General features: G+C 66.6%; 35 protein-coding genes, 1 tRNA gene and 1 rRNA gene. 26 read left to right on the forward strand and 11 right to left on the reverse strand.

Translation table 11 applies throughout. The annotated features are described in order from the left end of the window. Positions 1 to 3 precede the first annotated feature (3 nt). The 4 genes from rrf to H0X95_RS32450 all read left to right on the forward strand — a co-directional run bounded on the left by rrf (position 4) and on the right by H0X95_RS32450 (position 4,490). A 5S ribosomal RNA gene (rrf, locus tag H0X95_RS32435) occupies positions 4 to 116 on the forward strand. A 227-nt stretch (positions 117 to 343) separates the two neighbouring features. Then, positions 344 to 2,419, forward strand: a complete 2,076-nt coding sequence (locus H0X95_RS32440; protein ID WP_059721683.1) for a molybdopterin-containing oxidoreductase family protein — start codon at positions 344 to 346, stop codon at positions 2,417 to 2,419. Between the two features lie 137 nt (positions 2,420 to 2,556). Further along, complete coding sequence (locus H0X95_RS32445; protein ID WP_059721682.1) at positions 2,557 to 4,230, forward strand: long-chain fatty acid--CoA ligase; 1,674 nt, start codon at positions 2,557 to 2,559, stop codon at positions 4,228 to 4,230. A gap of 113 nt (positions 4,231 to 4,343) precedes the next feature. After that, positions 4,344 to 4,490, forward strand: a complete 147-nt coding sequence (locus H0X95_RS32450) for a hypothetical protein (protein WP_006487162.1) — start codon at positions 4,344 to 4,346, stop codon at positions 4,488 to 4,490. Here the strand turns inward: H0X95_RS32450 and H0X95_RS32455 are convergent. Further along, the gene (locus H0X95_RS32455; protein ID WP_006487141.1) at positions 4,487 to 5,638 is read right to left on the reverse strand and encodes a porin; all 1,152 of its coding nucleotides are present in this window, start codon (positions 5,636 to 5,638) and stop codon (positions 4,487 to 4,489) included. The two genes, H0X95_RS32450 and H0X95_RS32455, sit on opposite strands and share 4 nt — an antisense overlap. Positions 5,639 to 5,914: 276 nt before the next feature. Between H0X95_RS32455 and coq7 the strand changes: the two genes are divergently transcribed. The 18 genes from coq7 (at position 5,915) to lpxC (ending at position 26,086) form a co-directional block, all read left to right on the forward strand. Next, positions 5,915 to 6,541, forward strand: coding sequence for a 2-polyprenyl-3-methyl-6-methoxy-1,4-benzoquinone monooxygenase (gene coq7, locus H0X95_RS32460; RefSeq protein WP_006496778.1), 627 nt, complete (start codon positions 5,915 to 5,917; stop codon positions 6,539 to 6,541). A 386-nt stretch (positions 6,542 to 6,927) separates the two neighbouring features. Continuing rightward, positions 6,928 to 7,356 carry a division/cell wall cluster transcriptional repressor MraZ gene (gene mraZ, locus H0X95_RS32465; protein WP_006487094.1) on the forward strand — a complete coding sequence of 143 codons (429 nt, stop codon included), beginning with the start codon at positions 6,928 to 6,930 and terminating at the stop codon, positions 7,354 to 7,356. A 23-nt stretch (positions 7,357 to 7,379) separates the two neighbouring features. After that, complete coding sequence (rsmH, locus tag H0X95_RS32470) at positions 7,380 to 8,321, forward strand: 16S rRNA (cytosine(1402)-N(4))-methyltransferase RsmH (protein WP_006496776.1); 942 nt, start codon at positions 7,380 to 7,382, stop codon at positions 8,319 to 8,321. Then, entirely contained in the window at positions 8,318 to 8,659 is a 342-nt protein-coding gene (gene ftsL, locus H0X95_RS32475; protein ID WP_006487110.1) for a cell division protein FtsL, read from the forward strand. Before rsmH ends, ftsL begins: the two co-directional genes overlap by 4 nt. Continuing rightward, entirely contained in the window at positions 8,656 to 10,503 is a 1,848-nt protein-coding gene (locus H0X95_RS32480; protein ID WP_006487157.1) for a peptidoglycan D,D-transpeptidase FtsI family protein, read from the forward strand. The genes ftsL and H0X95_RS32480 overlap by 4 nt, the downstream gene beginning before the upstream one ends. Next, positions 10,500 to 12,038: a UDP-N-acetylmuramoyl-L-alanyl-D-glutamate--2,6-diaminopimelate ligase gene (locus tag H0X95_RS32485; RefSeq protein WP_058901231.1), complete on the forward strand. Its 1,539-nt coding sequence runs from the start codon at positions 10,500 to 10,502 to the stop codon at positions 12,036 to 12,038. Before H0X95_RS32480 ends, H0X95_RS32485 begins: the two co-directional genes overlap by 4 nt. Continuing rightward, positions 12,035 to 13,441 carry a UDP-N-acetylmuramoyl-tripeptide--D-alanyl-D-alanine ligase gene (locus H0X95_RS32490; protein ID WP_059721681.1) on the forward strand — a complete coding sequence of 469 codons (1,407 nt, stop codon included), beginning with the start codon at positions 12,035 to 12,037 and terminating at the stop codon, positions 13,439 to 13,441. The genes H0X95_RS32485 and H0X95_RS32490 overlap by 4 nt, the downstream gene beginning before the upstream one ends. A gap of 16 nt (positions 13,442 to 13,457) precedes the next feature. Next, positions 13,458 to 14,627 carry a phospho-N-acetylmuramoyl-pentapeptide-transferase gene (gene mraY / locus H0X95_RS32495; protein WP_006477019.1) on the forward strand — a complete coding sequence of 390 codons (1,170 nt, stop codon included), beginning with the start codon at positions 13,458 to 13,460 and terminating at the stop codon, positions 14,625 to 14,627. Positions 14,628 to 14,655: 28 nt separating this feature from the next. Beyond that, positions 14,656 to 16,167, forward strand: coding sequence for a UDP-N-acetylmuramoyl-L-alanine--D-glutamate ligase (gene murD / locus H0X95_RS32500; RefSeq protein WP_059721680.1), 1,512 nt, complete (start codon positions 14,656 to 14,658; stop codon positions 16,165 to 16,167). Beyond that, positions 16,164 to 17,447, forward strand: coding sequence for a putative lipid II flippase FtsW (gene ftsW, locus H0X95_RS32505; protein ID WP_006487115.1), 1,284 nt, complete (start codon positions 16,164 to 16,166; stop codon positions 17,445 to 17,447). Before murD ends, ftsW begins: the two co-directional genes overlap by 4 nt. Beyond that, on the forward strand, positions 17,444 to 18,547 hold the full coding sequence (gene murG / locus H0X95_RS32510; RefSeq protein ID WP_059721679.1) for an undecaprenyldiphospho-muramoylpentapeptide beta-N-acetylglucosaminyltransferase: 1,104 nt from the start codon (positions 17,444 to 17,446) through the stop codon (positions 18,545 to 18,547). Before ftsW ends, murG begins: the two co-directional genes overlap by 4 nt. Beyond that, a complete protein-coding gene (gene murC / locus H0X95_RS32515) occupies positions 18,544 to 19,941 on the forward strand; it encodes a UDP-N-acetylmuramate--L-alanine ligase (RefSeq protein WP_048989306.1) in 1,398 nt (465 codons plus the stop codon). Before murG ends, murC begins: the two co-directional genes overlap by 4 nt. Position 19,942: 1 nt before the next feature. After that, a complete protein-coding gene (locus tag H0X95_RS32520; RefSeq protein ID WP_006487105.1) occupies positions 19,943 to 20,884 on the forward strand; it encodes a D-alanine--D-alanine ligase in 942 nt (313 codons plus the stop codon). A 19-nt stretch (positions 20,885 to 20,903) separates the two neighbouring features. Further along, positions 20,904 to 21,656: a cell division protein FtsQ/DivIB gene (locus H0X95_RS32525; protein ID WP_006477014.1), complete on the forward strand. Its 753-nt coding sequence runs from the start codon at positions 20,904 to 20,906 to the stop codon at positions 21,654 to 21,656. Between the two features lie 26 nt (positions 21,657 to 21,682). Next, positions 21,683 to 22,915: a cell division protein FtsA gene (gene ftsA, locus H0X95_RS32530; RefSeq protein ID WP_006487138.1), complete on the forward strand. Its 1,233-nt coding sequence runs from the start codon at positions 21,683 to 21,685 to the stop codon at positions 22,913 to 22,915. Between the two features lie 112 nt (positions 22,916 to 23,027). Further along, positions 23,028 to 24,224 carry a cell division protein FtsZ gene (gene ftsZ / locus H0X95_RS32535; RefSeq protein WP_006487140.1) on the forward strand — a complete coding sequence of 399 codons (1,197 nt, stop codon included), beginning with the start codon at positions 23,028 to 23,030 and terminating at the stop codon, positions 24,222 to 24,224. A 197-nt stretch (positions 24,225 to 24,421) separates the two neighbouring features. Further along, positions 24,422 to 24,928 carry a peroxiredoxin gene (locus tag H0X95_RS32540; RefSeq protein WP_059721678.1) on the forward strand — a complete coding sequence of 169 codons (507 nt, stop codon included), beginning with the start codon at positions 24,422 to 24,424 and terminating at the stop codon, positions 24,926 to 24,928. A 240-nt stretch (positions 24,929 to 25,168) separates the two neighbouring features. Next, entirely contained in the window at positions 25,169 to 26,086 is a 918-nt protein-coding gene (gene lpxC / locus H0X95_RS32545) for a UDP-3-O-acyl-N-acetylglucosamine deacetylase (protein ID WP_059721677.1), read from the forward strand. Positions 26,087 to 26,167: 81 nt separating this feature from the next. On the opposite strand, the gene H0X95_RS32550 is transcribed toward lpxC, so the two are convergent. Beyond that, on the reverse strand, positions 26,168 to 26,644 hold the full coding sequence (locus H0X95_RS32550; protein WP_006487136.1) for a DUF721 domain-containing protein: 477 nt from the start codon (positions 26,642 to 26,644) through the stop codon (positions 26,168 to 26,170). A gap of 256 nt (positions 26,645 to 26,900) precedes the next feature. Between H0X95_RS32550 and secA the strand changes: the two genes are divergently transcribed. The 4 genes from secA to H0X95_RS32570 all read left to right on the forward strand — a co-directional run bounded on the left by secA (position 26,901) and on the right by H0X95_RS32570 (position 32,417). Continuing rightward, positions 26,901 to 29,702, forward strand: a complete 2,802-nt coding sequence (gene secA / locus H0X95_RS32555) for a preprotein translocase subunit SecA (protein ID WP_006493335.1) — start codon at positions 26,901 to 26,903, stop codon at positions 29,700 to 29,702. A gap of 144 nt (positions 29,703 to 29,846) precedes the next feature. Then, on the forward strand, positions 29,847 to 31,088 hold the full coding sequence (gene argJ / locus H0X95_RS32560; protein ID WP_006496770.1) for a bifunctional glutamate N-acetyltransferase/amino-acid acetyltransferase ArgJ: 1,242 nt from the start codon (positions 29,847 to 29,849) through the stop codon (positions 31,086 to 31,088). Positions 31,089 to 31,107: 19 nt separating this feature from the next. Then, complete coding sequence (locus H0X95_RS32565; protein WP_006487097.1) at positions 31,108 to 31,977, forward strand: ATP-binding protein; 870 nt, start codon at positions 31,108 to 31,110, stop codon at positions 31,975 to 31,977. Continuing rightward, positions 31,974 to 32,417: an NUDIX domain-containing protein gene (locus H0X95_RS32570; RefSeq protein WP_006487137.1), complete on the forward strand. Its 444-nt coding sequence runs from the start codon at positions 31,974 to 31,976 to the stop codon at positions 32,415 to 32,417. The genes H0X95_RS32565 and H0X95_RS32570 overlap by 4 nt, the downstream gene beginning before the upstream one ends. 60 nt (positions 32,418 to 32,477) lie before the next feature. Here the strand turns inward: H0X95_RS32570 and H0X95_RS32575 are convergent, their stop codons facing one another. From H0X95_RS32575 to H0X95_RS32615, 9 genes are all read right to left on the reverse strand, one after another. After that, positions 32,478 to 32,678 (reverse strand): DNA gyrase inhibitor YacG, encoded by a 201-nt coding sequence (locus H0X95_RS32575; protein ID WP_011544509.1) that lies wholly within the window; start codon positions 32,676 to 32,678, stop codon positions 32,478 to 32,480. Positions 32,679 to 32,706: 28 nt separating this feature from the next. Further along, a complete protein-coding gene (gene zapD, locus H0X95_RS32580; RefSeq protein ID WP_006487143.1) occupies positions 32,707 to 33,462 on the reverse strand; it encodes a cell division protein ZapD in 756 nt (251 codons plus the stop codon). Between the two features lie 109 nt (positions 33,463 to 33,571). Next, positions 33,572 to 34,180: a dephospho-CoA kinase gene (coaE, locus tag H0X95_RS32585; protein WP_058901238.1), complete on the reverse strand. Its 609-nt coding sequence runs from the start codon at positions 34,178 to 34,180 to the stop codon at positions 33,572 to 33,574. Between the two features lies 1 nt (position 34,181). After that, positions 34,182 to 35,093, reverse strand: coding sequence for a prepilin peptidase (locus H0X95_RS32590; protein WP_006496767.1), 912 nt, complete (start codon positions 35,091 to 35,093; stop codon positions 34,182 to 34,184). A 45-nt stretch (positions 35,094 to 35,138) separates the two neighbouring features. After that, entirely contained in the window at positions 35,139 to 36,344 is a 1,206-nt protein-coding gene (locus H0X95_RS32595) for a type II secretion system F family protein (protein ID WP_059721676.1), read from the reverse strand. Positions 36,345 to 36,352: 8 nt separating this feature from the next. Further along, complete coding sequence (locus H0X95_RS32600; protein WP_059721675.1) at positions 36,353 to 37,627, reverse strand: GspE/PulE family protein; 1,275 nt, start codon at positions 37,625 to 37,627, stop codon at positions 36,353 to 36,355. A gap of 122 nt (positions 37,628 to 37,749) precedes the next feature. Next, entirely contained in the window at positions 37,750 to 39,042 is a 1,293-nt protein-coding gene (locus H0X95_RS32605) for an HlyC/CorC family transporter (protein WP_006489250.1), read from the reverse strand. A 141-nt stretch (positions 39,043 to 39,183) separates the two neighbouring features. Continuing rightward, positions 39,184 to 39,260, reverse strand: a tRNA-Pro gene (locus H0X95_RS32610). A 148-nt stretch (positions 39,261 to 39,408) separates the two neighbouring features. After that, a partial coding sequence (locus tag H0X95_RS32615; protein WP_230878324.1) for a polyprenyl synthetase family protein occupies positions 39,409 to 40,379 on the reverse strand: 971 nt, incomplete at its 5' end.

Raw genomic sequence — 40,379 nt, forward strand, 5'->3', positions numbered from 1 at the left:
TTGCCTGATGACCATAGCGAGTCGGTCCCACCCCTTCCCATCCCGAACAGGACCGTGAAACGACTCTACGCCGATGATAGTGCGGATTCCCGTGTGAAAGTAGGTAATCGTCAGGCTCCCTAAGCCAAGAACCCCCGCCCGAAAGGCGGGGGTTTTTGCATTGGTGCGCCAGAAAAGCGTGCGGCGCAACGGTGCCAAGGCTACGTCCACGGCCTCCCGCCCGCCGAAACCTGCCACTTCCACCCAGTCTTCCATCAGATCGTCCAAAAACGCTGTGAAATGAACGCGTTATTCGGCGTGGTCCACGTAAAATTTGCGTACCCCCATCTCAGCATTCAAAACGATGAACGCCGTCACCCAGGTAGCCCGGGCCGTTTGCCCGCATGATTGTCCGGACACGTGTGCAATGCGCGTGACCGTCGAGAACGGCAAGGCAATCAAGGTCACGGGCGATCCCGACCATCCGCCGACACAGGGCGTCTTGTGTACGAAAGTCAGCCGATACGCGGATCGCGTTCATCATCCCGATCGCCTCACTGTCCCGCTCAGGCGTATCGGCGAAAAAGGGGAAGGGCGCTTCGTGCCGATCAGTTGGGACGAGGCGTTCGACGAGATCGGGCGTCGCCTCGGTGAGATCGCCGCGCGCGCGCCGGAAGCGATCGTGCCGTACAGCTATGCGGGAACGATGGGACTCGTACAAGGCGAGGGCATTGCCCAGCGCTTCTTTCACAAGCTCGGTGCGTCGCGGCTCGAGCGTGCGATCTGCGCGGCGGCCGGTGCCGCGGGGCTGCGATACACGTATGGCGGCAGTGTCGGCATGCACCTCGAGCACTTCGAGGAAAGCGAACTGATTCTGATATGGGGCGCGAATCCGATCGCATCGAGTCTGCACTTCTGGACCCGCGCGCAGGAAGCGAAGCGCCGTGGTGCGCGTCTTGTCGCGATCGACCCGTATCGTTCGCTGACCGCGGAGAAGTGCCATCAGCACATCGCCCTGAAGCCCGGTACCGATGGCGCGTTTGCGCTCGGCATGATGCATGTGCTGATTACCGAAAACCTGCTCGATCACGACTACATCGCCGACCATACGCTCGGCTTCGACGAACTGAAGGCGCGCGCCCTGACCTATCCGCCGGAACGTGTCGCGCAGATCTGCGGCATCGACGCGTCGGAGCTGGTCGATCTTGCCCGTCGCTACGGCGCCACCCGCAAGGCATCGATCCGCCTCAACTACGGCATGCAACGCGTTCGCGGCGGCGGCAATGCCGTGCGCGCGATTGCCAGCCTGCCGGCGTTGACGGGGGCGTGGCGCGATCGGGCGGGCGGCTTGCTGCTCTCGTCGTCGGAGTCCGCGCCGGTCAACCAGGCCGCGCTGCTACGTCCGGACCTGATGCCGGGTTGGCCGAACAAGTTGCCGCGCATCATCAACATGAACGCGATCGGCGACGCGCTGCTGCATCCGGGCGATGCGACGTTCGGGCCGAAAGTGGAAGCGCTGATCGTGTACAACTCGAATCCGGTGGCGGTCGCGCCCGATTCGTCGAAGGTCGCCGCGGGCTTCGCGCGCGACGATCTGTTCACGGTCGTTCTCGAGCACTTCAAGACAGATACGGTCGATTTCGCCGACATTGTATTGCCGGCAACCACGCAGCTCGAACATCTGGATATCCATAAGTCGTACGGCCATACCTATGTGATGGCGAATCTGCCGGTGATTCCGCCGGTGGGAGATGCGCGGCCGAACACGGAGATCTTTCGCGGGATCGCGCGCAGCATGGGACTCGACGAGCCCGCGCTCTATCACAGCGACGAAGCGGTCGCGCGCGCGGCGCTTCGCTGGGACGATCCGGTGCTCGACAGCGACTGGGACACGCTGAAGCAGGCCGGCTGGCTGAAACTCAAACTGCCGGAGGCGCCGTTCGCGAATGGCGGTTTCCGCACGCCATCGGGAAAGTGCGAGTTCTACAGCCCGCGGCTCGAGCAGATGGGCATGGACCCCGTTCCCGACTATCTGCCGCCGTTCGAATCAGTCGAAGCCGCGCCCGAACTCGCCGCACGCTATCCGCTGGCGATGATTTCGCCGCCGGCCCGTCACTTCCTGAACAGCACGTTCGTGAACGTCGACAGCCTGCGTTCGACGGAAGGCGAGCCGCACCTCGACATGCACCCGTCCGACGCCAGCGCGCGCGGCATTGCGGACGGCGACGTCGTCCGTATCTTCAACGATCGCGGCTCGATGCAGGCGCTCGCGCGTATTACCGATCGGGCGCGCGCCGGGCTGGTCGTCGGATTGTCGATCTGGTGGAAGAAGTTGTCGCCGGACGGCAGGAACGCGAACGAAGTGACGAGCCAGGCACTGACCGATCTGGGCAATTCGGCGACGTTTTACGATTGTCTTGTGGAAGTTGAGCGCATTTGATCGAATATCGCCGTATGATCAGACGAAATTGATATGGAAGTTCGAAGTGGACATCTAACCCTGTTGTCTCGGGGCGGGGGAGCCGTTACGATGCGTTTTAGCACGACCATTCGAAAATCTGTGAGGAGACGCGCGGCATGGACAAAATTTGGCTGAAATCGTACCCACCCGGCGTTCCAGCCGAAATTGACTCCTCTGCTTATCCGTCCGTCCCGGACCTGCTCGACGAGAGCTTCCGGCAGTATCGCGACCGTACCGCGTTCGTCTGCATGGGCAAGGGCATCACGTATGGCGAACTGGACAAGCTGTCGCGCCAGTTCGGCGCGTGGCTGCAATCCCGCGGCCTGGCGCGCGGGGCGCGCGTCGCGATCATGATGCCGAACGTGCTGCAGTACCCGGTGACGATCGCCGCGGTGCTGCGCGCCGGCTACACCGTCGTCAACGTCAACCCGCTCTATACGCCGCGCGAGCTCGAGCATCAGCTGAAGGACAGCGGTGCGGAGGCGATCGTCATCCTGGAGAATTTCGCGTCGACACTGCAGGCCGTCATCGCCAATACGGCCGTCAAGCACGTGGTCGTCGCATCGATGGGCGACCTGCTGGGCATCAAGGGATGGCTCGTCAATTACGTCGTGCGCAACGTGAAGAAGATGGTGCCCGCGTGGCAACTGCCGTCGTTCACGCGCTTCAAGGCCGCGCTGTCGGAGGGCGCGCGACAGGCGTTCAAGCCGCAGAAGATCGGTCCCGACGACGTCGCGTTCCTGCAGTACACGGGCGGTACGACCGGCGTCGCGAAGGGGGCGACGCTGCTGCACCGGAACATCGTGTCGAACGTGCTGCAGGCCGGCGCGTGGCACCACCCGGCTCACGAGAATTATCCGGAGGTGGAACAGTTCGTGACGGTTGTCGCGCTGCCGCTGTATCACGTGTTCGCGCTGACCGTCTGCGGTTTCCTGACGATGCGCACGGGCGGCATGGGCATCCTGATCCCGAATCCGCGCGACATCGCCGGCATGATCAAGGAGTTGAAGGGTTACCGGATCTCGACGATTCCTGCGGTCAACACGCTGTACAACGCGCTGCTGAACCATCCCGAATTCGGTCAGCTCGACCTGTCGAAGCTCGTGATCGCCAACGGCGGCGGCATGGCGATCCAGGAGGGCGTCGCGAGGCGCTGGTATGAAAAGACCGGGACCGCGATCATCGAAGGATACGGGCTGTCCGAAACGTCGCCGGTGGCAACCTGCAACCCCGTGACGGCGACCGAATACAGCGGGACGATCGGCCTGCCGCTGCCGTCGACCGAAGTCGCGATCCGCGACGATGCAGGCAACGACGTCGCGCTCGGCGAGCCCGGCGAGATCTGCATCCGCGGGCCGCAGGTGATGGCCGGCTACTGGAACCGGCCGGACGAGACCGCGAAGGTCATGTTCGCGGACGGCTTCTTCAAGACGGGCGACGTCGGCGTGATGGATGCGCGCGGCTACGTGAAGATCGTCGATCGCAAGAAGGACATGATTCTCGTGTCTGGCTTCAACGTGTATCCGAACGAAGTCGAGGACGTGGTAGCGTCGCATCCGGGCGTGTTCGAGGTCGCGGCGGTCGGCGTGCCGGACGAGCATTCCGGCGAAGCCGTGAAGCTGTTCATCGTGAAAAAGGATCCGGCGCTGACCGACAAGGACATCCTCGCCTACTGCAAGGAGCGGCTCACCGGGTACAAGCGGCCGAAGCTGGTCGAGTTCCGCACGGAGCTGCCGAAGACGAACGTCGGCAAGATCCTGCGGCGCGAACTGCGTGACGGACGCGCGTAACGCACGCAACGAGACGGTTGAACGAAAAAGCCCGGCCCATGCCGGGCTTTTTGTTTGCGGCTGCGGGTGGATGGCCGGGGGCACGTGTTTCGTGCGGGAGCCGGCGGCAGTTCTTGCATTTCGACCTGACGGCTGGCGTCGGCACGCTGCGACGCACGTTTGCATGTCGACCCACCGACCTGCTGACCCGCCGCCCGAAAAAGAAAAAGGCGCCCGAAGGCGCCTTCAAGATGCTGCGGCTTGTCAGACAAGCTGATTAGAACTTGTGACGGATGCCGACGCGTGCTGCGACCTGGTTGCTGGTGCTCGAACCTGCGAGACCGTTGATCGCTGCCGTTGCCTTCAGGACGTTGCCGTTCGAATCGAGCACGTTGCCCGATGCGTGCTGGTACACGCCGATCGCGTAGACGTCGGTGCGCTTCGACAGGAAGTAGTCGACGCCCAGCGAGCCCTGGTGGTACTTGGCTGCCGAGTTGCCGTCGATCTTGCTGCCTTGCGTGTAGTCGTACGCCGCGCCGAGGATCAACGCCGGGGTCAACTGGTACTTGAAGTTGATTTCGCCGTTGTTGAACGTCGCGGTCTGGTTCACGAACGGGCCTGCCGAGAAGCCCTTGAACTTCGTGTTCGAGTACGTCGCGCCGATCGTCGCTGCGCCGAACGTGTACGCGCCGCCTGCGCCGATGACCTGGTACGTGTTCGCGTTGTTCGCGTACGCGCCGTAGATCGGCGACGAGACCGACGACGACGTCGAACCGTTGTTGAACATGCCGCCAAACTGGTTCGGCGTGCGTGCGTTCAAGTAACCGACGCCGAGGACCAGCGGGCCGTTGTTGTAGCCTGCGCCGAGCGACCAGACCTGGTTCTTCGCGAACTGACCTGCCTGGCCGCCGAAGCTGTACAGGCCGCCGAACGTGAAGCCGCCGTAGCTCTGGCTCGTGAACTTGACCGCGTTGTTCACGCGATACGCGTTGTTGAAGTTGTCGAGGTCGCCCGGGTGAGCGGCGATGTAGCCGCCCCACTGGTCGCCTGCCTCGAGCGGGCCGACGAAGTCGACGACGGAGTCGTACTGACGACCCAGCGTGACCGTACCGTACTGGCTCGACAGGCCGACGTAAGCCTGACGGCCGAACATCAGGCCGCCCTGACCGAGCTTGCCGCTGTTCACGTCGAAACCGTTTTCGAGGGTGAAGATCGCCTTCAGGCCGCCACCGAGGTCTTCGGTGCCGCGCAGACCGAAGCGGCTGCCTTGCATCACGCCGCTGGCCATGCTGTACAGGTGCTTGCCGCCTGCGTTGTTGTTGAAGAGCAGGCCTTCATCGATGATGCCGTAAAGCGTCACGCTGCTTTGCGCATGGGCAGCGCCAGCGAACGCGCCCAGCGCGACGAGCGCGAGAAGCGACTTTTTCATTAACGGATCTCCAAGAATCACTGAATTTTTTTGGCGGGGCGGATAGTTATGTTCTGTTGACGGGCCCCATCAACTTCGCAAGAAGTCGCACGTAATGTAGCAAAGCCGATTTTTGCCACAAAGCGAAATGCTGCAGCTCAACGCCGCCATGTTTCCTTTATGCAACAATGGTTAAAATCACGGGTTAACCGCAATTTCCGCTGAATAATCAAGTCGGTTACGCAGCGGACTCGTGCCCTTGCCGCGTGCAGCGGCACCTGCAGCCAGGAGAACAGGATGGTGTTGGATGAACTGATCAGCGAATTCGATCGCGGCCTGCGATCGCTGACCGGCATTAGCCGGATGAGCCGGCCGGTGCCCGCGCCGGCCGATGCGCCGGACGTCGAGCTGACGCCCGCCGAGCGCACGCACGCGGCCGGCCTGATGCGCGTGAATCACGTCGGCGAGGTCTGCGCGCAGGCGCTCTACCAGGCGCAGAAGCTCACCGCGCGCACGGCGTCGGCGAAGGCGATGTTCGAGGAGGCCGCGCGCGAGGAGGAGGATCACCTCGCGTGGACCGCGCACCGCCTGAAGGAGCTCGACTCGCGCCCGAGCCTGCTCAACCCGCTGTGGTATGCCGGCGCGCTCGCGATCGGCGTGGCGGCTGGCGCGCTCGGCGACAAGGTCAGCCTCGGCTTCATGGCCGAGACGGAGCGGCAGGTCGAGAGCCATCTCGAAGGCCACATGTCCGAGCTGCCGGCGACCGACACCGCGTCGCGCGCGATCGTCGACCAGATGCGGATCGACGAGGTGAAGCACGGCAAGGCCGCGACCGACGCCGGCGGCATCGAGCTGCCGCTGCCCGCGCGGATGCTGATGCGCGCCGCGTCGAAGGTCATGACGAGCACTGCGTACTATCTCTGAGATTGGCGCCGGGGTGGCGTGGGACGCCGCCCCGGTTCACCGCCCCCGATACCGCCCGCTCACTCCTCGTTTTCCCGCCCCCGAAAGCCCCGTCCGCACGCCCGTCTGGGCCGTCTTTCTCACGTATCACCTTCACAAGTTGCACTAGCTCATTCATTTATAACGGTTTTTGGAATGAGGGGTCGCATGAGCATGTGCGCGTAAGTCCTTGTTCTAACTAACAAAATTCGTCAAAAAAGCGGGCCGCTCCCTTGACCGTGCCACACCCTTCCTCTAAAGTGGGAGACAGTGTGAGAAAGTGTATTTTTGTGTGATTTAGCAGGCTATTCCGGCTAAATTCTCAGCATTGAGCGGGTGCTTCGGTGCCCTGAACGGGAGAGCGGAAAGTGTTCCAAGGGGCGTCGGCGCTGACGCTCGATGCGAAAGGGCGGATGTCGGTGCCGGCTCGCTATCGCGAAGCGCTGCAAGGACAGGCAGAAGGACGGGTGACTGTGACCAAGCACCCGGACGGCTGCCTGTTGCTGTTTCCGCGCCCCGAATGGGAAGTGTTCCGCGCCAAGATCGCCGCGTTGCCGATGGACGCGCACTGGTGGCGGCGAATTTTTCTCGGCAATGCGATGGACGTCGATCTCGACAGCGCGGGCCGGATTCTCGTATCGCCCGAGCTGCGCATGGCAGCCGGACTGGAAAAGGAAGTCATGTTGTTGGGAATGGGTAGTCACTTCGAGCTGTGGGATTCGCAGACCTACAACGCGAAGGAGCAGGCAGCGATGGCGCAGGGCATGCCCGACGCGCTGAAGAATTTCACGTTCTGATTGCGGTGACGGAGACGCCCGCGATGGGAAATGAATTGCGGCATCGGACGGTGCTGTTGGATGAGGCGGTCGAGTCGCTCGTGACGCGGCCGGACGGCGTGTACGTCGACGGCACGTTCGGGCGCGGCGGCCATAGCCGCGCGGTGCTCGCGCGGCTGGCGCCGGCCGCGCGGCTGATCGCGTTCGACAAGGATCCGAGGGCGATCGAGACGGCGCAGGGCATCGAGGATGCGCGCTTCTCGATCGTGCATGACAGCTTTGCTTCGATGCGCGACGCGCTTGCGGCGCGCGGCGTCGAGAAGGTGTCGGGGGTGTTGCTGGACCTGGGCGTGTCCTCGCCGCAGGTGGACGATCCGGCGCGCGGCTTCAGTTTCCGCGCCGATGGTCCGCTGGACATGCGAATGGATCCGACGCGCGGCGAGTCGGCGGCCGAATGGCTCGCGCGGGCTTCGGTGCAGGAATTGACGGAGGTGATACGGGATTATGGGGAAGAACGGTTTGCTTTTCAGATTGCAAAGGCGCTTGTTGCTCGCCGGGCAGAGTCCGACCGTCTTGGGCCTCTCGACACCACGGGCGAGCTTGCCCAAATCGTGGGTCACGTCGTCAAAACCCGTGAGAAGGGCAAGGATCCGGCAACCCGCACCTTTCAGGCTATACGGATTCACGTCAATCAAGAGCTTGCGGACCTGCAAGTCGTACTAGACGCGGCATTGTCGTTGCTGGAGCAAGGGGGGCGGCTGGTGGTCATCAGCTTTCATTCACTCGAGGACCGGATCGTCAAACGATTCATGCAGGCGCACGCGAGTGCGCCTGCGGTCGATCGTCGCCTGCCGATCCGCGCCGTCGACCTCCCGAGCCCGCCGCTCAAGATCATCAGCCGCCAGTTTCCGAGCGAAGCGGAAGTCGCCGCGAATCCGCGCGCCCGCTCGGCCGTGATGCGCATTGCGGAGCGCGTCACGCCATGAGCCGCCTCAATATCTTCCTGCTGATCATCGTGATGGGTTGCGCGCTGTCGGTCGTCAACTCGACGAACCAGCAACGCCAGATCTTCATCCAGCTGCAGCGCGCGCAGTCGCAGGAGCGCCAGCTCCAGCAGGACTATGCGCAGCTCCAATATCAGCAGAGCGCGCTGTCGAAGACGTCGCGCATCGAGCAGCTCGCGAACGATTCGCTGAAAATGCAGCCGATCTCGACCGGCCGCACGCAATACCTGACGCTGCCGCCGGGCGCCGCGAAGGCGATCGACGCGCCGATCCCGGCGTCGGCCGACACGGCCGGCAAGGGCAAGGGGGGCGCGCGATGAAGCCGTCCCAGAAGCGCCAGAACGTGAAGTTCTCGTCGAGCCCCGTGCTGGGCGTGCATCTGCCGATGTGGCGCTCGAAGCTCGTCGTGTTCATGCTGTTCATGGCGTTCGTCGCGCTGGCCGCCCGGGCGTTCTGGATCCAGGGTCCCGGCAACGCGTTCTATCAGAAGCAGGGCGAAAGCCGCTACCAGCGCACGATCGAACTGCCCGCGACGCGCGGCAAGATCCTCGATCGTAACGGGCTCGTGCTCGCGACGAGCCTGCCCGTGCGCGCGATCTGGGCGATTCCCGATGCGGTGCCGGACGACCTCGACGCCGACAAGATCAACCAGCTCGGCAAGCTCCTCGGCATGACGTCGAAGGAACTGCGCGTGAAGCTGTCGGAAGACAAGGGTTTCGTCTACGTGAAGCGCCAGGTGCCGATCGACGTCGCCGACAAGGTCGCCGCGCTCGACATCCCCGGCATCTATCAGCGCAACGAATACAAGCGCTTCTACCCGGAAGGCGAGATCACCGCTCACCTGATCGGCTTCACGAACGTCGAGGACGAAGGGCAGGAAGGCGTCGAACTGGGTGACCAGAAGATGCTGTCCGGCACGTCCGGCATGCGCCGCGTGATCAAGGACCGGATGGGGCACATCATCGAGGATGTCGCCGAGCAGATTCCGCCGCACAACGGCACCGACGTCGACCTGTCGATCGACAGCAAGATCCAGTACATCGCGTACGCGAACCTGAAGGCCGCCGTCGAGAAGTTCAAGGCGAAGGCCGGCGCGGCGATGGTCGTCGACGTGCGTACCGGCGAAGTGCTCGCGCTCGTCAACTACCCGACGTACAACCCGAACGACCGCTCGCGCATGACCGGCGAGCAGTTGCGCAACCGGATCATGACCGACGTGTTCGAGCCGGGCTCGATCATGAAGCCGTTTACGGTATCGCTCGCGCTCGACCTGCATCGCGTGACGCCGAACACGCTCGTCGAGACGGGCAACGGGCATTTCGTGCTCGACGGCGCGCCGATCACCGACGACGCGGGTTTCGGTACGCTGACGGTCGGCGGCGTGATCCAGAAGTCGAGCAACATCGGCGCGACGAAGATCGCGATGACGATGCGGCCCGAGGAAATGTGGAATATGTATACGAGCATCGGCCTCGGCCAGGCGCCGAAGGTCGGGTTCCCCGGCGCGGTGGCCGGCCGCCTGCGTCCGTGGAAGAGCTGGCGCCGCATCGAGCAGGCGACGATGTCGTACGGCTACGGCCTGTCGGTGTCGCTGTTCCAGCTCGCCCGGGCGTACACGGCGATCGCGCACGACGGCGAGCTGATGCCCGTGACCATTTTCAAGACCGACCCCAATCAGCCGATCGCCGGCACGCAGGTGTTCAACCCCACCACCGCGCGGGAAGTGCGCGCGATGCTCGAGACGGTGGTCGCGCCGGGCGGCACGTCGCCGGATGCGGCCGTGCCGGGCTATCGCGTCGGCGGCAAGAGCGGTACCGCGTACAAGCACGAAGGTCACGGCTATACGCGCAAGTACCGCGCGTCGTTCGTCGGAATGGCGCCGATGCCGAATCCGCGCGTCGTGATCGCGGTGTCGGTGGACGAGCCGACGGCCGGCAGCCACTTCGGCGGCCAGGTGTCCGGCCCCGTATTCTCCGCGATCGCCGGCGACACGATGCGTGCGCTGAACGTGCCGCCGAACATGCCGATCAAGCAGCTCGTCGTGTCCGACGATTCGCCGGAATCGCCTGCCGCCAAGGGCCCGCAAAAGCTGGCCGCGGGTAGCGGCGCAAAGCATATGATCGTGTCCAGCACGACGCGTAATTCACCAGGAGTAGTTCGATGAGCGCCGCCCGCAGTTCCCATCCGGCGCATCAGCAGATCGCAGCCGCGCTCGCGTGGCTGCGTCAGCATGTGGCCCCCGCGGCGCAACTGCATGCCGACACGCGCAGCCTCCAGGCTGGCGACGTGTTCGTCGCGTATGCGGTCGACGGGGCGGATAACCGCGCTTTCATGGCCGACGCCGTCGCGCGCGGTGCGGCCGCCGTGCTGTATCAGCCGGACGGGCTGACCGATGCGCCGGCCGTCCCCGTCGCCCTCGCGGTGCCGGCGCTCGACCAGCTCGCGGGCGAGATCGCCAGCGGCTGGTACGGCGATCCGAGCGACAGCCTGCTCGCGGTCGGTGTCACGGGCACGAACGGCAAGACGTCGTGCACGCAGTGGATCGCCACCGCGCTGACGGCGCTGCATCAGCCGTGCGCGGTGATCGGCACGCTCGGCACCGGGATGCCCGGCCAGCTCGTGCCGACCGGCTTCACGACCCCCGACGCGCCGCAACTGCAGCGCAGCCTCGCGCAATTGCGTGCGGCGGGCGCGCAGGCCGTGGCGATGGAAGTGTCGTCGCATGCGCTGCACCAGGGTCGCGTGAACGGGACGGCGTTCGACATCGCGGTGTTTACGAACCTCACGCAGGATCACCTCGACTATCACGGCACGTTCGACGCGTACGAGGCCGCGAAGGCGAAGCTGTTCGCGTGGCGCGGCCTGCGCGCGGCGGTGATCAACCGCGACGATGCGGCTGGCCGCCGCCTGCTCGAGAAGCTGGCCGGTCGCGTGCGCACGATCGCGTACGGGATCGGCGACGCACCGGCGCCCGACGCCGATCGCGAACTGGTCGCGCTCGACGTGCGCGCCACCGCGACGGGTACCGCCTTCCGCCTGCGTTCGTCGTGGGGCGACGCGGACGTCGAGGTCGGCACGCTCGGCACGTTCAACGTCAGCAATCTGCTCGCCGTGCTCGGCTCGCTGCTCGCGGCCGACGTGCCGTTCGACGCGGCCCTCGCCGAGATCGAGCGGCTCGAGTCGGTCAATGGCCGGATGCAGCGGCTCGGCGGCCGGTTGCAGAACGACGAACCGCTCGTCGTGATCGATTACGCACACACGCCCGACGCGCTCGACAAGACGCTCGACGCGCTGCGCCCGATCGCCGCGGCGCGCGGCGGCCGGCTCGTCTGCATGTTCGGCTGCGGCGGCGATCGCGATGCGACGAAGCGCCCGCTGATGGGCGCGATCGCGGAGCGGCTCGCCGACGAAGTCGTCGTCACGAGCGACAACCCGCGCAGCGAAGATCCGCAGTACATCATCGACCAGGTCATCGCGGGCATGACCGCGCCCGAGCGCGCACGCCGTATCGAGGATCGCGCGAGCGCGATCCTGCAGGCGGTGCGCGGCGCCGCACGCGAGGACGTCGTCGTGCTGGCCGGCAAGGGCCACGAGGCTACGCAGGAAATCATGGGCAAGAAGCGCACCTTCTCCGACCAGGATCACGCGCGGCTCGCGCTTGCAGCGCGCGCCACGCACGGCAAGGGAGGCGCCGAATGACGATGCTCAGTCTCGGCGAAGCCGCCCGCCTGATTCCCGGCGCCACCGTCCACGGCGACGCGGGCGTCACGTTCGACCGCGTGTCGACCGATAGCCGCACGGTCGGCCCGGGCGACCTGTTCGTCGCGCTGAAGGGCGAGCGCTTCGACGCGCACGACTTCCTCGGCGACGTCGCCGCGCGCGGGGCCGCCGCGGCGCTCGTCGCGCATGCGCCGGCGGGCGTCGCGATGCCGATGATCGCCGGCGGCGAAACGCGTGCCGCGCTCGGCGCGCTCGCGCACGGCTGGCGGATGCGATTCCCGCTGCCGGTCGTCGCGGTGACGGGCAGCAACGGCAAGACGACCGTCAAGGAAATGATCGCGTCGATCTTCGCGGCGGCGGTCGGTGCCGACGCGCGGCTCGCGACGGCCGGCAACCTGAACAACGATGTCGGCCTGCCGCTGACGCTGCTGCGCCTGTCGGCCGCGCATCGTCTCGCGGTGGTCGAGATCGGCATGAACCATCCGGGCGAAACCGAAGTCCTCGCGCGCCTCACCGCGCCGACGGTCGCGCTCGTCAACAACGCGCAGCGCGAGCACCAGGAATTCATGGCGACGGTCGAAGCCGTTGCGCTCGAACACGCGGCCGTGATCCACGCGCTGCCGCCGGACGGCGTCGCGGTGTTCCCGGCCGACGACGCGTACGCGGGCATCTGGCGCGTCGCGGCAACCGGCAACCGGATCCTCGATTTCGCGCTGCACGACGCCGAACGGCAGAACGACGCACAGATCGTCGGTCGCATGCACGGCGGCGAACTCGCGATCGACACGCCGGCCGGCGCCGTCACGGTGCGGCTGCGTGCGCTCGGCGAGCACAACGCGCGTAACGCGCTGGCCGCGACGGCCGCGGCGCTCGGCGCCGGCGTCGCGCTGTCGGCGATCCGGCAGGGTCTCGAAGCGTTCGAACCGGTCAAGGGCCGGCTGCAGGTGAAGCCCGCGAGCGTCGGCAGCCTCGCGGGCGCGACGGTCGTCGACGATACGTACAACGCGAACCCCGATTCGATGCGTGCGGCGATCGACGTGCTCGCCGCGCATCCGGCGCCGCGTGTGCTGGTGATCGGCGACATGGGCGAAGTCGGCGACGAAGGGCCGGCATTCCACCGCGAGATCGGCGCGTACGCGCGCGAACGCGGGATCGACGCGCTGTTCGCGCTCGGCGACGCGTCGCGCGACGCGTGCACGGCCTACGGCGACACCGCGCGCCATTTCGACGACGTCGGCGCGCTCGTGTCGGCGCTGCTCGCGGCCGGTTACGGCGCGCAGGCGACGGTGCTCGTGAAGGGCTCGCGGTACATGAAGATGGAGCGCGTGGTCGACGCGCTGACGAACCAACCCGCGGCGGGCACCGTGCCCGCCGCACACTGAGTAGAAGGAAGGAAGCATGCTGCTGGCGCTGGCGCAATGGCTGCAAGGAGACGCAAGCTTTTTGCGCTTGTTCACGTACCTCACGTTCCGTGCGGTGATGGCCACCATCACCGCGCTGGGGATCGGGCTCGTGTGCGGACCGTGGGTGATCCGCAAGCTGACGCAAATGAAGGTCGGGCAGGCCGTGCGCAAGGACGGCCCGCAGACCCACCTCGTCAAGTCCGGCACGCCGACGATGGGCGGCGTGCTGATCCTGATCGGCATCGCGGTCGCGACGCTGCTGTGGGGCGACCTGACGAACCGTTTCATCTGGATCGTGATGCTCGTGACGTTCGGTTTCGGCGTGATCGGCTGGGTCGACGATTACCGCAAGGTCGTCCACAAGGATCCGCGCGGGATGTCGTCGCGCGAGAAGTATTTCTGGCAATCGGTGATCGGGCTGTTCGCGGCCGTCTATCTCGCGTTCAGCGTGTCCGAGGCGAACAACGTGCGCGTGTTCGACCTGTTCATGGCGTGGGTGCGCAGCGGCCTGTCGATGGGGCTGCCGGCGCGCGCCGACCTGATGCTGCCGTTCCTGAAGTCGATCAGCTATCCGCTCGGCGTGTGGGGCTTCATCGTGCTGACCTACTTCGTGATCGTCGGCGCGAGCAACGCGGTGAACCTGACCGACGGGCTCGACGGCCTCGTGATCATGCCGGTCGTGCTCGTGGGCGCGTCGCTCGGTGTGTTCGCGTACGTGATGGGCAGCGCGGTCTATTCAAAATACCTGCTGTTCCCGCACATCCCGGGCGCGGGCGAACTGCTGATCTTCTGTTCCGCGATGGGCGGGGCCGGGCTCGCGTTCCTCTGGTACAACACGCACCCCGCGCAGGTATTCATGGGCGATGTCGGCGCGCTGGCGCTCGGCGGCGCGCTCGGCACGGTCGCGGTGATCGTGCGCCAGGAAATCGTGCTGTTCATCATGGGCGGCATCTTCGTCGCGGAAACGCTGTCGGTGATGCTGCAGGTGTCGTGGTTCAAGTACACGAAGAAGCGTTACGGCGAAGGGCGGCGCCTGCTGAAGATGGCGCCGCTGCATCACCATTTCGAATTGTCCGGCTGGAAGGAAACGCAGGTGGTCGTGCGTTTCTGGATCATCACGCTGATGCTGTGCCTGTTCGGTCTGACCACCCTCAAGCTGCGGTAAAGGAAAGGTAACAAGGATGTCTGGCGAGATGTTTGGAGATCGGCAACGGCCGATGGTGCTCGTACTGGGGCTCGGGGAATCGGGTCTCGCGATCGCGCGATGGTGCGCGAGGCACGGGTGCCGGCTGCGTATTGCCGATACCCGCGAGGCGCCGCCGCACCTTGCCGCGCTGCAGGCCGAAGGCATCGATGCGGAATTCGTCGGCGGGGCGTTTACGCCCGCGCTGCTCGACGGCGGTGTCGAGATCGTCGGGCTGAGCCCCGGCCTGTCGCCGCTCGAACCGGCGCTCGCCGTGCTGCTTGCCGCCGCGCACGAGCGCGGTGTCGCGGTATGGGGCGAGCTGGAATTCTTCGCGCAGGCGCTGCGCGCGCTCGGCACGAGCGGCTACCAGCCGAAGGTGCTCGCGATTACCGGCACCAACGGCAAGACCACGACGACGAGCCTCATGGGCCTGCTGTGCCAGCGCTCGGGCAAGAAGGTCGCCGTCGCGGGCAACATCAGCCCGGCGATGCTCGACCGGCTCGCGAGCGCGATCGACGACACCGCGCTGCCCGACGTATGGGTGCTCGAACTGTCGAGCTTCCAGCTCGAGACGGCACGCACGTTCGCGCCCGATGCGGCCGCGATCCTCAACATCACGCAGGACCACCTCGATTGGCACGGCAGCTTCGACGCGTACGCGCAGGCGAAGGGCCGGATCTTCGGCGCGACGACGACGCGCGTGCTGAACCGCGACGACGCGGCCGTGATGAAGTTCGCGCCCGCCGCCGGCGCGGCCGACGCGCCGCGCACGGTCACGTTCGGTCTGAACGAACCGACGCAGGACGGCGACTACGGCCTGTCGCGCGACAACGGCATCGCGTGGCTGGTGGAAGCCGTCGATCGCGACGCGCCGGATGAAGCGACGACGACCCGCCGGCGCAAGCGCGACGCCGCGCATACGCCGGACATCGCGCAAAAGCGCCTGATGCCGGCCGACGCGCTGCGCATCCGCGGGCTGCACAACGCGGCGAACGCGCTGGCCGCGTTCGCGCTCGCACGCGCGATCGACCTGCCGGCAGCGCCGCTGCTGCACGCACTGCGCGAATACCGCGGCGAAGCGCATCGCGTCGAAGTGATCGCGACGATCGACGACGTGGACTACGTCGACGACAGCAAGGGCACGAACGTCGGCGCGACGGTGGCCGCGCTCGACGGGCTCGCGCAGAAGATCGTGCTGATCGCGGGCGGCGACGGCAAGGGGCAGGATTTCGCGCCGCTGGTCGCGCCGGTCGCGCGCTGGTGCCGCGCGGTGATGCTGATCGGCCGCGACGCGCCGGCGATCCGCGACACGCTCGCCGAAACCGGCGTGCCGCTCGTGGACCACGCGACGCTCGAAGGCGCGGTGCACGCGGCGGCCGACCTGGCCGAGCCGGGCGATGCGGTGCTGTTGTCGCCTGCATGCGCGAGCCTCGACATGTTCAGGAACTACGCCCATCGCGCGGAAGTGTTCCGCGCGGCGGTCGACGAAATCGCCATCGACAAAGGAGCGACGCCATGAGCTGGTCCGATCGCCTCGTCTCCCGTTTCAACGACCGGCGCGACACCGGCGGCAATGCCGCGGGCGGCCGCGTCGCGTCGGCCACGCGCGCCGCGACGGGCGGCCTCGCGAGCGTCGTCAACGGCGTGCGCCCGAGCCGTTCGCGGATGCTCGATTTCGACTATTCGCTGTTGTGGGTCGCGATCGCGCTGCTGGGGCTCGGCGTCGTGATGGTGTATTCGGCGTCGATCGCGATGCCCGATTCGCCGAAATACGCGTCGTATCACGACTACGCGTTCCTGATGCGCCACTGCGTGTCGCTCACCGTCGCGTTCATCGCGGCGGTGCTCGCGTTCCGCGTGCCGGTGTCGACCTGGGACAAGTACGCGCCGCATCTTTTCCTGATCGCACTGGTCGGCCTCGTGATCGTGCTGATCCCGCACGTCGGCAAGGGCGTGAACGGTGCGCGCCGCTGGATTCCGCTCGGCATCACCAACATGCAGCCGTCGGAAATCATGAAGCTCGCGGTGACGATCTACGCGGCGAACTACACGGTGCGCAAGCAGGAATACATGCAGAGCTTCGCGAAGGGCTTCCTGCCGATGGCGTTCGCGGTCGGCCTGGTCGGCGCGCTGCTGCTGCTCGAGCCCGACATGGGCGCGTTCATGGTGGTCGCCGCGATCGCGATGGGCGTGCTGTTCCTCGGCGGCGTGAACGGCAAGCTGTTCGGCGGCCTCGTCGCGACGGCGGTCGGCACGTTCACGATGCTCGTGTGGCTGTCGCCGTGGCGTCGCGAGCGGATCTTCGCGTATCTCGATCCGTGGGACGAGCGCTACGCGCAGGGCAAGGCCTACCAGCTCACGCACTCGCTGATCGCGTTCGGCCGCGGCGAGTGGTTCGGCGTCGGCCTCGGCGGCAGCGTCGAGAAGCTGAATTACCTGCCGGAAGCGCATACCGACTTCATCCTCGCGGTGATCGGCGAGGAGCTCGGCTTCGTCGGCGTGCTGGTCGTGATCCTGCTGTTCTACTGGATCGTGCGCCGCGCGTTCGAGATCGGCCGCCAGGCGCTCGCGCTCGATCGCACGTTCGCGGGCCTGATGGCGAAGGGCATCGGCATCTGGTTCGGCGCGCAGACGTTCATCAACATGGGCGTGAATCTCGGCTTGCTGCCGACCAAGGGCCTGACGCTGCCGCTCGTGAGCTACGGCGGCTCCGGCATCCTGCTGAACTGCGTCGCGCTCGCGGTGTTGCTGCGGGTCGACTACGAGAACCGGGTGCTGATGCGCGGAGGGAAGGTATGACCGCGTCGCAACGCACGCTGATGGTGATGGCAGGCGGCACCGGGGGCCACGTGTTCCCGGGGCTCGCGGTCGCGCACCGGATGGAAGCGGCGGGCTGGCGCGTCGTATGGCTCGGCAATCCGGCCGGGATGGAAGCGACGCTCGTGCCGAAGCACGGTATTCCGATGGAGTACGTGCGGTTCGGCGGGCTGCGCGGCAAGGGCCTGAAGACCAAGCTGGCGCTGCCGGTCAACCTGCTGCGCGCATGCTGGCAGAGCCTCGGCGCGCTGCGCCGCGTGCGGCCCGACGTCGTGCTCGGGATGGGCGGCTACATCACGTTTCCGGCGGGCGTGATGACCGCGCTGTCGGGGCGTCCGCTCGTGCTGCATGAACAGAATTCGATCGCGGGCCTCACGAACAAGGTGCTCGCGAAACTCGCGAAGCGCGTGCTCGTCGCGTTCCCCGGCGCGCTGCCGCACGCGGAATGGACCGGTAACCCGATTCGCGCGGAACTCGCGCACACGGAACCGCCCCAGGCACGCTATGCGTCGCGCGGCGGCCCGCTGAACGTGCTGGTCGTCGGCGGCAGCCTCGGGGCGGCCGCGCTGAACGAAGTCGTGCCGCGCGCGCTGGCGCTGCTGGCGCCGGGCGAGCGTCCGCGCGTCGTGCACCAGGCCGGCGTGAAGCACATCGAGGCACTGAAGGCGAATTACGAAGCGGCCGGTTTCGCGGCCGGCGAGGACGTGCGGCTCGTGCCGTTCATCGACGACATGGCGGCCGCGTATGCGGCGGCGGATCTGGTGATCTGCCGGTCGGGCGCGATGACGGTGTCGGAGATCGCGGCGGTGGGCGTGGCGGCGCTGTTCGTGCCGTTCCCGCATGCGGTCGACGATCACCAGACGACCAACGCCGCGTTTCTCGCCGATGCGGGCGCGGCCGTGCTGGTGCAACAACGCGACCTGTCGGCGGAACTGCTCGCCGACTGGCTGCGCGGCCAGTCGCGGGCCTCGCTCGCGGACATGGCGGAACGTTCGCGCTCGCTCGCGAAGCCCGAGGCCACCGACGAAGTCGCGCGCGTCTGCGCGAAGGCGGCCGGCGCGAACCTGGAACAACTGCAATGAAACACATCGTCAAACACATTCATTTCGTCGGGATCGGCGGCGCGGGGATGAGCGGCATCGCCGAAGTGCTGGTCAACCTCGGCTACGCGGTCAGCGGCTCGGACCTGTCGCGCAATGCGGTGACTGACCGGCTCGAGGCGCTGGGCGCGCGGATCGCGATCGGTCACGACGCGGCGAACATCGAGGGCGCGAACGCGGTCGTCGTATCGACGGCCGTGCGCTCCGACAACCCGGAAGTGCTGGCCGCGCGCGCGAAGCGCGTGCCGATCGTGCAGCGCGCGGTGATGCTGGCGGAGCTGATGCGCCTGAAGCAGGGGATCGCGATCGCCGGCACGCACGGCAAGACCACGACGACGAGCCTCGTCGCGAGCGTGCTCGCGGCGGGCGGGCTGGACCCGACCTTCGTGATCGGCGGCCGGCTGATCAGCGCCGGCGCGAACGCGCGGCTCGGCACGGGCGACTTCATCGTCGCCGAAGCCGACGAGTCGGATGCGTCGTTCCTGAACCTGTATCCGGTGATTGAAGTCATCACGAACATCGATGCCGACCACATGGACACCTACGGCCACGATTTCGCGCGGCTCAAGCAGGCGTTCATCGAATTCACGCAGCGCCTGCCGTTCTACGGCAGCGCGGTGGTGTGCGTCGACGATCCGAACGTACGGCAGATCATCCCGTTCATCTCGAAGCCGGTCGTGCGCTACGGCCTGTCGCCGGACGCGCAGGTGCGCGCGGAAGACATCGACGCGCGCGACGGCCGGATGCATTTCACGGTGATCCGCGAAGGGCGCGCGCCGCTCGCGGTGGTGCTGAACATGCCGGGCCTGCACAACGTGCAGAACGCGCTCGCGGCGATCGCGATCGCGACCGATCTCGGCGTGTCGGACGACGCGATCCAGCTGGCGCTGGCGGAGTTCAACGGCGTCGGCCGGCGCTTCCAGCGTTACGGCGAAGTGGCGAGCGCGGACGGCGGCCAGTACACGCTGATCGACGACTACGGTCATCACCCGGTCGAGATGGCGGCGACGATCGCGGCCGCGCGCGGCGCGTTCCCGGGCCGCCGCCTCGTGCTGGCGTTCCAGCCGCACCGCTATACGCGCACGCGCGACTGCTTCGACGATTTCGTCAACGTGCTGTCGACCGTCGATGCGCTGGTGCTGACCGAAGTCTATGCGGCCGGCGAGGCCGCGATCCCGACGGCCAGCGGCGACGCATTGTCGCGCGCGCTGCGCGCGGCGGGCAAGGTTGATCCGGTGTTCGTCGCGACGGTCGACGACGTGCCGGACGCTTTGGCGAAAGTCGCGCAGAACGGCGACGTGGTGATCACGATGGGAGCGGGTTCGATCGGCGGCGTGCCGGCGAAGCTCGCGCAACACATTCAACAGAAGGCATGACATGAGCGGGATCGATCCGAAACGTTTCGGCAAGGTGGCAGTGTTGTTCGGCGGGGAATCCGCCGAGCGCGAGGTGTCGCTCACCTCGGGCCGCCTCGTGCTGCAGGGCCTGCGTGACGCGGGCGTCGACGCGCATCCGTTCGACCCGGCCGAGCGGCCGCTGTCGGCGCTGAAGGACGAAGGCTTCGTGCGCGCGTTCAACGCGCTGCACGGCGGCTACGGCGAGAACGGCCAGATCCAGGGCGCGCTCGATTTCTACGGGATTCGCTACACGGGCAGCGGCGTGCTGGGCTCGGCGCTCGGCCTCGACAAGTTCCGCACGAAACTCGTGTGGCAGCAGACGGGCGTGCCGACGCCGCCGTTCGAGACGGTGATGCGCGGCGACGACCTGGCCGCGCGCGCGACCGACATCGTCGCGAAGCTCGGTCTGCCGCTGTTCGTGAAGCCGGCGAGCGAGGGCTCGAGCGTCGCGGTGCTGAAGGTGAAGACGGCCGACGCGCTGCCGGCCGCGCTCGAGGAAGCCGCGACGCACGACAAGATCGTGATCGTCGAGAAGAGCATCGAAGGCGGCGGCGAATACACCGCGTGCATCGCCGGCGATCTCGACCTGCCGCTGATCAAGATCGTGCCGGCGGGCGAGTTCTACGACTACCACGCGAAGTACGTCGCCGACGATACGCAGTACCTGATCCCGTGCGGCCTGCCGGCGCAACAGGAAGCGGAACTGAAGCGCATCGCGCGCCGCGCGTTCGACGTGCTCGGCTGCACCGACTGGGGCCGCGCGGATTTCATGCTCGACGCGGCCGGCAATGCGTATTTCCTGGAAGTGAACACGGCCCCCGGGATGACCGACCACTCGCTGCCGCCGAAGGCCGCGCGCGCGGTCGGCATCAGCTATTCGGAGCTGGTCGTGAAGGTGCTGTCGCTCACGCTCAACGACTGACGCAGGAACGGAACGACGTATGTGGAACAACGTTCGCCAACTCAACCTTGCCGCCAGCGCGCTGTACGCGCTGCTGCTGCTCGTGTTGGCGGCGGCCGGCTGCTACTGGCTGATCCAGCGCCCGACGTTCGCGCTGCGGGAAATCCGGATCGACGGCGATACCGAGCACATCAACTCGCCGACGGTGCGCGCGGGCGTGGTCGGCCGGCTGAAGGGCAATTTCTTCACGGTCGATCTCGATACGGCGCGCGCGGCGTTCGAGCAGATGCCGTGGGTGCGTCACGCGAGCGTGCGCCGGGTGTGGCCGAATGCGCTGGCTGTCACGCTCGAGGAGTACAAACCGCTCGGGACCTGGGGCAGCGATCAGCTGGTGAGCGTCGACGGCGAGCTGTTCACCGCGAACCAGGGCGAGCTGGAGCAGGAACTGCCGGCGTTCGACGGCCCGGAAGGCAGCGCGAAGGAAGTCGTCACGCGGTATCGCGACTTCGGGAAATGGTTTGCGCCGCTGAAGGCGGCGCCGGAAGAAGTGACGCTGTCGGCGCGGTACGCGTGGACGGTGAAGCTGTCGAACGGCATGCAGGTGGAACTGGGCAAGGAACGCAACAGCGACACGCTGCATGACCGGAGCCAGCGCCTGGTCGCCGCGTGGCCGGCCGTCACGGAGCGTTGGGGCAACGACATCGAGTACGCGGACCTGCGCTATCCGAACGGATTCGCGATTCGCGCGGCAGGCATGCGGTTCCTGACCGATACCGACAAGCGCAAGAAGTAACGAGAGATCACACGCAAGAGCACTTTATGAGCAAAGACTACAAGGATCTGCTGGTTTCCCTCGACATCGGCACGTCGAAGGTGGTGGCCATCGTCGCCGAGCTGAAGGGCGAGGGTCACTACGAGGTGATCGGTCTCGGCCAGAGCGAGTCGAAGGGTCTGAAGAAAGGTGTGGTGGTCAACATCGAGGCCACCGTGCAGTCGATCCAGCGCGCGCTCGAGGAAGCCGAGCTGATGGCCGACTGCAAGATCACCAACGTGTTTACGGGGATCGCGGGCAGCCACATCCGCAGCTTCAACTCGAGCGGGATGGTCGCGATCAAGGACAAGGAAGTCACGCAGACGGACGTCGCGCGCGTGATCGAGACCGCGAAGGCGATCAACATCCCGACCGACCAGCAGGTGCTGCACATCCTCACGCAGGAATTCATCATCGACGGCCAGGAAGACGTGCGCGAGCCGATCGGGATGAGCGGCATCCGGCTGGAAGTGAAGGTGCACATCGTGACGGGCGCGGTGAGCGCCGCGCAGAACATCGTCAAGTGCGTGCGCCGCTGCGGGCTGGAAGTGAACGACCTGATCCTGCAGCCGCTCGCGTCGTCGCTGGCGGTGCTGACGGAAGACGAGAAGGATCTCGGCGTGGTGCTGGTCGACATCGGCGGCGGCACGACCGACATCGCGATCTTCGCCGAAGGCGCGATCCGCCACACGGCGGTGATCCCGATCGCCGGCGACCAGATCACGAGCGACATCGCGATGGCGCTGCGCACGCCGACGCCGGACGCGGAAGACATCAAGGTCGGCTACGGGATCGCGAAGCAGGCGCTCGCCGATCCGGACGAAATGGTCGAAGTGCCGGGCCTCGGCGAACGCGGCCCGCGCACGCTGTCGCGCCAGGCGCTCGCGGCGGTGATCGAGCCGCGCGTCGAGGAACTGTTCTCGCTCGTGCAGCAGGTCGTGCGCGAGTCGGGTTACGAAGAACTCCTGAGCTCCGGCGTGGTCATTACCGGCGGCGCGTCGATGATGCCGGGCATGGTCGAGCTCGGTGAAGACATTTTCCTGAAACCGGTGCGCATCGGCGCGCCGGAATATGCAGGCGGCCTGTCCGACGTCGTGCGCAATCCGCGCTACTCGACGGCGATGGGGCTGCTCGTCGAAGGCAGTGCGCAGCGCATGCGCGGCCGCAAGGTCGCCGTGCAGTCCGGCAACGCGGGGCAGGTGTTCTCGCGGATGAAGGAATGGTTCCTGAGCAACTTCTGACAAACCGAATCGAAATTCGCGCTGGTGCCGGCGGCTGGCGCGCGACAGGGGGTTGCCCGATCTCCTGCCGAATAACGGCCGAGTAGCAGTCATTCTCTTGACGGAGGCAACAATGGAATTCGAAATGCTGGAAACCGAGACCAACGGCACCATCATCAAGGTGGTCGGCGTTGGCGGCGCTGGCGGCAATGCCGTCCAGCACATGATCAACCGCGGCGTGCAGGGCGTCGACTTCATCGTGATGAACACGGACGCCCAGGCGCTGTCGCGTTCGCGCGCATCGTCGGTGATCCAGCTCGGCAACACGGGTCTGGGCGCCGGTGCGAAGCCGGAAATGGGTCGTGCGGCGGCGGAAGAAGCGCGTGAGCGCATCGCCGACGCACTGCGCGGCGCGCACATGGTGTTCATCACGGCCGGCATGGGCGGTGGCACGGGTACGGGCGCGGCGCCGGTGGTCGCGCAGATCGCGAAGGAGATGGGCATTCTGACGGTCGGTGTCGTCAGCAAGCCGTTCGAGTTCGAAGGCGGCAAGCGCATGCGCGTCGCCGAAGCAGGCTCGCAGCAACTGGAGGATCACGTCGACTCGCTGATCGTCGTGCTGAACGACAAGCTGTTCGACGTGATGGGCGACGACGCCGAGATGGACAAGTGCTTCCAGTGCGCGGACGACGTGTTGAACAACGCGGTGGCAGGCATCGCGGAAATCATCAACGTCGACGGCCTCGTGAACGTCGACTTCGAAGACGTGAAGACGGTGATGGGCGAGCAGGGCAAGGCGATGATGGGCACGGCGACGGTCGCCGGCGTCGATCGCGCGCGCCTCGCGGCGGAACAGGCCGTGGCGAGCCCGCTGCTCGAAGGCGTCGATCTGTCGGGCGCGCGCGGCGTGCTGGTCAACATCACGTCGAGCCGTTCGCTGCGTCTGTCGGAAACGCGCGAAGTGATGAACACGATCAAGAGCTACGCGGCGGAAGATGCGACGGTGATCTTCGGTGCGGTGTACGACGACGCGATGGGCGATGCACTGCGCGTGACGGTCGTGGCGACGGGTCTGGGCCGTGCGGCGAAGAAGCAGCAGTCGGCACCGATGACGCTGCTGCGCACGGGTACGGACAACCAGCCGGTCAGCGCGGTGTCGCACGGCTACGCGCCGGCGCAGCACGTCAGCACGGCCGACTACGGCGCGCTCGATACGCCGGCGGTGTGGCGCAATTCGCGCGAAACCGCGGCATCGCACGTGCAGGCGCTGCAGGAGAAGGGTGTCGACACGTACGACATCCCGGCTTTCCTGCGCAAGCAGGCTGACTGACGCAAACACAGGCGAAGCCGCGGCGCAGTCGTTGAGATCGCCGCGGTATCGCCGGCGTGACGGATGCTACGGACCCAGACAGGCCGCGTCGGATGCGACGCCGGGCCGGGAAAGGTGCCCTCTTCGCTCGAGCGAAGCGGGATGGGCCGGGCTGTCCGCAACACGCTGAAAAACCGTATCGCTATGAGGGACCAGCCATGATTCAAGTGGGCGACGCGCTGCCCGACGCGCAATTGTTCGAGTTCATCGACGACGCGCGCGAAGGGTGTACGCTGGGGCCGAACGCCTGCAGCGTGCGCGACCAGGTGGCGAGAAAGCGGGTGGTGATCTTCGGATTGCCGGGCGCTTTCACGCCGACCTGCTCGGCGCAGCATGTGCCGGGCTACGTCGAACACGCCGAGCAATTGCGCGCGGCGGGGATCGACGAGATCTGGTGCGTGTCCGTCAACGACGCATTCGTGATGGGCGCATGGGGACGTGATCTGCACACCGCGGGCAAGGTGCGCATGATGGCGGACGGCAGCGCGGCTTTCACTCATGCGCTGGGGCTGACGCAGGATTTGTCCGCGCGTGGCATGGGAATTCGTTCCCTGCGCTACGCGATGGTGATTGACGGCGGTGTGGTCAAGACGCTGGCCGTCGAGGCGCCGGGCAAATTCGAAGTGAGCGATGCGGCGAGTGTTCTCGCGACGTTGACGTCCTGATCGTGCGGTGCGCCGTTGCCTTCCGGCAACGCTGCTCACCGGCCTCAGGGCAGTTGTAACACGGGCTGATGACCGGAAACGCCTCCGTTCCGGGCATCGGCCCGTCCCGTATCGGCACGGGTAAACTGTCGAAACAGATTGATACGCAGTTTCAGACAGCGTTGAATAGGGAATTACGCTATAATCCCGCCTATCGAATATAACTCCTGATTGATATCTTCAATCAAGACGAAGAAGACCATGTTGAAGCAGCGCACCATCAAATCCATCGTGAAGACCGTGGGTATCGGTGTCCACTCGGGCCGCAAGATCGAGTTGACGCTCCGTCCCGCCGCGCCCGGCACGGGCATCGTCTTTTCACGCGTCGACCTGCCCACGCCGGTCGACATTCCCGCATCGGCGATGTCGATCGGCGACACGCGGCTCGCGTCGGTGTTGCAGAAGGATGACGTGCGCGTGTCGACGGTCGAGCACCTGATGTCCGCGTGTGCGGGTCTCGGCATCGACAACCTGTATGTCGATGTGACGGCCGAGGAAATCCCGATCATGGACGGCAGCGCCGCCACGTTCGTGTTCCTGATCCAGTCCGCCGGCATCGAGGAACAGAACGCGCCGAAGCGTTTCATCAAGGTGAAGAAGCCGGTCGAAATCCGTGACGGCGACAAGTTCGCGCGGCTCGATCCGTATTTCGGCTTCAAGCTGAAGTTCTCGATCGACTTCCGTCACCCGGCCGTCGACAAGACGGGCCAGGAACTCGAGGTCGATTTCGCGACCACGTCGTACGTGCGCGAGATCGCGCGTGCGCGCACGTTCGGTTTCGCGCACGAAGCCGAGATGCTGCGCGAGATCGGCCTGGCGCGCGGCGGCAGCATGGACAACGCGATCGTGCTCGACGAGTACCGGATCCTGAACAACGACGGGCTGCGCTACGACGACGAGTTCGTGAAGCACAAGATGCTCGACGCGATCGGCGATCTGTACGTGATCGGCCATCCGCTGCTGGCGTCGTACACCGCGTACAAGTCGGGCCACGGCCTGAACAACGCGTTGCTGCGCGAACTGCTCGCGCACGAAGACGCGTACGAGATCGTGACGTTCGACGATCCGCAGGCTGCACCGAAGGGGTTCGCGTTCGACGCGCAGACGGCCTTCGCGTGACCGGCGTTCAGCGCAAGCGATAAAAAAAGCGACCCTCGGGTCGCTTTTTTGTTGGCTGGCGGCCGCCGATGACCGGTGCGGTCAACGCGGCTTCGCGCCGTGTCGTGCCGCCATCCGCGCGAGCGCGGCCTGCAGCGGCGACGGTTCGAGGTGGTCGGCGAGGTCGCGCAGCGCGGCGGCGCCGGCCGAGGTCATCCGAGCCTGCTTCACGTGCGGCGGCTCCGGCGCGTCTTTCGGCCGCACGCGCACGCGCAGCGTCGTCACGGGCCAGCCGCGCTTCTGGAGGTCGCCGAGCAGCCGCACCTCGACCTGTCGCAGCCGTGCTGCCAGCGCATTGTGCGCGGCAAAGAGGGTCAGGGTGCCGTCCTTGATGAAGCCCGGTTCGACGTGATTCGCCAGATAATCGGGCAGGCAAGCGCCCAGGTCGCGCTGCAGCGACGCGATCTGCTCGACACCGGCGCGCAGCGCCGCGAATGCGTCGGTACGACCGAGCACTTCGGACACGGGTTGCGGACGATAGGCGGCGAGCGGGCCGAAACGCTTGGAAAATCGGTTCATCGAGGCTTTATTCGAGCGCGCACGCGCGCGGACGTTGCAGCCGATTGTACCCGTGCCGGCCCGCGCACGGGCGGCTTTCGCCCCTGTCCGCCCGGCCCCGGCGCGCCATGCCCGTGCGGCCGGGACGCAGGCGCACGCGTCCCCGCGTGCTAAAATTCGACGTTTGAGTCCACTAATTCGCTAAGCCGCCGAGGCTCGGGCGCCGGGGCGCGCAACACGCGCCGGGCGCCGGTGCTGCGACGCAGGATCCGATCCGATGACAACCGGTTTTCTCCAGAAAATTTTTGGCAGCCGCAACCAGCGGCTCGTCAAGCAATACCAAAAGACCGTCGCGACGATCAATGCGCTCGAAACGCAGATCGAGAAGCTGACGGACGACCAGTTGCGCGGCAAGACGGACGAATTCCGCCAGCGGGTCGCGGCCGGCGAGTCGCTCGACAAGCTGCTGCCCGAGGCCTTCGCGGTGTGTCGCGAGGCGAGCCGTCGCGTGCTGAAGATGCGGCACTTCGACGTGCAGATGATCGGCGGCATGGTGCTCCACTACGGCAAGATCGCGGAAATGCGCACCGGCGAGGGCAAGACGCTCGTCGCGACGCTGCCCGTGTACCTGAACGCGCTGGCCGGCCGCGGTGTGCACGTCGTGACCGTCAACGACTACCTCGCGCAGCGCGACGCCGAATGGATGGCGCGCCTCTACAACTTCCTCGGTCTGTCGGTCGGCATCAACCTGTCCGGCATGGAGCACGACCAGAAGCAGCAGGCCTACGCGGCGGACATCACGTACGGCACGAACAACGAATTCGGCTTCGACTACCTGCGCGACAACATGGTCTACGAGACCGACGCGCGCGTGCAGCGGGCCCTGAACTTCGCGGTCGTCGACGAAGTGGACTCGATCCTGATCGACGAAGCGCGTACGCCGCTGATCATTTCGGGCCAGGCCGAGGATCACACCGAGCTGTACGTGCGGATGAACGCACTGCCGCCGCTGCTCGAGCGCCAGATCGGCGAAGAGAAGGCCGACGGCACGGGCGTCGAGAAGCCGGGCGACTACACGCTCGACGAGAAGGCGCGCCAGGTGTTCCTGACGGAATCGGGCCACGAGAAGGCCGAGCGCCTGCTTGCCGAATGGGGCCTGATCGGCGAGGGCGAGAGCCTGTACGCGCCGCAGAACATCACGCTGATGCACCACGTGTACGCGGCGCTGCGCGCCCATACGCTGTTCCACAAGGATCAGCACTACGTCGTGCAGAACGGCGAAGTGGTCATCGTCGACGAATTCACGGGCCGCCTGATGGCCGGCCGCCGCTGGTCCGACGGGCTGCACCAGGCCGTCGAGGCGAAGGAACACGTGAAGATCCAGAGCGAGAACCAGACGCTCGCGTCGATCACGTTCCAGAACTACTTCCGGATGTACGCGAAGCTGGCCGGCATGACCGGCACCGCGGACACCGAAGCGTACGAATTCAACGAGATCTACGGTCTCGAGACGGTCGTGATCCCGACCAACCGCCCGCCGAAGCGGATCGACAAGCAGGACCAGATCTACAAGACGGCCAAGGAGCGCTACGATGCGGTGATCCGCGACATCCGCGACTGCTACGAGCGCGGCCAGCCGGTGCTGGTCGGCACGACGTCGATCGAGAACTCCGAACTGCTGTCGCACCTGCTGAAGCAGGCCGGGCTGCCGCACGAAGTGCTGAACGCGAAGCAGCACGAGCGTGAAGCGGCGATCGTCGCGGAAGCTGGCCGTCCGAAGCGCATCACGATCGCGACCAACATGGCCGGCCGCGGTACCGACATCGTGCTCGGCGGCAATGCGGAGAAGCAGGCGGCGTTCATCGAGGCCGACGATTCGATCCCGGCCGACGAAAAGGCGCGCCGCATCCAGAAGCTGCACGACGAGTGGGAAACGCTGCACGAGGAGGTGAAGGCCGCGGGCGGCCTGCACATCATCGGCACCGAGCGCCACGAATCGCGCCGGATCGACAACCAGCTGCGCGGCCGTGCAGGCCGTCAGGGCGATCCGGGCTCGTCGCGCTTCTACCTGTCGCTCGACGATCCGCTGCTGCGCATCTTCGCGGGCGATCGCGTGCGCTCGATCATGGATCGCCTGAAGATGCCGGAAGGCGAGGCGATCGAAGCCGGCATCGTCACGCGGTCGATCGAATCGGCGCAGCGCAAGGTCGAAGCGCGCAACTTCGACATCCGCAAGCAGCTGCTCGAATACGACGACGTGTCGAACGACCAGCGCAAGGTGATCTACCAGCAGCGCAACGAGCTGCTCGAAGCACACGACATCACCGAGACGATCACCGCGATGCGTCACGGCGTGATCACCGAAGTCGTCCGCCAGTTCGTGCCGGAAGGCAGCATCGAAGAGCAGTGGGACGTGCCCGAGCTCGAGGAAGCGCTGCGCAACGACTGGCAGCTCGATCTCGCGATCCAGGAAATGGTGAACGAGTCGTCGTCGATCACGGCCGAGGAGATCCTCGACGCGGTGACGACGGCCGCCGACGAGCAGTACGAGGCGAAGGTCGCGATGGTCGGTCGCGAATCGTTCAGCGCGTTCGAGCGCTCGGTGATGCTGCAGACGGTCGACCGCCTGTGGCGCGAGCACCTCGCGGCGCTCGACCACTTGCGCCAGGGCATTCACCTGCGCGGCTATGCGCAGAAGAACCCGAAGCAGGAGTACAAGCGCGAGGCGTTCGAACTGTTCGCCGCGATGCTTGACGCGATCAAGCAGGAAGTCACGCGCATCGTGATGAACGTGCAGATCCAGTCGCCGGAGCAGCTCGAGGAGGCGGCCGAGCAGATCGAGGAGCGCGGCGGTCATCTCGAGAACGTCGAATACCAGCACGCCGACTACGCGGACGCCGGCGCCCCGGTGGCGAACGTCACGACTGCTGCTGCGGCGGCCACGGCGACGGCCGACATGGTCGGCAGCGCGATGACGCACGGTGGCCCCGGCGGCGAAATGCCGAAGGTCGGCCGCAACGACCCGTGCCCGTGCGGCAGCGGCAAGAAGTACAAGCAATGTCACGGGAAGCTGTCATGATCGGCGGCGGCGCGCGTCACGCGTGCCGCGTCGTTCGCAGCTTCGAGTCAGTGATGTGAGTTGTGGCGGCCCGCGCGTGCGGCCGCCGGTTCTTCCAATCGATGCCGGCGCGTGCCGGCATTTTCCATCCGGCAGGTGTGCCCCATGGCAGTCAATTTTCCGTCGATCGATCCCGCCCAACTGCATCCCGTCGCCGGCGTCACGCTCGGCTGGGCGGAGGCGAACATCCGCAAGCCGAATCGCAAGGACGTGCTGGTCATTTCCGTCGACGAAGGCGCGACGGTCGCGGGCGTGTTCACCGAAAACCGTTTCTGCGCAGCGCCGGTCACCGTCTGCCGCGAGCATCTGGCGAAGGTGCGTGCGGGCGGCGCGGGCATCCGCGCACTGGTCGTGAATACCGGCAATGCGAACGCGGGCACCGGCGAGCCGGGCCTCGTGAACGCCCGTGAAACGTGCACGGAACTCGCACGCCTCGCGGGCATCGAGCCGGCGCAGGTGCTGCCGTTCTCGACCGGCGTGATCCTCGAGCCGCTGCCGATCGACCGCCTGAAGGCCGGTCTGCCGGCCGCGCTCGCGAACCGCAAGGCCGCGAACTGGTTCGACGCCGCGCAGGCGATCATGACGACCGACACGCTGCCGAAGGCGACGTCGCGCCAGGTGACGATCGACGGTCACACGGTCACGCTGACGGGCATCAGCAAGGGCGCGGGCATGATCAAGCCGAACATGGCGACGATGCTCGGCTTCCTCGCGTTCGATGCGAACGTCGCGCAGCCGGTGCTCGACACGCTCGTGAAGGAAGTCGCCGACCGCTCGTTCAACTGCATCACGATCGACGGCGACACGTCGACGAACGACTCGTTCATCCTGATCGCATCGGGCAAGAGCACGCTGCCGGCCATCACGTCGACCGATTCGCCGGCCTATGCGGCGCTGCGCGACGCGGTGACGGAAGTCGCGCAGGTGCTGTCGCAACTGATCGTGCGCGACGGCGAAGGCGCGACGAAGTTCATGACGGTGCAGGTCGAAGGCGGCAAGAGCGTCGCCGAATGCCGCCAGATCGCGTACGCGATCGGCCACTCGCCGCTCGTAAAGACGGCCTTCTACGCATCCGACCCCAACCTGGGCCGGATTCTCGCGGCGATCGGCTATGCGGGCGTCGCGGATCTCGACGTCGGCAAGATCGACCTCTATCTCGACGACGTGCTCGTCGCGAAGGCCGGCGGCCGCAACCCGGCCTACCAGGAAGAGGACGGCCAGCGCGTGATGAAGCAGAGCGAGATCACGATCCGCGTGCTGCTTGGCCGTGGCGACGCGCAGGCCACCGTCTGGACGTGCGACCTGTCGCACGATTACGTGAGCATCAACGCGGATTACCGCTCCTGATCGGGAGCGCTCGAACGACATGGACAAGCTTGAACAGTTTCTGACGCGCGCGGAAGCGCTGCTCGGCCGTCTCGAAGGGATGCTGCCGCCCGCACCGGCGGCCATCGACTGGAACGCGGCGCACGCGTTCCGCTGGCGCAAGCGCCAGGGGCGCGGTTACCTGCAGCCGGTACCGGCCGTGTCATCGATCACGCTCGGCGACCTGCACAACATCGACCGCCAGAAGGCGCTGATCGACCAGAACACGCGGCAGTTCGTGCAGCGCAAGCCGGCCAACAACGTGCTGCTGACCGGCGCACGCGGTACCGGCAAGTCGTCGCTGATCAAGGCGTGCCTGAATGCGTACGCGAACGACGGGCTGCGCCTGATCGAAGTCGACAAGGACGACCTGCACGATCTCGGCGACATCGTCGACCTGATCTCGCAGCGTCCGGAGCGGTTCATCGTGTTTTGCGACGACCTGTCGTTCGAGGACGGCGAATCGGGCTACAAGGCGCTGAAGGTCGCGCTGGACGGGTCGATCGCCGCGCAGTCAGACAACGTGCTGATCTACGCGACGTCGAACCGTCGCCACCTGCTGCCCGAGTACATGAGCGACAACGAGTCGTACAAGCATCTTCCTGACGGCGAGATTCACCCCGGCGAAGTCGTCGAGGAGAAGATCTCGCTGTCGGAGCGCTTCGGCCTGTGGGTCAGCTTCTATCCGTTCAAGCAGGACGACTACCTCGACATCGTCGCGCACTGGCTGCGCCACTTCGGCTGCCCGGAGACGGAGATCGACACGGCACGCGGCGACGCCCTCGTGTGGGCGCTCGAGCGCGGCTCGCGCTCGGGCCGCGTCGCGTGGCAGTTCGCGCGGGACTGGTCGGGCCGCAAGGAGCAGGCATGAGCGCGGATCTGGCACAGGGCGCCGTGCGGGCGCCGGACGGCCGCAAGGTGACGGAAGTCGCGGTCGGCGTGATGGTGCAGCCGGACGGTCGGTATCTGCTCGCGCAACGCCTGCAGGGCAAACCGTATGAAGGTTACTGGGAGTTTCCGGGCGGCAAGCTGGAGGCCGGCGAAAGCGTCGAGGATGCGCTGGCGCGCGAGCTGCACGAGGAACTCGGCATCGAGGTCACGGCCAGCCACCGCTGGCACACGCTCGAGCACGATTATCCGCACGCGTACGTGCGGCTCTATTTCTGCAAGGTGACGGGCTGGACGGGCGAGCCGCACAGCAAGGAAGGGCAGGCGTTCGTATGGCAGCAACTGCCGGTCGAGGTCGCGCCGCTGTTGCCGGCGGCGCTGCCGGTGCTCGAACTGCTCGAGAAGGAAGCGGCGTCGCAATGACGCCGTGGCGGCCCGCCGGAAACGCGGGCCATATCGGCGGACGGCGGCGCCGCGCGCCGCTCAGCTGTCGCGGCGGTTGTCCGTGCCGTCCTCTTCCGACGACGGGCCCTCGTCGGAGGCGCCGCCGATCCGATACTTTTCCGCGGCCCATGCGCCAAGGTCGAGCTGCTTGCAGCGGGCCGAACAGAAGGGACGGAACTTGTTTTCAGGCGTCCAGCGCACTTCTGCGCCGCACGACGGACATTTCACAACGGTAGTCATACGAAAGCGTTGAACCGGCACGCGGCCGTTACAGATTACACAGGGTCAGATGGAACGGCACGTCGATGTCCACCGCACGCGGCCGCACGTCGCCGTCCTGCATGGTGAACCGTACCCACAGCATGTATTTGTTGGCGCTCGCTTCGGGAATGACGCGCAGCTCCGGCGCTACCCGCACCTGCATCAGTTGATAGGTGCGGCCGGACAGCATCTGCTGATAGCTGCCCTGCATCGCCATGACCTTCGACGCCTGGCCTGATTCGCGCGCAAGCCGCAGCACGATCGCCGCGGCGTCGCGCAACGGCAGCATCGGCAGGACCCACTTCGCGATGTCCTGGCGCCGCTGCTCGGCGGGCCATTGCTGCCACGCGTAGTACGACGGCAGGTCGAACTTGCATGTCCCGCCCGGAATCACCGCGCGGCTGCGGATGCTGGCGAGCCACTCGTTGTCGACGAGGTGCTGGCCGGTCTTGCCCTGCATCTGCGCAAGATTCGCGAGCGTTTGCTCGATTTCACCGAGCACGGCTTCGAGCGCGTTCTGCTCGATGCCCGGATTGCCGCGAAAGGGGGCGAGCGTCTGGCGCTGACGTTCGAGCTCCTTCATCAGATCCGATTTCAGGTCCGCGCGGCCCGTTACCTCGGCGATTTCGAACAGCGTCGTCAGCGCGACGTGGTGTTCACGCGGGTCCTCCTGAGCCAAAAAGAACGCGAAGCGCTCGAACAGATCTTCGAGACGCAACAGCGTGCGAATTCGCTCGTTGAACGGATACTCGTAAAGAATCAAGCGCGCTCGCCTCTTGGGTAGGGATTGAAACAATGAAGGACATTCTAATGCCCCCTCTCTACCCTAGCAACGCGCCAATTTCGTACACCATCACGATTGCGCGCGATGCTCAGTGCGCGGCGGCCGCGAACGCGACGTAGCGTTGGTGCAGTGCATCGACCTGCGCGTCGAGCGCGTCGGGCGTGACCGCGTCGTTGACGATCACGTCGTCGGCAGCCGCGAGGCGGGCCTCGCGCGTCGCCTGTCGCGCGATGATCGCTTCGACCTGTTCGCGCGTGAAGCCGTTGCGCCGCATCACGCGTGCGATCTGCGTTTCGACCGGACAGTCGACGACCAGCACGCGATCGCTGCGCGCCTTCCACGTGCCCGACTCGACGAGCAGCGGCACGACGAACATCACGTACGGGCCCCGAGCCTCGCGCGCCTCGCGATCGGTCTCCGCACGGATCAGCGGATGCGTGATCGCTTCGAGGCGCCGGCGCGCGTCGTCGTCGCTGAAGATCAGTGTGCGCATCTTCGCGCGATCGAGCGAGCCGTCGGCGGCCACGAAGCCGCGACCGAAAGCGTGCTCGATAGCCGGCATCGCGAGACCGCCCGGCGCGGTGATGCGATGGGCAATCAGGTCGGTATCGACGAGCGATGCGCCACGGGCGCCGAACAGGTCGGCAACGGTCGTCTTGCCGCTGCCGATGCCGCCCGTGAGTCCTACTGAAAACATGTCAGCCTCCGAGCGCCGCATAGAAAGGGGTGCCGAAAAACAGCGTGGCGACGCCGCCGGCCGCGAGGAACGGGCCGAACGGAATCGGCTCCTCGAAGCGCATGCGGCCGCGCCAGGTCGCGACGAGCCCGACGACCGCGCCGGTCACCGCCGCGAACAGTACGACCTGCGGCAGTGCGGCCCAGCCCATCCATGCGCCGAGCGCGGCAAGCAGCTTCAGGTCGCCGAAACCGATGCCCTCGATGCCGCGCAGCCATTTGAACAGCCAGTAGATCGACCACAGGAACAGGTAGCCGGCCATCGCGCCGATCACGGCCGAGCGCAGCGAAGCGAACGTGCCGCCGAGGTTCAGCACGAGCCCGGCCCACAGCAGCGGCAGCGTCATCGAATCGGGCAGGTAGCCGGTCCGGATATCGATCGCGCTCATCGCGAGCAGCGCCGCGCACAGCGCGAACGCGGCAAGCGCGGCGACGGTCGGGCCGAACGCCGCGAGCGAGCCGGCCGCGAGCCCTGCGCACGCGAGCTCGACGAGCGGATAGCGGATGCCGATCGCATGGCCGCAGCGCCGGCAGCGTCCGCGCAGCATCAGGTAGCTGACGACCGGGATGTTCTCCCATGCGCGCAACACGTGGCCGCAATGCGGGCAGGCGCTGCGCGGGCGCCACAGATCGTAGCGCGGCGGATAACCATCGTCGGGCGGGGTGCTTGCGGCGCCCGTCGCTTCGGCGATCTCGGCCTGCCACGCGCGCTGCATCATCACGGGCAACCGGTGCACGACCACGTTCAGGAAGCTGCCGATGCAAAGGCCGATGACGACCGCGAACGCATACTGCAGCGCGGGCGGCAGCATCGCCAGCGCGAGCAGCGTGCTCTCGGGCGAATCGGAAACGGCGGACAGGGGCGCTGGCGTCATGAGGCTCAAGGATCGGACTAAAAGGCGACAGAATCGGTTGCGATGCTACACCACGTTGCCGAGCTGAAGGATCGGCAGGTACATCGCGATCACGAGGCCGCCGACGAGCGCGCCCAGGACGATCACGATCAACGGTTCGCCGAGCGCCGCGAGCGCATCGAGACGCGCGTCGAGCTGGCGTTCGCACAACGCGGCGATGTCGCCGAGCATCGAGTCGAGCGCACCGGTTTCCTCGGCGACGGCGATCGGTTGCACGACGTCGTCCGGAAAGCAGCCGGCCGAATGCATCGCATCGGCCAGACGGACGCCGCGCAACACGCGTGCGGCGATGTGCGCGGTGGCGTGCGCGAACACCGGGTGGCCGGCCGTGCGCTCGAGCGTGGCGAACGCATCGGCGAGCGGCACGCCGGCGCCGAGCAGGGTCGCCAGCGAGCGGCACCAGCGCGCGGCCGCGAACCGTTCCAGCGCGCTGCCCGCGAGCGGCGCGCGCAGCAGGCGCCGCGCGAGCGCATGACGCAGCGCGGCCGAGCGCCGCAGCGCATGCTGCGCGGCCAGCGCTATGGCGGCCGCACCGGCCAGCAGCACACCGCCCCACGCCGACAGTGCCGAGGACAGCGCGAGTAGTGCGCGGGTCGGCGCGGGCAGGGCGGCGCCGAAACCGTCGAAGATCTGCCGGAAGGTCGGCACGACCCACACCATCAAGGCTGCCGAGATCGCGAGCGCGAACAGGATGACGGCGGCCGGATACGCGAGTGCGGCGCGCAGCTTGCGCCATTGCGCATCGGCGCGCTCGCGATGTTCCGCGACCCGGGTCAGCACGATGCCGAGCGACCCGGACGCCTCGCCGACCTCGATCAACTGGCGATACAGCGTGCCGAACTGCGATGGATAGCGTGCGAGCGCATCGGCAAAGCGCTGGCCGCCGACGATTTCACGGGCGAGTCCCGCGGCGATGCGCGGCACGCCGTCGCGCGTGCGGGTGCGGGCGAGCATCTCGAGCGACGGCGCAAGCGGCAGGCCGGCCTGCAGCAGACTTGCGAGCTGGCGCGTGAAGCGCGTGATGTCGCGTGCGGCCGCCGCGGGCGGACGGGCCGGCCCGCGGCCGTCGAGCGACAGTACCGCGATGCCGTCGCGTGCGAGCGTGGCGCGCGCGGCCGCGGCGTCGAAGGCGACGACGATCCCGCGGCGCGGCGAGCCGTCGCGATGGCGGCCGCGCCATGCAAAGCGGGTTTCGCGCGGTGGCGTGCGCATACTTATGCTCATGCCGCAGGTGTGGCCGCGACGGCTTCCGCGATGCTCGTCGTGCCGTCCAGGACGCGGGCGAATGCCGCGTCGCGCAGGCTGCGACCCCCCTCGGCCGCCACGCATTGCGCGAGTTCGCCGACGCTCGCCCGCGCGACGATGCGCTCCGCCAGCGCGGGCGATACCGGCATCGTCTGATGCAGGCCGATGCGGCCGCGATAGCCGATGCCGTGACAGGCGGAACAGCCACGCGCGACGAACGGCCGCCATCCGGCTGCCAGCGCCGCCGGGTCACAGCCGGCTTCCCGCAGCGCACGCACCGATGCGTCCGAATGCACGCGGCAGGCGACGCACAGGCGCCGGACGAGACGCTGCGCGGTGACGAGATGCAGCGCGGCCGCGAGGTTGTACGGCGCGACGCCGATATCGAGCAGCCGCGCGACGGCGGCCGGCGCGTCGTTCGTGTGCAGCGTCGACAGCACGAGGTGGCCGGTTTGCGCAGCCTTGATCGCGACATCGGCCGTCTCCGCATCGCGAATCTCGCCGACCATGATCACGTCCGGATCCTGCCGCAACAGCGCCCGCAGCGCGGTCGCGAACGTGAGCCCCGCCTTGTCGGCGACCCCGACCTGGTTGATCCCGTCGAGCTGGATCTCGGCGGGATCCTCGACCGTGCAGACGTTGTGTGCGTCGCGATCGAGCATCTGCAGCGCGCAGTAGAGCGACAGCGTCTTGCCGCTGCCGGTCGGGCCCGTGACGAGCACGAGGCCGTGCGGCGCGCGGATCGCGGCCTCCATCGCGGCGGCCTGCCGCGCGTCGAAGCCGAGGTTGGCAAGCGAGAGATCGGGCGGCAGTGTTTCGAGCCGCCGCAGCACGAGTTTTTCGCCGAACAGCGTGGGCAGCGAACTGACGCGGTAGTCGCCGCGCGTGCCGCCGTCGATCGCGATGCGCAGCCGGCCGTCCTGCGGAAGCCGCCGCTCGGCGATGTCCATGCGCGAGAGCACCTTGATCCGCGTGACGAGCGCATCGCGCAGGTGTAGCGGCGGGCGCGCATGTTCGTGCAGCACGCCGTCGATGCGAAGACGGATGCGCCAGCCGGCTTCGAATGGCTCGACGTGGATGTCCGACGCGTCGCGCACGCGCGCCGCATGCAGCGTGTCCGTCAGCAGCCGTACGGCGGGAGCATCGTCGAGCTGGGCCGCATCGAGTGCGTGGGGCGCGGTGGGCGGCGCGCCGGCGTGCGCGGGCGACGACTGCGGGTGCAGCGGCGCTCCGGAGGAAGGGAAATGCATGTGAGCCGGCACGCGGGCCGCCTGTTGTCCGTGATGCGCAGATGATCGCGCGCCGCGGGCGGCGCCGGCAGTCGGCCGTTCGGCTAGGGCCGGCGCAAGCCCGTTATTAGCGCGAACAGGCCCTAGCGCGCGGCGGTGCGTCCGGTGCGCGCGCCGCGCGGCTTGAACAGCTTGACGGTGCGCACTGCCTGATCGTCGCTGCGCATCACTTCGAGCATCACGTCGCCGATTTTCAGGCACACGTCGTCTTCCGGAATTTCCTCGAGGATCTCGAGTACCAGCCCGTTCAGCGTCTTCGGCCCGTCGGTCGGCAGTTTCAGGTGCAGCCAGCGGTTCAGTTCGCGCAGCGGCATGCTGGCCGAGACGATGCATTCGCCGTTCTCGTCCCAGCCGCCCGCGCGTTCGCTGCGCGGCATCGACGTCGTGAATTCGCCGATCAGTTCCTCGATGATGTCCTCGGGCGTGACGAGCCCTTCGAGTTCGCCGTATTCGTTGACGACGAGCGCGGTGCGATGCCGGGTTTCCTGGAAGAACTGGAGCTGCTGGACCACCGGCGTGCCCGACGGCACGTAGTACGGTTCGGTGAGCAGCGAGCGCAGCGTCTCGCGGTCGAAATCCTGGTTGTGCAGCGCGGTGAGCGTCTTGCGCACGTGCAGCACGCCGAGCACCTTGTCGATGTCGCCTTCGTAGACCACCAGCCGGTTGTGATAGCAGGTTTCGAGCTGATGGAGGATGTCGTCGAGCGGCGCGTAGAAGTTGAGCGACTCGATCTGGCGGCGCGGCACCATCACGTCGTCGACCGTGATGTTCTCGAGGTCGAACAGGTTGAGCAGGATGCTGCGGTGTTTGGTCGGCATGAAACTGCTCGATTCGAGCACGATGGCCCGCAGCTCGTCGGCCGACATCCGCTGGTCGCGGCCCTTCTTCGTGTTGATGCGCAGCACCCACAGCACGCCGTTCGCGAGCGCATTGACGAACCAGACGACCGGCTTGAACACGCGCATCAGCGGGGCGATCACGAGGCTCGCGGGCAGTGCGATGCGCTCGGGAAACGTCGCGCCGACGATCTTCGGCGCGATTTCCGCGAACACGATGATCAGGAACGCGACGACGCCGGTCGCGATCGACAGCGCGAGATTGTTGCGGCCGAACGTATGGAGCGCGAGCGACGTCGTGAGGACGGGGATGATCGTGTTGAACAGGTTGTTGCCGATCAGGATCACGCTGAGCAGCAAGTCAGTGCGCGTGAGCAGCCCCTGCGTGGTTTTCGCGCCGAGTGCGCCCTGGCCGGCGAGATGCTTCAGCCGATGGCGATTGAGCGCCATCATCGCGGTCTCGGAAATGGAAAAGAAGCTGGAACAGAGGAGAAGCAGGAAGACGGCGCCGATTTGCGCCCATAAGGGAATTTGGTCCACGCGTTGGAAAGGGCAGTGAAGGACAGGGATGGGGGAAATATAGCAGAGGCCGGCGACCGCGATGTGTCGCGCGCGACACGAGGGGCTCGCGGCGGCCGGACGAAAAAAAACCGTGCACACGGTGCACGGTTTTTTTAAATCTGGTCGGGGTGAGAGGATTCGAACCTCCGGCCTCTACGTCCCGAACGTAGCGCTCTACCAGGCTAAGCTACACCCCGATTTTTGCTCTTCGAACTTCGCTGTCTTCGTGAAGATCGCTGCGTCGTCTCAAGCAAGAACGTAACTATAACGATGTTTTTTCTAAAAGGGAATACTTTGATGAAGAAATTTTTCGGGACAAGGCGCCGCGTCCCGTTCGCGGCGTGTTCATGACTGCCGCGACGTCGAGTACGAGCACAACCCGAGCAGGCTTTCCTTGTAGATCGAATCGGGGAACGCGGCAATCGCCGCTGCCGCGGCCTGCGCTTCCTGGCGTGCGCATTCGAGTGTGTGATCGAGCGCGCCCGAGCGCGTGATCGCTTCGAAAATCGTGTCGAAGCGATCGGTGCCGCCCTGTTCGATCGCCTCGCGTGCGAGCGCCGACTGTTCGGGCGTGCCGCGCTCGATCAGATAGATGAGCGGCAGCGTCGGCTTGCCTTCGCGCAGGTCGTCGCCGGCATTCTTGCCCATTGCCTCGGCGGTGCCCGCATAGTCGAGCCAGTCGTCCATGATCTGGAACGCGGTGCCGATCCGGCGGCCGTATTCGGCGGCGGCGGCCTCGGTCGGCGCATCGGCGCCCGCGAGCACCGCGCCCAGGCGCGCCGACGCCTCGAACAGCTTGGCCGTCTTGTAGCGGATCACCTGCATGTAGCGCGTTTCGTCGACGTCCGCGTCGTGCATGTTCAGGAGCTGCAGCACCTCGCCTTCCGAAATGATCGTCGTTGCTTCGGACAGGATCTCCATCACGCGCATCTTGCCGACGCCGACCATCATCTCGAACGAGCGCGAGTAGAGGTAATCGCCTACCAGCACGCTCGCCGCGTTGCCGAACAGCGCATTGGCGGTCTGGCGGCCGCGGCGCAGCTCGGATTCGTCGACGACGTCGTCATGCAGCAGCGTGGCCGTGTGGATGAACTCGACGACGGCGGCCAGCACGTGCCGCTGGTGCGACGTTTCGCCGAGCGCGCCGGCGACGAGCAGCAGCAACGCCGGACGCAGCCGCTTGCCGCCCGCGCCGATGATGTACTCAGCGATCTGGTTGATCAGCAGCACGTCGGACGCGAGGCTTTGCCGGATAACGCGATTCACCTGCTCCATGTCGCTGGTGATCGGGGCGAGCAGGTGGGCGGCGCTGAGGG

The sequence above is a fragment of the Burkholderia sp. 9779_493 genome (assembly GCF_015712215.1).
GTDB lineage: Bacteria > Pseudomonadota > Gammaproteobacteria > Burkholderiales > Burkholderiaceae > Burkholderia > Burkholderia cenocepacia.

Bases quoted from the DNA above. Each gene is read 5' to 3' on its own strand.
- H0X95_RS32440 (WP_059721683.1), top strand. From the start codon at position 344: ATGAACGCCGTCACCCAGGTAGCCCGGGCCGTTTGCCCGCATGATTGT.
- H0X95_RS32445 (WP_059721682.1), top strand. From the start codon at position 2,557: ATGGACAAAATTTGGCTGAAATCGTACCCACCCGGCGTTCCAGCCGAA.
- H0X95_RS32455 (WP_006487141.1), bottom strand. From the start codon at position 5,638: ATGAAAAAGTCGCTTCTCGCGCTCGTCGCGCTGGGCGCGTTCGCTGGC.
- coq7 (WP_006496778.1), top strand. From the start codon at position 5,915: ATGGTGTTGGATGAACTGATCAGCGAATTCGATCGCGGCCTGCGATCG.
- rsmH (WP_006496776.1), top strand. From the start codon at position 7,380: ATGGGAAATGAATTGCGGCATCGGACGGTGCTGTTGGATGAGGCGGTC.
- ftsL (WP_006487110.1), top strand. From the start codon at position 8,318: ATGAGCCGCCTCAATATCTTCCTGCTGATCATCGTGATGGGTTGCGCG.
- H0X95_RS32480 (WP_006487157.1), top strand. From the start codon at position 8,656: ATGAAGCCGTCCCAGAAGCGCCAGAACGTGAAGTTCTCGTCGAGCCCC.
- H0X95_RS32485 (WP_058901231.1), top strand. From the start codon at position 10,500: ATGAGCGCCGCCCGCAGTTCCCATCCGGCGCATCAGCAGATCGCAGCC.
- H0X95_RS32490 (WP_059721681.1), top strand. From the start codon at position 12,035: ATGACGATGCTCAGTCTCGGCGAAGCCGCCCGCCTGATTCCCGGCGCC.
- mraY (WP_006477019.1), top strand. From the start codon at position 13,458: ATGCTGCTGGCGCTGGCGCAATGGCTGCAAGGAGACGCAAGCTTTTTG.
- murD (WP_059721680.1), top strand. From the start codon at position 14,656: ATGTTTGGAGATCGGCAACGGCCGATGGTGCTCGTACTGGGGCTCGGG.
- ftsW (WP_006487115.1), top strand. From the start codon at position 16,164: ATGAGCTGGTCCGATCGCCTCGTCTCCCGTTTCAACGACCGGCGCGAC.
- murG (WP_059721679.1), top strand. From the start codon at position 17,444: ATGACCGCGTCGCAACGCACGCTGATGGTGATGGCAGGCGGCACCGGG.
- murC (WP_048989306.1), top strand. From the start codon at position 18,544: ATGAAACACATCGTCAAACACATTCATTTCGTCGGGATCGGCGGCGCG.
- H0X95_RS32520 (WP_006487105.1), top strand. From the start codon at position 19,943: ATGAGCGGGATCGATCCGAAACGTTTCGGCAAGGTGGCAGTGTTGTTC.
- H0X95_RS32525 (WP_006477014.1), top strand. From the start codon at position 20,904: ATGTGGAACAACGTTCGCCAACTCAACCTTGCCGCCAGCGCGCTGTAC.
- ftsA (WP_006487138.1), top strand. From the start codon at position 21,683: ATGAGCAAAGACTACAAGGATCTGCTGGTTTCCCTCGACATCGGCACG.
- ftsZ (WP_006487140.1), top strand. From the start codon at position 23,028: ATGGAATTCGAAATGCTGGAAACCGAGACCAACGGCACCATCATCAAG.
- H0X95_RS32540 (WP_059721678.1), top strand. From the start codon at position 24,422: ATGATTCAAGTGGGCGACGCGCTGCCCGACGCGCAATTGTTCGAGTTC.
- lpxC (WP_059721677.1), top strand. From the start codon at position 25,169: ATGTTGAAGCAGCGCACCATCAAATCCATCGTGAAGACCGTGGGTATC.
- H0X95_RS32550 (WP_006487136.1), bottom strand. From the start codon at position 26,644: ATGAACCGATTTTCCAAGCGTTTCGGCCCGCTCGCCGCCTATCGTCCG.
- secA (WP_006493335.1), top strand. From the start codon at position 26,901: ATGACAACCGGTTTTCTCCAGAAAATTTTTGGCAGCCGCAACCAGCGG.
- argJ (WP_006496770.1), top strand. From the start codon at position 29,847: ATGGCAGTCAATTTTCCGTCGATCGATCCCGCCCAACTGCATCCCGTC.
- H0X95_RS32565 (WP_006487097.1), top strand. From the start codon at position 31,108: ATGGACAAGCTTGAACAGTTTCTGACGCGCGCGGAAGCGCTGCTCGGC.
- H0X95_RS32570 (WP_006487137.1), top strand. From the start codon at position 31,974: ATGAGCGCGGATCTGGCACAGGGCGCCGTGCGGGCGCCGGACGGCCGC.
- H0X95_RS32575 (WP_011544509.1), bottom strand. From the start codon at position 32,678: ATGACTACCGTTGTGAAATGTCCGTCGTGCGGCGCAGAAGTGCGCTGG.
- coaE (WP_058901238.1), bottom strand. From the start codon at position 34,180: ATGTTTTCAGTAGGACTCACGGGCGGCATCGGCAGCGGCAAGACGACC.
- H0X95_RS32590 (WP_006496767.1), bottom strand. From the start codon at position 35,093: ATGACGCCAGCGCCCCTGTCCGCCGTTTCCGATTCGCCCGAGAGCACG.
- H0X95_RS32595 (WP_059721676.1), bottom strand. From the start codon at position 36,344: ATGCGCACGCCACCGCGCGAAACCCGCTTTGCATGGCGCGGCCGCCAT.
- H0X95_RS32600 (WP_059721675.1), bottom strand. From the start codon at position 37,627: ATGCATTTCCCTTCCTCCGGAGCGCCGCTGCACCCGCAGTCGTCGCCC.